Source organism: Oricola sp., from assembly GCF_022763245.1.
Taxonomy (GTDB): Bacteria; Pseudomonadota; Alphaproteobacteria; order Rhizobiales; family Rhizobiaceae; genus Oricola.
Genome location: NZ_JALEGV010000009.1, coordinates 57,672 through 113,421, shown reverse-complemented (window position 1 = coordinate 113,421; position 55,750 = coordinate 57,672). Strand labels below are relative to the sequence as shown.

The following is a 55,750-nucleotide window of genomic DNA, read 5'->3' as shown; positions in this document are numbered from 1 at the left end:
CGGTTTACGGCGACATGTCCGACGACTTCGAGGTTCCCGTGGAACCGGCGGAGGAAGAAGAGACCGTCCCGAGCTCCGCCGACGAGGACGAAACCGATCAGGACGGCGGTCGCAACAAGCGCCGCCGGCGCCGGCGGCGCCGGGACCGCGAGGATGGCGAGGGCGAGGGCCAGGACGAAGCCCAGGCATCCGATGACGGCGATGACGATTCCGACGGCGATCGCGGCAAGAAGGGCAAGCGCCGCCGGTCGCGCGGCCGGCGCGGCGGTCGCGACCGTCGTCCGTTCCGCCTGCCCGACGCCGAGCCCGTCGGCCCGCTGGCCGAACTGATTGCGGCAGAGGCCCAGGCGGCACGACTGGCGAAGGAAGCCGAAGAGGCCGAGACGGACAAGGCGGACGCCGAGCCCGTCGCCTTCGCGACCGAGCAGGAACCCGCCGCAGCCGTGGAAACGCCGGAAGCGGAACCCGAAGCAGCGCCCGAGGCAGCGCAGGTCGAGCCTGAGGCCGCCGTCGAGGCCGAGCCCGAGGCAGCGCAGGACGATGTCGCTGTCGCAAACGACAACGCGGAAGAAGCGCCTGAAGAAGAGGTGGAGGAAGAGCGGCCGGCACGTCGGCGCGCGACCGCCGACACGCTCAATCTCGACGCCGAGCCCGTGGTGACCTCCGAGGGCGAGACCGCCGAGGCGGAAGCGAAGCCGAAGCGAACCGGTTGGTGGTCGCGCAAGGGCTTCTTCTAAGCAAAGGGAAAAAGGCGGGTCGATCCCGCCTTTTTCTTGCAGGGAGGGACGCGATGACGGTCTGGATCGCGCTTCTGCGCGGCATCAATGTCGGCGGCAAGCACATCGTGCCGATGAAGAGACTGCGCGAACTCCTTGAGGGCGCGGGATTTTCCGACGTCCGAACCTACATCCAGAGCGGCAATTGCGTCTTTGTCGCGCCGTCGAAGGATCGCGGGTCGGTCGCAGCAACGGTCTCCGGGCTGATCGAGGGCGAGTTCGGCTTCCGGCCCTCGACCTTCGTGCTCTCGCCGCAGGAACTGCAGGCGGCACTCGACGCAAATCCCTTTCCCGCCGACGAACCCAAGGCCGTGCACCTGCATTTCCTCGACGGGCCGCCGAAGAAAGCCGATCTCGACGGGCTGCGCGAGATCGCCCAGCCGGGAGAGGACTGCGCCTTGGTCGGCGAGGTGCTCTATCTCTATCTGCCGCACGGCGCGGGCCGCTCCCCCCTCGCCCAGAAGCTCGGCCAGTTCGTCAAGGCAGACATGACCGCTCGCAACATCGGATCGGTGCGCAAGATCGCCGAATTGGCGGCCGATGCGCCGGGCGCCTGAGAGCCCTACTTCGTCAGCCAGCCTTCCATCCGGTCGAGCGACCGGGCGATGGTGTCGGTGGAGCCGGCATAGGAAAAGCGCATGAAGCGCGGACCGTTCTCAGGGTCGAAGTCCAGGCCGGGCGCGGCGGCGACATGGATCTCCGAGAGCATGCGCCGCGCGAACTCCATCGAATCATTGGTATGAGCGCTCACGTCGCACCAGGCGTAGAACGCCCCGTCCGGCGGCGCGGCAAATGAAATGCCGAGCTTCGGCAGGCGCTCCACCAGCAGGGCGCGATTGGCCCGGTAGCCGTCCTTGATCGCCTCGAGTTCGTCCGTGCAGCCGAAGGCGGCCGGCGCGGCGATCTGCGACAGGTCGGGCGCGGAAATGTAGAGGCTCTGCGCCAGCCGCTCGACGGGCCGCACCATGTCCTCCGGCAACACCATCCAGCCGATCCGCCAGCCGGTCATGCAGTAATATTTGGAGAAGGAGTTGATGACGATCACGTCGTCGGAATGCGCCAAGGCCGTGCGGTCGTCGCCGGTGTAGCGCAGCCCGTGATAGATCTCGTCGGAGATGAAGGCGATGCCCTCGTCTCGGCAGAAATCCATCAACGCGGCCATGTGCTCGCGATCCGTCACCGCACCGGTCGGGTTGGCCGGGCTCGCGATCAGGAGGATGTCGAGAGGCTTTGCGCGATGCGCCGCCTCCACGGCGGCCACCGTCAGCATGTGGTTTTCGGCCGGATCGGTCTCGATCTCGACCGCCTCCAGCGACAGCGCCTTGATGATGTTGCGATAGGCCGGATAGCCCGGCGCGGTGATCGCGACGCGGCCGCCCGGATCGCTCACAGCCAGGAAGGCGAGCGAGAAGCCCGCCGACGATCCGGTCGTCACCGCGATCCGCTCCACCGGAACCTCGATCCCGTAGCGGTCGGCATAATGCGCCGCGATCGCCTTTCGCGTCTGCATCCGCCCCAGCGCGTCGGAATAGCCGAGCTTCGCCTCGCGCAGCGCCGTCGCGGCGGCGTCCAGCACCCCTTGCGGAGCGGAATGGGAAGGCTGCCCGACCGCCAGCGACAATACGTCATGCCCCGCGCTTGCCAGCGCATTCGCCTCGCGCAGCACATCCATGGCATAGAACGGCTCAACCGCGCCGCGCGCGGACAATCTGGTCATCGAGCAATGCTCCCGAAATCCACCCGCATCACGATCCGGTGTACGAGCCTTGTTTTCGCTATGATTGGCGGTCAATTCGCAATAGCCAACCGCAAGGGAAGCACTCTAAAAGCACAGTCGACGGAGATTTGCCAATTGGTGCGAAAAATCGCGACATCGTTTGCGCTGGTGGCGTTCGCAATCGCGACGGCGATGCCGGCGCGTGCGCAATCCCGCCCGCCGATCGTGCGCGATGCCGAGATCGAGGAGCTGCTCGTCGATTATGCGCGCCCCCTCTACAAGGCAGCGGGGCTGCGCGCCGATCGGACCGACATCATCCTGGTCAACTCGTCCGCCTTCAACGCTTTCGTCTCCGGCACCAAGATCTTCATCCACACCGGCACCATCGTCCGGTCGGAAACGCCCAACGAGGTGATCGGCGTCCTCGCCCATGAGATCGGCCATCTGGCGGGCGGTCACCAGGACCGCTTGCGCCAGCAGCTCGATCGCGCGCAGACCATCGCGACGGTCAGCGCGATCCTCGGCGCGACGGCGGCCGTCGCCGCCGGATCGGCCGGCAACAGCGCCGGTGTCAGCGCGGGCGGCGGCCTGGCGATGGGCGGCGCGGAAGCGGCCCGCCGCGGCCTCCTCACCTATCAGCGCAGCGAGGAACTGACCGCCGACCGTGCCGCGATCGGCTACCTGGAAAAGACCGGCCAGTCGCCCAAGGGCATGCTCGTCACCTTCGAAAGGCTGCAGCGCGACCTGTCGCTCGTCAGCGACCGCATCAATCCCTACAAGGTCAGCCATCCCCTGCCCCGGGAACGCATTTCCGCGCTGCAGGACACCGCGCGCAAGAGCCGCTTCTTCAACAAGACCGATCCGGCCGCCTTGCAGGAGCGTCACGAGATGGCGCGCGCCAAGATCATCGCCTATGTCAGCGGCCCGGGCGCCGCCGAAAGCTTCGCGCAGTCGACCAAAAGCAAGAAGGCCGCGCAATATGCGCGCGCCATCGCCAAGTTCCTCTACGGCTCGCCCCGCGAAGCCCTCCCGATGATCGACAAGCTCATTGCCGGCGATCCCTCCAACCCCTATCTCCACGAGATGAAGGGGGAGATCCAGCTCAAGGCCGGCGATGCCCGTGCCGCGGCGGACGCGTTCTCCAAGGCCGCGCGCCTCGACAAGCAAGGTTCCAGCCTGATCCAGAGCGAACTCGGCCACGCGCTGGTGCTGCAGGGCGATCCGCAGAGCCTGCGCCGCGCCGTCGGCGAGCTGGAGGTCGCCCTGTCGCTCGACCCGGTCAATCCGCAGGGCTACCGCTATCTCGCCATGGCCTATGGCCGTCTCGGCGAGGTCGGCGAGGCCGATCTGGCGACCGCAGAGCAGCATTTCCATTCCGGCCTCTACAAGGAGGCCGCGGTGTTCGCCGCGCGCGCCAAGCGCCGCTTCCCGCCCCGGTCGCCGCAATGGCTGCGCGCCGATGACATTCAACGCTTCAAACCGCCTAAACGAGGCCGCTAGACCGGCCCGCACTGCCTGAGAGGAAACTGCATGCCCAGCCTGGATTGGAAACTCGTAGCCCCCGTCGCCATCGCCTTCGTCGGCGGGCTGGGCTTTGCCACCTATTTCGCCGGCCAGCCGTCGCCGATCGCGACGAACGCGGCCGAAGTCGAAGTCGCTGAAACGCCGGCAGTCGAAACGCAGGCGCCCGCGGTCGAAACGGCGTCCGCCGGCGACAAGGATTTCATCATCACGACGATGCGCGAATACCTGCTCGAAAACCCGGAATTCATGCTCGACGTCCAGGACGCCCTGCAGGAAAAGCAGCAGAGCGCCCAGCGCGAGCAGCAGGCCGAGGCGATCGAGTCGCAGAAGGCCAACATCTTCGAGAGCCTCGCCGACCCGGTCCTCGGCAATCCCAAGGGCTCCGTCACCGTGGTCGAGTTCTTCGATTACAATTGCGGCTTCTGCAAGCGCGCCATGAGCGACATGATCTCCATGATGGAGGACGACACGGAACTGAAATTCGTCCTCAAGGAATTCCCGATCCTCGGCCCCGATTCGGAAGCCGCGCACCGCGTCGCGCTGGCGTTCTTCGATCTGAAGCCGGAAGCCTATCCCGAGTTCCACCTGCGCCTGCTCGGCTTCGACGGCCGCGCCGGCGAGGAGTCGGCCATCCGCATCGCCACCGATCTCGGCGCCGACGAGGCCGAACTGCGCACCCAGATGGGCGACCCGAGCATCGCGGAACGCGTGCGCGCCACCTATGCGCTCGCCAACGAACTCGGCATCACCGGCACGCCGGCCTATGTGATCGGCGACGAAGTCGTCTCCGGCGCGCTGGGCGAGAGCGTCCTGTCGCAGAAGGTCGCGAATGTGCGCGAGTGCGGTTCCACCGTCTGCTGACCGTCCGGCCAGCCTAACTGCGGGCAAAACCGGCAAAAATCATGTGCGGACAGCGGGGCGGACGGGGAATTTCCGTCCTCGCCCCTTGCCCGCGACCGCCGCAGCCTCTACCGAAGCGCCAAGAACAACACGCGACAAAGCGAAGCAGCGGCGAAGCACGCAATGACCGATCGCATCCTCATCCTCAACGGCCCCAACCTCAACCTGCTTGGCTTGCGCGAGCCGGCGGTTTACGGTGCCCAGACATTGGACGATGTGAATGCCGAGTGCGAACGCTTCGGCGCCGAGCTCGGCCTTGAGGTCGCGACCTTCCAGTCGAACCACGAGGGCGAACTGGTCGACAAGCTGCAGCAAGCCGGTCGCGAGGGCGTCGGCGTCGTGTTCAATCCCGGCGCCTATTCGCACACCTCGATCGCACTGCGCGACGCCATCGCGGGCGCCAGCACGCTGGTCGTGGAGGTGCACATCTCCAACATTCATGCCCGCGAGCGGTTTCGCCATCATTCCTACGTCACCGCCGTGGCAAAAGGGATGATTTGCGGCCTGGGAACGCAAGGCTATCTGCTTGCGATCCAAGCGCTGGCCAATCATATGAAAGAACAATGACAGACTCACAGGGTTGGAAACGACATGGGTGAACGCAAGCCGGCGATGAACACGGGGCTGGTGAAGGAACTCGCCTCCATTCTGACGGAAACCGATCTCACCGAGATCGAAATCGAGCAGGGTGACCTGCGCATCAGGGTCTCGCGCGAACTCTACGCCGCGCCCGCCCATGCGGTCGTTCCGGCCCCCATGGCCCCGGCTGCGCCTTCCGCGCCGCTCGCGCCTGCAGAGGCAACCGCCGCGGCCGATGCCGCCCCCAAACGCAGCGGCCATGAAGTGCCCTCGCCCATGGTCGGCACCGCCTATCTCGCGCCGGCACCCGGCGCCGAGGCGTTCATCGAGGTCGGCAAGACGGTGAAGGAAGGCGACACGCTGGTGATCATCGAGGCGATGAAGACGATGAACCAGATTCCCGCCCCGCGCTCCGGCACGGTGACGGAAATCCTCGTGGTCGACTCCCAGCCGGTGGAATTCGGCCAGCCGCTCGTCGTCATCGCGTAAGTCAGTCGGGACCGGACATGTTCAACAAGGTTCTCATCGCCAATCGCGGGGAAATCGCCTTGCGCGTGCTGCGCGCCTGCAAGGAACTCGGCATCGCGACCGTGGCGGTCCATTCGACCGCCGATGAATCGGCCATGCATGTCCGCCTCGCCGACGAAAGCGTCTGCATCGGCCCGCCGCCCTCGCGCGACAGCTATCTCAACATCCACCAGATCGTCGCCGCCTGCGAAATCACCGGCGCCGACGCGGTGCATCCGGGCTACGGCTTCCTGTCGGAAAACGCCCGCTTCGCCGAGATCCTGGAAGCCCACAACATCACCTTCATCGGTCCGACCGCCCAGCACATCTCCGTGATGGGCGACAAGATCGAGGCCAAGCGCACCGCCGCCAAGCTCGGCATTCCGGTGGTGCCCGGCTCCGAAGGCGGCGTCAGCGACGAGACCGAGGCCCGGCGCGTTGCCGCCGAGATCGGCTATCCGGTCATCATCAAGGCGACTGCCGGCGGCGGCGGACGCGGCATGAAGGTGGCACGCTCCGAATCGGAACTGGTCGTCGCCCTGCACACCGCCCGCTCGGAAGCCGGCGCGGCCTTCGGCAACGACGCCGTCTATATCGAGAAATTCCTCGGCCAGCCACGCCACATCGAGGTCCAGGTCGTCGGCGACGGCAAGGGTGCCGGCGTCCATCTGGGCGAGCGCGACTGCTCGTTGCAGCGCCGCCACCAGAAGGTCTGGGAAGAGGCGAATTCCCCCGCGCTCAACGCCAAGCAGCGCAAGGAAATCGGCGAGATCTGCGCCAACGCGGTCGCCGAGATGGGCTATCGCGGCGCCGGGACGGTCGAGTTCCTCTACGAGAACGGCGAGTTCTATTTCATCGAGATGAACACCCGCCTGCAGGTGGAGCATCCGGTCACCGAGGCAATCACCGGCATCGACCTCGTTCACGAGCAGCTGCGCGTCGCCTCCGGCGCAGGCCTGTCCGTGCATCAAAGCGAGATCACCTTCGAGGGCCACGCCATCGAATGCCGCATCAATGCCGAGGACGCCCGCACCTTCGTGCCCTCTCCCGGCACGATCACCCACTATCACACGCCGGGCGGCCTGGGCGTGCGCGTCGATTCCGGCGTCTATGCGGGCTACAAGATCCCGCCCTATTACGACAGCCTGATCGGCAAGCTGATCGTGCACGGACGCAACCGCGTCGAATGCATGATGCGGCTGCGCCGCTGCCTTGACGAATTCGTGGTCGACGGCATCAACTCGACCCTGCCGCTGTTCCAGGAACTGGTGCAAAATCAGGACATCGCCAATGGAGACTACGATATCCACTGGCTCGAGAAGCATCTGGCGGCCTCGACCGGCCATTAGGGTGTCGGCCCCATGACGCGTGGCGACGACGACCGCCGCGGCAAGCATGGGCTGACGCCGCAAATCCTGCTGCGCGCCTATGCGGCCGGCATCTTTCCCATGGCGGACGATGCCGACGATCCGAACGTCTTCTGGGTGCAGCCCGAAATGCGCGGCGTCATTCCGCTGGACGCTTTCCACGTGCCGCGCAGCCTCGCCAAGAAGGTTCGCCAGGCGCCCTTCGACATCCGCTTCAACACCGCCTTCCGCGCCGTGATCATGGCCTGCGCGGAGGCGACGCCGGATCGCGAGCGCACCTGGATCAACCGGACGATCCGCGAACTCTACGTGCAGCTGCACGCCATGGGCCACGCCCATTCGGTGGAAGCCTGGGAGGACGACCAGCTCGTCGGCGGTCTCTACGGCGTGTCTCTGGGGAGGGCCTTCTTCGGCGAGAGCATGTTCTCGCGCAAGACCGACGCCTCCAAGATCTGCCTGGTGCACCTGGTCGAACGCCTGCGCGAACGCGGCTTCGTGCTGCTCGACACGCAGTTTACGACGGGGCACCTGAAGCGCTTCGGCGCAATCGACGTGCCGCAGGAAGACTACGAAGCGATGCTGGCCGAGGCTATCACCGGCGAAGCGGTCTTCGACTGATCAGGACGAACGGTCAGGCGGCGGAACGTCGGACTCGACCTTGCAGCCCTTCAGCCACACGTCGTAGACGGCGTGCTCGACGGCGTTCAGGCCCGGGCTGTCGGCATACATCCAGCCCGTGAAGATGCGGCGAATCTTGCGGTCGAGCGTGATCTCGTCGACCTCGACGAAGGCCGTCGATCCCGGCGCCTCGTTGTCCGAACGCGAGTAGCAGACGCGCGGGGTCACCTGCAGGGCGCCGAACTGCACCGTCTCGTCGATATAGACGTCGAAGGTGATGATGCGGCCGGTGATCTTGTCGATGCCGGAGAATTGGGCGACGGGATTGGCCGAGCGCTCCGCCCATGCCGGGGCGGCCATCATGGCGATCGCAAGAGCCGCGATCGCCGCCGGTTTCGTCCAGAATGCACGCATCATGAATCCCGTTTCGGTTCCCGTTTGGCGAGTCATGCGACTCACTAACGCCCGGTTGTGGCAGAAGCGCGGTGGAATTGCGACCTGAGGCGCTGGTTTTCCAGCCTATTCGCCGGGCGTCCAGGCGTCGTAGTCGCCGGTCACGACAGGCCGGTTCTCCGGCGTGAACATCGAGCCGTGCGGACGGTAGGCGCCCGGCGTGCCCGTCATGTTCGGGCGGTGCGCCTTCTGCCATTCGCGCGGCGTGTACTCTTCCTTGGAAGGCGGCGTGTCGACGCGGTGATGCATCCAGCCGTGCCAGCCGGCCGGAATGCTCGTCGCCTCGGCATAGCCGTTGTAGATCACCCAGCGGCGCGTGCGCCCCTCGGCGTCCTTGCCGCCCTGGTAATAGACATTGCCGAACTCGTCCTCGCCGACCCGTTCGCCATTGCGCCACGTATGGAAACGGGTGCCCATGGTCTGGCCGTTCCACCAGGTGAAGAACTGTATCAGGAAGTCTTTCATCGCATCCACGTCCGGCGCATGTCTCTCGACTCCGCTTATGGCGTTGCAACAAGGCGATTGCAAGGGTGCAGCCGCCCGCGCACCGTCAATACAGGGTCATCTTGAAACCCAGATGCGACTGCTTGAAACCGAGCCGCTCGTAGAAGCGATGCGCGTCGGTGCGCCGGGCGTTTGAGGTCAGTTCGACCAGCCGGACGCCGGCCTCGCGCCCGAGTTCGACGCAATGGCGCATCAGCGCCTCGCCGAGCCGCATGCCGCGCATGTCGGCACGAACGTGAACCGCCTCGACGATCATGCGAGACGCTCCTCTGCCCGTCAGTGCCGGCACGAGGACGACCTGCGCCGTGCCGACCACCTCGCCCTCCTTTTCCACCACCAGCAACCGGATCCCCGGATTGGCTTCGATGCGACGAAAGGCAGCCCGATAGTGGGGCAACGCCGCCGGATCGGTCGTGTCGCCGTGGCCGCCCTTGTCGTCGCCGGAATAGATCGCCGCGAGCGCAGGAAGGTCGGCTTCCACCGCCTCGCGAATAACCGGATTGTCGTTCATTGTCCCGCCTAGCCGACGCTCATCGCAAGCGTCCGGCTGATCTCCTTCACCGAACGCCCGGATTGCTCCTGCCATGTGTTGAAGGCCGCCTGAACCTTGGCCATCGCCCCGCGCGACGTCGGGGCCTTGTCGACCACGCCTTCGGCGACGAGCCTCGCGATCACGTCGCGCGACAGCACGTAGCTGTCCTTGCCCATGAAACGCAGGAAATACTGCCCGGTATTGCCGCCGAGGCGCGAGCCGCGCTTCTTCAGAAGTTCGAGCAGCCCGGCCTGGTCCGAGACCGGCCAGTCGGCGAAGAACCGCGCGGCGCTGCCGTGCTCGGCCGCCAGATCGCGCAGGAAGACAGCGTTCTCCTGCACCGCCCGGATCTTCCCGCCGTGGCGCACGATGCGCGTGTCGGAGGCAAGCCCGGCGATCTCCTCGTCATTGAGCATCGAGCACCAGCCGATGTCGAAGCCGTGAAACACCTCCTCAAAGCCGGGCCACATCGCCTCGACCACCTTCCAGTTGAAGCCGGCGTTGAAGATGCATTTGGTCGCGCATGACAGCCAGCGGTCATCCGGGATCGCGGCGAGGTCGGTCTCGCCCGACGGCGGTTCCAGCAGCGCCTCGAGCTGGTCGCGGCCGCCCTTCCGCTCGGCGGCGATCGCGAAGATCTCGTCGAAACTACGCATCCGGGCCGATCTCCTCGATCGCGACCTTCTCGCGGTAAAAGGCGACATGGCCTGCGATCAGATCCGCGAAGGGAAGCGGCCGGTCGTAGATCCATGCAATCTCCGTGCCGTCGAGCGTGAGATAGGACGCGTCGCCCTTCAGCGGACAATGGGTCGATTTGCCCTCGACCGTCTGCAACTGCGCCGTCAGGTCGGTCGCGGGAATGTAGATGACGGGGTCGTAGACGTCGCGCCCGGTCTCCAGCACGCGCAGCGCCGCGCGCGTCTCGGCCAGAAGCACGCCGTCGCGACGCACGCGCACCGTCGCCTTCACGGGCTTCACCCGCATGAAATGGGCGTCATTGTCCGGGTTGTGGATGGTCAGGCGAAACATCGGCCTCTCCCTCTCACAAGCCGATCGCGGCGGCGTCAGTACCAGCCGACAGCGACCTGCGCTTCTTCCGACATGCGATCCGGCGTCCAGGGCGGGTCGAACACCATCGCGACCTCGACATCCATCACGCCCTCGACCGTGCGAACGGCGTTCTCGACCCAGCCTGGCATCTCGCCGGCGACCGGACAACCGGGCGCCGTCAGCGTCATGTCGATCTTGACCGAGCGGTCGTCCTCGATGTCGACCTTGTAGATCAGGCCGAGTTCGTAGATGTCGGCCGGGATTTCGGGGTCGTAGACGGTCTTGAGCGCCGCGACGATGTCGTCGGTCATGCGCGCCAGTTCCTCACGCGGCAGCGCGGAGGCCTGCGCGGCGTCCTCTTGGACGACCTCGGTCTCGGCCGTCGTCGCCGCCTGCTCGTCCGTCTTGTGCTGTTCGTCCATAGTCAGGTTCCCGTCAGCCGAAGAAGGATCGCGCCTTCTCGAGCGCTTCGGCCAGAGTGTCGATCTCGGCCCTGGTGTTATACATGGCGAAGGAAGCCCTGCATGTCGAGGTCACGCCGAAACGTTGCAGCAATGGTTGCGCGCAATGCGTGCCCGCGCGCACGGCCACGCCCGCGCGGTCGATCAGCATCGACACGTCATGGGCATGGATGCCTTCCATCTCGAAGGAGACGATCGCTCCCTTGCCCGGCGCATTGCCGAGGATGCGCAGTGAATTGATGCGCCCGAGCTGCTCATGCGCGTAGTCCTTCAGGTCGGCCTCATGCGCGGCGATCGCCGCCCGGCCGATCGTCTCCATGTAGTCCAGCGCATGGCCGAGCCCGATCGCCTGGACGATCGGCGGCGTGCCGGCCTCGAAACGGTGCGGCGGCTCGTTGTAGGTGATCGCGTCGACCGTCACCTCGCCGATCATCTCGCCGCCCCCCTGGAACGGCCGCATGGCCTCCAGCCGCTCCTTCTTGCCGTAGAGCACGCCGATGCCCGTCGGTCCGTAGACCTTGTGGCCGGTGAAGACGTACCAGTCGCAATCGAGGTCCTGCACGTCGACCGGCATGTGCACGGCGGCCTGGCTGCCGTCGACGAGAACCGGGATGCCGCGCGCATGGGCGATGCGGCAGATCTCCTTGATCGGAACGACCGTGCCGAGCACGTTCGACATGTGAGCGATCGCGACCAGCTTCGTGCGCTCGTTCAGGCACGCCTCGAACGCGGCCAGATCGAACACACCTTGGTCGTCGACCGGCGCGAAGACGAGCTTGGCGCCCTGGCGCTCGCGGATGAAGTGCCACGGCACGATGTTGGAGTGGTGCTCCATGATCGAGGTGACGATCTCGTCGCCCTCGCCGACATTCGGCATGCCCCAGCCATAGGCGACCGTGTTGATCGCTTCGGTCGCGGACTTGGTGAAGACGATCTGCTCGCTCGACGGCGCGTTCAGAAACGCCCGCACCTTCTCGCGCGCGCGCTCATAGGCGTCCGTGGCCGCATTGGAGAGGAAATGCAGGCCGCGATGCACGTTGGCGTATTCGTTTTCATAGGCGAATTTGATCGCGTCGATCACCGGACGCGGTTTCTGTGCCGACGCGCCGTTGTCCAGATAGACAAGCGGCTTGCCGTGCACCTCGCGCGCGAGGATCGGAAAATCGGCGCGGATCGCCTCGACGTCATATCCCGGCTTTGCGACATCCATGGTCAGCCATGCGCCTCCAGCCAGCGGTCGATGCGGGTTTCAAGCGCCTCGATCAGCCGCTCGTCCGCCAGTTCCTCGACGATCTCGGCAACGAAGGCCTTGATCAGAAGGCCGCGCGCCGTCTTCTCGGAGATGCCGCGGGCCATCAGGTAGAACAGATGATTGTGGTCGATCTCCGCGACCGTCGCGCCATGCGCGCAGACCACGTCATCGGCGAAGATCTCCAGTTCCGGCTTGGTGGAGAAGCCGGCGTCGTCGGAAAGCAGCAGCGTGTTGCACGCCATCTGCGCATCGGTCTTCTGGGCGATCTGGTCGACCCGGATCTGCCCCTGGAACACGCCCTGCGCCCTGCCGGTCACGACATTGCGCACGGTCTCCGTCGAGGTCGTGTTCGGCACGAGATGGCCGAGCGACAGGGTGATGTCGCAATGGGCGTCGTCGCCGATCAGGTTGACCGCCCGGAACGTCAGGTCGGCGCCCTCGCCCAGCACGTCGGCATTGATCTCCTGGCGCACGATCTTGCCGGACAGATTGACGACGAACAGCGTCAGCTTCGCGTTCTCGTCGAGCGTGATGTTCATCTGCGCCAGATGCGTCGCCGCCTCGCCCGTTTCCTGAACGGTGATCCAGGTCGCTTCGGCGTTCTTGCGCAACTTCAGCTCGGTGACGGCCGTGTCGAGCACGGCCGCGTCGCTGCCGGCCTGGCGGTCGAAGAACGTCGCCCTGGACCCTTCGCCCACCGTCACGACATTGCGCACATGCGCCTGCCCGCCGTCATGCAGCGACTGCAATTCGACCGGATGTGCCGGCTCGGCGCCGTCTTCCACCTGCACCACGAAACCGTCGGTCACGAAGGCGGCGTTGATCAGGCCCGTCGCGTCGATGATCCCGTGATCGGCGAGCGACACGCCCGACACGTCGGCGCGAAGCGCGTCCGCCATCGACTGGACGGTGACGGACTCCACCCGGCCGGTCGCGGCGATGCGGCCGTTCTTCAAGGTGAACCGCACGGCATCCGACAAGACGGGCTCGAGGTCCGCGGCGTCCGCAGCGGGATCGTCCGCAGGCACGCCCGCCAGCAAACGGCGCAGATCGGTGTAGTGCCAGGCCTCGACGCGGCGCGTCGGCAGGCCGTTCTCCTTGATCGCCTGGATGGCGCGATCGCGGATCTGCACCACATTGGCATTGCCCGGCAGCGAGCCGACACGCGTGCCGAACTGGTCGACCAAGGCCGTTTCAGCCGCCGTCAGCGGCAGTTTCGACTGGACTGTCATGCCCTCGTCTCCTTCCGCCCGCTCAGGCCGCCGCGTTGATGATGTCGGCGTAGCCATGCGCCTCCAACTCGTGGGCGAGCGTCTTGTCGCCCGTCTTCACGATGCGGCCCTTCGACAGGACGTGGACGGTGTCCGGCACGATATAGTCGAGCAGGCGCTGGTAGTGGGTGATCACGATCGTCGCGCGATCCGGCGAACGCAGCGAGTTCACGCCGTCGGAGACGATCTTCAGAGCGTCGATGTCGAGGCCGGAATCGGTCTCGTCGAGCACGCAGAGCTTCGGCTGCAAGAGCTTCATCTGCAGGATTTCGGCACGCTTCTTCTCGCCGCCGGAAAAGCCGACATTGAGCGGACGCTTCAGCATTTCCATCGAGATCTCGAGGTCGCCGGCGGCTTCCTTCACGTGGCGGATGAAGTCCGGCGTCGTCAGTTCGGCCTCGCCGCGCGCCTTGCGCTGCTCGTTCATCGCGACCTTCAGGAACTGCATGGTGGCGACGCCCGGGATTTCCATCGGATACTGGAAGGCGAGGAAGATGCCGGCGGCGGCGCGCTCGGCCGGATCCATCTCGAGAATGCTCTCGCCATTGTAGAGGATGTCGCCCTCGGTGACCGCGTAATCGTCACGCCCGGCGAGAATGTAGGACAGGGTCGACTTGCCCGACCCGTTCGGCCCCATGATCGCGGCCACCTCGCCCGGCTTCACGGTCAGGTCCAGGCCCTTGATGATCTCGGTGCCGTCTTCGGCGATGCGAGCGTGCAGATTCTTGATTTCAAGCATGTTTCATTTCCCAACTCAGTGCGGGTCGCGTCCTAGCGCCAGAAGAAAATACTTTCCAGAAACGCAACCAAGCGCACGAACCAGCTGTTTTCGACCCGTTCCCTCAGAAACCGATATCGCTCCGGCTTCTTTCGATCTTCCTCGGTATTGCGTGCAAATTCCGCCGCATCTTCAACCTGACGCTCGAACTCGCCGCGCGTCACCCCACGCTGCCTTCCAGCGAGATCCCGATCAGCTTCTGCGCCTCGACGGCGAATTCCATCGGCAGTTCCTGGATCACTTCCTTGACGAAGCCGTTGACGATCAGCGCGATCGCCTCCTCTTCCGGGATGCCGCGCTGCATGCAGTAGAACAGCTGGTCCTCGGAGATCTTCGAGGTTGTGGCCTCGTGCTCGAACTGCGCCGTCGCGTTGTTGGCCTCGATATAAGGCACGGTGTGCGCGCCGCAGTCATTGCCGATCAGAAGCGAGTCGCACTGCGTGAAGTTGCGCGCGTTCTCCGCCTTGCGATGCGCCGAGACGCGGCCGCGATAGGTGTTGTTCGACTTGCCCGCCGAAATGCCCTTGGAGATGATGCGGCTCGACGTGTTCTTGCCGAGATGGATCATCTTGGTGCCCGAGTCGATCTGCTGCGCGCCGTTGGAGACGGCGATCGAGTAGAACTCGCCGCGCGAATTGTCGCCGCGCAGGATGCAGGACGGATATTTCCAGGTGATCGCCGAACCGGTTTCCACCTGGGTCCAGGAGATCTTCGAGTTCTTGCCCCTGCAGTCGCCGCGCTTGGTGACGAAATTGTAGATGCCGCCCTTGCCCTCGGAATCGCCCGGATACCAGTTCTGGACGGTCGAGTATTTGATCTCGGCATCGTCCATCGCGACCAGTTCGACCACGGCGGCGTGCAACTGGTTCTCGTCGCGCTGCGGCGCGGTGCAGCCTTCCAGATAGGAGACGTAGGCCCCCTCCTCGGCGACGATCAGCGTGCGCTCGAACTGGCCGGTGTTCTTCTCGTTGATGCGGAAATAGGTCGACAGCTCCATCGGGCAGCGAACGCCCTTCGGCACATAGACGAAGGAGCCGTCGGTGAAGACAGCCGAATTCAGCGCCGCATAATAGTTGTCGGACACCGGCACGACCGATGCGAGATATTTGCGCACGAGGTCCGGATATTCGCGGATCGCCTCCGAGATCGACATGAAGATCACGCCGGCCTTGGAGAGCTCCTCCTTGAAGGTCGTCACCACCGAGACCGAATCGAACACGGCGTCGACGGCAACCTTGCGTTCCTTCACACCGGCCAGGATTTCCTGTTCGGCCAGCGGAATGCCGAGCTTCTCATAGGTGCGCAGCAGCTCCGGATCGACCTCGTCGAGCGACCGCGGACCGGACATGCTCTTGGGCGCCGCGTAGTAGTAGACGTCGTTGAAATCGATCTTCGGATATTCGACCCGCGCCCATGTCGGCTCTTCCATGGAGAGCCAGCGCTGATAGGCGTCGAGACGCCACTGCAGCATCCACTCCGGCTCCTGTTTCTTGGCCGAAATGAAGCGGATGATCTCCTCGGACAGCCCCTTGGGCGCCTTGTCGGTTTCGATGACGGTCTCGAAGCCGTATTTGTACTGGTCGACGTCAATCTTGCGGACCTGATCTATCGTTTCCTGTACAGCGGGCATTGCCGTCTCCGTTCTGTCGTCCTTGTCCCGGCCATAGGCCGGCTCCCGGCTTCGTCACCGGAACCATGTGATAGTGCAGTTTTGAAAAGTTCTAAAGTGAAAAATATGACTTTCTGACATATGTTTTCGCGGGTGGCGTTTCTCAAGCCCCCGCGAGGCTGTTTTTCGGCCTGGCGCGGGCGACGATCTTGCCGAGTTCGTCATGAAACCGCCCGACCGCGGCCGCGCTCGTATCGGGCGCGAACGACACCCGGATCGCCCCCTCCTCCGCCTCCACGCCCATCGCTGTCAGAACGTGGCTCTTGCCCACCTTGCCGGACGAGCACGCCGAACCGGCCGAGACCGCGAGCCCCGCGAGATCAAACGCGATCTGCGCCGTTTCCGCCTTCACCCCCGGAACGGAGAAGAACAGCGTGTTGGACAGGCGCGGCACGTCGCGGCCGTGGATGACGGCGTCCGGCGCAATCTCGAGGATTCCCGCCTCGAAGGCGTCGCGCATCGCCACGCATTCCGCGAAGCGCGCCGGATCGGCCGTCTCCGCGGCCGCGCCGAACCCGGCGATGTTGGCGACCGCCTCCGTTCCGGCGCGATGCCCGCGCTCCTGTCCGCCGCCGGAAATCAGCGGCAGCGGCATCATCAGGTCCGACTGCGCGACCAGCGCGCCGGCCCCGCGCGGACCGCCGATCTTGTGGGAAGACAGGATGAGATAGTCGCCGCAATTGGCTGAAAGATCGACGGGAACGCGGCCCAGCGCCTGGACGGCGTCGACCACCAGCACGCCGCCCTTTGCCTTGACGATGGCCGCGATCTCGGTGACCGGCTGGATCACGCCCGTCTCGTTGTTCGCCCAGTGAATGGCGACAAGCGGCAGGCCTGCCCCGTTGTCATGGCCCGACAGCGCTTCGTCCAGCGCCTCGAGGTCCACGAGCCCGGATGCGAGCACGGGCAGCGCAATCACGTCGTTGCGCGCGAACCGGCCGCCGGCGAGCACGCAGGGATGATCCGCCGCGCAGACATAGAGCCTGGAGAACGTAAGCGGCGACCGACCGAACGTGTAGTGCGGCGTCAGCAGCGTGGCCGCGGCCTCCGTGGCCCCTGAAGTGAAGACCACGTGGTCCGGCCGGGTGTTCACCAGCGCGGCAAGCTGGCGGCGCGCCTTGTTGACCATCCCGCGCGCCGCGCGCCCGGCGCGATGCACCGACGACGGGTTGGCGTCCACCTCGAGCGCGCCCAGCATCGCGTCCCGCGCGTCCGCCAGAAGCGGGGCGGAAGCGTTGTAATCGAGATAATGGGCGCGTTCACCAGTCACCATGGAGCCCGAAGACAATCAATTTCCTTGAATTTGTCGGTCCAAACCCCTTATGACAGCGACCTTGCGTTGGATGACGCTGACGTTTGAGACCGTATTGACTGTTTCATAGTGATGCCGTTCTTCACCGTCAACAGACCGGAAACAGCCCTGCACGCAGACCTGGCGTCACGGCACACGCTACCACGGAGCACCCATGCCTGAGGTGATTTTCGCCGGCCCCGCGGGCCGGCTTGAAGGCCGCTACCAACCGTCTTCCGAAAAGAACGCCCCGATCGCCATGGTTCTTCATCCGCATCCGCAATTCGGCGGCACGATGAACAACCAGATCGTCTACAACCTGTTCTACATGTTCCAGAAGCGCGGCTTCACGACGCTGCGTTTCAATTTCCGCAGCATCGGCCGCAGCCAGGGCGAGTTCGATCACGGTGCGGGCGAATTGTCGGACGCGGCCGCGGCGCTTGACTGGGTGCAGTCGCTGCATCCCGATTCCAAGTCCTGCTGGATCGCCGGCTATTCCTTCGGCGCATGGATCGGCATGCAGTTGCTGATGCGTCGGCCGGAGATCGAAGGCTTCATTTCGGTCTCGCCGCAACCCAACACCTACGACTTCTCCTTCCTCGCGCCCTGCCCCTCTTCCGGCCTGATCATCCACGGTTCGGAAGACAAGGTGGCGCCGCCGAAGGACGTCCAGGGCCTCGTGGACAAGCTCCACACGCAAAAGGGCATCCTCATCACCCAGAAGACGATCGAGGGCGCCAACCACTTCTACACCGATCAGAACGAGACGCTGATGGCGGAGTGCGAGGATTATCTCGACGCGCGCCTGCGCGGCGAACTCGTTCCCGAGACGGTGAAGCGCATCAAGTAGCCTGATCGCGCGTCACTGCGCGATCTTGAACATCCGCATCTGCAGGTCCTTGCCGTTGGAATAGTTCAGCCCGCCGATCTCGGCGAGAAGGCTGATGCTCTTTCCTCCGGCGGCGACTTGGGCTCTCAGCGCCCTCGCATCCTCCACCGGCAAGACCGCGACCGCGCAGGCGGGATCGGCGAGAAGATGCGCCGCGGCGCCTTCCACATTCGTCAGCACGGTTTCGGTGGCGGTCAGCACCACCAGGCTCGGCTCGTGATATTCCACGGCCGCCAGGACCGATCGCGCACAGGGCCGGTTGGCCTCGAACGCGGTGGCGATGCGCGGCGAGATCCAGATGCGCTGGAAGGACGGCGCGACGACCGCGAACAGCAGGCCGAAGCCGACGATGGTCGCAGCCAGCGTGTAGCCCATGCGCCGCAGGTCGATGCGCCCTTCCTGCGGCACGGCGAAATAGCCGGCCGCCAGCAGCGCCGTGCCCGCCGCGATGCCCGCGCCGCTGCCGCCGCTTCCCAGATAGACCGGACCGACAAAGGCGAAGGCGGCAAAGCCGATGCTCACGACCAGCTGGCCCAGAAGCGCGAACCCGTATGCCCATCGCTGCCAGCGCCACAGGGTGATCGTGGTGAAATCGGCCCGCTCCGCCGCGACCCAGCCCGCCAGAAGCGCGAGCGCCGGATAGGCCGGCAGCAGGTAGTGCGGCAGTTTCGTCGGCAGCAATTCGAACAGGATCCAGGCCGGGATATACCAGCACAGGAGGAACATCAGCCGCGGATCGTTGCGCGCCTTGCGCAGCGCCATCAGCGCGGCCGCCAGCATCAGCGTCCCGAACGGCCACAGATAGAGCCCGTAGGTCAGGATGTAGTAGCCCGGCATCGCGCCATGGCTCTCCTGCCCGGAGGCGACCTTGCCGAACAGGTCCTTGCCGATCGATTCCTGCCAGAACGCCCAGCCGCTCTTCCAGGTGATCAGGATCGGCCATGGCAGCACGATCAAGGCGACAAGCCCGAGCCCGGGCAGGGTCCGCAGCCTCTTCAGCCATTGCGTGTCGCGCTCGAACACCCAGAGGCCGGCGATCGTCAGGATGCTGAACAGCGGCACGATCGGCCCCTTGATCAGGATGCCCAGCCCCTGCGCGATCCAGAACACCCAAGGCAGATGGCGCGGCGTGTCGCCCGATCTTGCGCTCGCATGGATCTGCGCCAGCGCCCCCTGCGCGATCACGGCGAAGGCGAGCAGCATCGCGTCCGTCTTGGCGACATGCCCCTCAAAGACGAGACCGAAGGCGCCCGCCAGGGCAAGTCCGCCGACGAGCCCCGCCTGCGGCCCGAACAGCCCGGTCCCCGTCCAGCACACCGCCAACACGGCCAGCAGGGCACCGAGCACCGACACGAGGCGATAGACCCAGACCGGCGCGTCCGCCCCCTGCCCGCTGACGGCGACGGCGGCCGATTGCAGCCAGTAGATCCCGATCGGCTTCTTGTAGCGCGGCGTTTCCTGGAACCGGATGTCGACGAAATCGCGGGTTTCCACCATCTGCTTGGAGGCCTGCAGGTAGCGGCTCTCGTCGCGATCGAGCGGCGGCATCGTGGAAATGCCCGGCAGTGTCGCCAGAAGCGTGACCACGATGAGGATCAGATAGCGCGTCATGCAGTCGGTCCCATATGCGGAGCAGGCGGCTCGCAGACGCCGGCATTCGGCGCGTCTCAATCTCGTCGTTCCGGGTGCCAACCGCTCCTAAGCGAGCCGGCAGACCTTGGCAAGCCGCGGTCCCGAGCCCCGATCGTCACCGACCCTTTCGCGTCAGCCGGGCATCGTCAATATCCCGCCTGAAACCGGCCGGTCGCAGCCCGTCGTCGTCGGGAAAGTCAGCGGCAGGCCGCAAAGCGAGCGCACGGCGAGATAGGCCCAGGCCTCCGCCTCCATCATGTCGGAACGCAACCCGGCCTCGGCGGCCGTGACGACCTTCGCCTGCGGGCCGGTCAGCGCGTCGAGGCGATCCATGATCGCGCGGTTGTGCGCGCCGCCGCCCGACACGATCCAGAGCGTCGGCCTGGCCGGCAGGTATTCGCTTGCGCGCGCGATCGCCGCCGCGCTCACCGCGGCAAGCGTCGCCGCGCCGTCGGACAGCTCCAGCCCGGCAACGCCGTCGAGCGTGAAATCGCCGCGGTCGAGCGATTTCGGCCCCTGTCGCTCGAAGAACGGATGCGCCATGTAGCGGCCGACCACCACAGTATTGGCCGATCCCTCGCTGGCGATGCGTCCGCCCGCGTCATAGGGAATGCCCGCATGCGCCTGCACCCACTGGTCGATCAGCGCGTTGCCCGGTCCGCAATCGAAGGCGATCGGCGGGCTGCCGGGAGCGACGAAGGTGACATTGGAAATGCCGCCGACATTGACGAAGGCGACCGACCCGAACCCCGGCTCCAGCGCGGCCGGAAGCGCTGTCGCCAGGGCCGCGTGATAGGCCGGCACCAGCGGCGCGCCCTGCCCGCCATGCTCCATGTCGCGCGCCCGCATGTCATGGACCGTGCAAATGCCGGTGGCACGCGCCAGCGCCGCGCCGTCGCCCAGTTGCACGGTCAGCGCGTCCTGCGGCCGGTGCAGCACCGTCTGGCCGTGAAACCCGATGACGTCGACGTCGCCGGCGCCGAGACCCGACGCGTCGAGAAACCGCCTAACCGCCTCGGCATGGCGCCCGGTCAGCGCCTCCTCCAGCGCCCGCAATCCGCCGGGGCGCTCGTCGCGATTGCGGATCGCCTTGGCGTCCTCCAGGCCCGCTTCCAGGTCGCGCCGGAACGACGGATCGTAGGAAACGCTCATCGACGGCCCCGCCGCGGCGACGCGAATGCCGTCCGTCTCGATCATCGCGACGTCGATCCCGTCCATCGATGTGCCGCTCATCAGCCCGATCGCGCGCATCAGCCGCATGCATGCCTCTCCTTGTCCATCTTCGCCTTTTAGTGCTAAAGCCGCGCCGCGCCGAATACCACGGCACTCCTCCCAGTTTCGCAGGCAAGCACCATGTCCGGTTTCAAGTCCGATTTCCTTCGCATCCTGACCGAGCGCGGATTCATCCACCAGATCTCCGATGAATCCGGCCTCGACGACCTTCTCGCCAAGGAAACCGTCACGGCCTATATCGGCTTCGACCCGACCGCGCCCAGCCTGCACGCGGGCTCGCTCATCCAGATCATGATGCTGCACTGGTTCCAGCAGACCGGCCACCGGCCGATCTCGCTGATGGGCGGCGGCACCGGCATGGTCGGCGACCCGTCTTTCAAGGACGAGGCGCGCCAGCTGATGACGGTCGACAAGATCGAGGAGAACATCGCCTCGCTGAAGCGCGTCTTCTCAAACTACCTCGACTACGATCGCGGCGAAGACGCCGCGATGATGATCAACAACGCCGATTGGCTGCGTTCGATCAATTACCTGGAATTCCTGCGCGACGTGGGCCGGCACTTCTCGGTCAACCGCATGCTGTCCTTCGAGAGCGTCAAGATGCGCCTCGACCGCGAGCAGTCGCTGTCCTTCCTGGAATTCAACTACATGATCCTCCAGGCCTACGACTTCACGGTCCTCAACGAGCGCTACGGCTGCCGCCTGCAGATGGGCGGGTCGGACCAGTGGGGCAACATCATCAACGGCATCGATCTCGGCCACAGGCTCGGCACGCCGCAGCTCTACGCGCTGACCTCGCCGCTGCTGACGACCGCCTCGGGCGCCAAGATGGGCAAATCCGCCACCGGCGCCATCTGGCTCAATCCGGAGATGCTGTCGGCCTATGATTTCTGGCAATACTGGCGCAACACCGAAGACGCCGACGTTTCCCGCTTCCTGAAGCTCTACACCACCCTGCCGATGGACGAGATCGCACGGCTGTCCGCCCTTGGCGGCGCGGAGATCAACGAGGTCAAGAAGATCCTCGCCACCGAGGTCACGGCGATCCTGCATGGCCGCGACGCGGCCGAAGAGGCGGCGGAAACCGCCCGCAAGACCTTCGAGGAAGGCAGCCTGTCGGAAAACCTGCCGTCGATCGAGGTCGCCTCCGGCGACCTGAAGGCCGGCATGGGCGTGCTCGCGCTGTTCGTCGAGGCCGGCCTTGCCGGGTCGAATGGCGAGATGCGTCGCCACGTCAAGGGCGGCGCCGTGCGGGTCAATGACGAGCCGGTCTCCGACGAGCGCATGACGCTGACCGACGCCAATCTGCGCGACGGCGTCGTCAAACTGTCGCTCGGCAAGAAGAAGCACGTGCTGGTGCGGCCGGTCTGATCCGGCCGGCCTTCACCGGAACTGGAAGATCTGGCGGAAGACGCCCGGCGCGATCGCCGACAGCGGATTGACCGTGATCTTCGGCTTCTTCACGTCGCCTTCCAGCAGGAAGGTCACGCCGATCAGGCCGCGGTCGCGCCCGTTGCCCAGCACCAGGCCGACGATCGGAATGCCTGTCAGAAGCGTGTTCACCGAATAGGCCGGCATGAATGTGCCCGTGACGCGCATCCGGTTGTTCTGGTCGTAGAGCGTGCCGCGGAACGTCGCGCCGACCTCCGGGCCGCGCACGATGCCTTCCTGGACCTGCAGCCGGACCGGCGAGATCGACAGCTTCACCGACGCCCGGTCGAACTTGACCTCGCGCGTGTCGATCTCGCGCCGGATCGCCTCGTTCAGGCTCGCCGACCCGTTGGATTTCGACGAGACGAGCGAATTCAGCTTCGGCTCGTCGAAGATGCGATAATCCGTGACCTCGGCAGTGCCCGACAGCGTCTTGGCGTCGATCGCCTTCAGCGCCACCGTCAGCACCCCGCCGCGCACCTGGCCGTAAATGTCGAGGAAGCGCAGGATCTCGCCCGCGTCGAGCGATTCCAGGCGCAGCGTGCGCTTCGCCCCCGCCCCCTGCAGGCGGAATGACACAGGAAACCCGCTCTTCGTCCCACCGGTCGCCGTCAGCGCGACGACGTCCTTGCCGTCATATTCCATGGAAAGGTCGAGATCGCGCAGGATCTCGCCGCCGAAGCCCGACACCCGCGACACCTTGGCGTTGAGCGTGACGGGCACCCCGTCGCCCTCGTCCGTCGCCTTCAACTGCTCGCGAATGTGCCGGATCAGGGCCCGCGCGTCGAAGGACTTGCCGGTCACGTTGACCACGAACCCGCGCCCCTTGGCCTGCACGGATACGGAGATGTCATCCGACTGGTTCAGCCGCACCTTGGGAAAGCTCGCTTTGCGCAGGCCCTCGTCGGACACCGTGATGTCGCCATTGGCGAAGAACGAACCGCCGTCGATCTCGAAATTGCTGATCCGCGTCTCGCCGTCCGACAAGACCAGATCGAAGACGGACTTGGCCGAAATGCCGCTGCCCTTGGCCCAGCCGATCCACGGCAGCGAAAGCCGCGCCTGCGACAGGTCGGCCACCACCTCCATCGCCTCGCCCTCGGCCCCCGATTTCAGATTGACCGGCGTCGTGCCGGACACGAGCGTTTCCAGGCCGGGCGCGATCTTGCGCCGGTCCTCGTCCGACAGACGAACGACGATGTCGCGCAGCGACTCCCACTGCGTCTCGTCGAAGGGCTGGGTCATGGCGATGTTCGCCGGAATGCCGTCGATCTTGCCGGCGAGATCGATGTCGGCGCGCGTCGGATCGATCTCGATGCGCCCGGTCATGTCCGACAGCATCCGCCCCTCGAACGGCGTCGCGATCGAGGCGCCGTGAAGGTCGAGCTCGACCGCCCAGTCCGGCGGCGGCGTGTCCTCGTGCGGGTTCAAAACGAACTGCATCGTCACCCGCGCATCGACCTGCCCCGACAGGTCGTTCGCGTCATAGTCGCGGAACTGCTTGGCGTTGATCGGCCGATAGGCGATCAGTTCGCCCAGCGCATCCGCCTCGCCGGAAACGGCGACATTCAGGTCGGCATGCACAAGATCGTCGGCGTCCGGCTTGTGGATGACCAGCGTCCCGTCCGTCGCGGCCGCCGTCCGCCCGCTCGGCAGATAGGCGGTCCCGGTCTCAAGCGTGATCGTGGTCTCGCCGTCCTTCACCTCCACGCGGCCATTGGCGTCGCGCACCGGCGGGATGTTGCCGGCCACGTCGAAGCGCACGCCTTCCACGCGGAGCGACAGTTCGGTGGCGCCGTCCAGCAACTGATCCGAACCGGGAATGCGGCGGCGAAGCGGCTCGGCGATCAGGAACTCGCCGTCCGTCACGCTGCCGCCGGCAAGGTTGGAGAGAACCCATTGCCGCGCCGACCTTGCGACGGGCGACGGCCAGAACTGCTTGACGCCCTCCAGCGCGAAATCCTGAACCGAAAAGGCGAAGACCGCCGTCGGCGTGTCCGAGGCGAAATCGAAGCTGCCGACGCCGTCCGCCTGACCCGCTTCGGACCTGAGCTCGAGCTGGCTGAAGTCCACCAGCCGGTCCCGCGCCATCCAGAGCCCGAGCACGCGCGCCGCGTAGCGAACGCCGCGTTCGGGCGAATCCGCCGGATCGCTGATGCCGTCATTGGCGATCAGTTCGAACTGGTAGGTGCCGGGCGGCGCGTCTGCCTCGGGATCGGCGTCGCGAAACCCGCCGGTCAATTCCGCAGAAGACCGGCCCACCCTGACCTGCGACTTGCGCAGCCTGAACACCTTGGTCGCCGGGGCCCAGTAGAAATTCAGCTTGCCCGAAAAGGGGACGAAATCGCCCTCGTCGAGCTTGAACGACAGGTCGACGGGTTCGACCGACACCGAAAGCTGGTCGGGATCTCCGTCGCTCATCCGGCGCGCGGTCACCGCGACATTGGCGCGAACGGGCTGGTTGCTCGCGCCCGGCTCGTGGTCCTGCGACAGGGCCGAGAACAGCGTCCGTGCCCGCCCGATCGGCAGGGCGACATCGTCGAGCTTCACCCGCGCGTTGATCCGCCCGCCCTTGCCCCGGCTCAACACCGCCAGGAAGGTGCTTTCGTGGCCGGCGACCTCGATCTGCGCCTCGATGGTGCGCTGGGCCGTCCGCGCGCTGACCGTCGCCTTCTTCACGAGGATTTCGCCGACCGGCCCGACAATGGTCATGTCGGAGATGCTGATGCCGATCAGCGACCCGTTGAGGGAGGTCCGCTTGAACAGCAGTTCGGCGCGATCCAGGAGACGCGTCAGCGCGGGCTCGATCGACGCCACCGTCGGAAGATCCGAGCCGCCTGCCTCGCCCTCGCCGCCGGCGCTTCCGCTTCCCGACAGGTCGAGCCGCACGCCGGACATGACAAGCTCGTCGACCTGGGGCGCACCGCGCAGCACGCTTCTGGTCCTGACCCCGATATGCGTCTCGTCCACATGCAGCACGTCGCGTCCCGACGCGCGATCCGTCAGCGCGAACTTGCCGAGTGAAACCGAGATGTCCTGGACGCCCTCGACGATCACGTCGGTGTCGCCGATGTCGGCGCGCAAATCGTCCGGCAGCGCCCGGTTCAGGGCCGCGACCGCCTCGCGCTCGATCAGCGGAGCCATCAGACCGGATTTGACGAAGACGGCCAGGAGAATGGGCGAAACGAGGATCAGGACGATGACGGCGACGGCGATCCTGCGGAGCCTCTTGCGCGAACGGGCACGCGTCGGCCTGTCGGCCGGGGGAGAACCATCCTCACCGGCGGGTTTGCGGCGCAAGACGCGTTGCGCACGGGAACCGAAATTCAGTCTTTCGATGCGTCGCATTCCCAATTCTGTCGTCGATCCCCTCACCCCAAGGCCGCGCGTGCGATTCTTGCACCCGCCGCTTGGACAGACTCATTTTGCACCATATATCGCAGGCTGTCCTGTCCAATGCCGCAAATACAAAGGAACCTGCAATGAGCAACCCTGTCGAAGGAACAGACGCGCCTGACTTCACCCTGCCTGCCGACGGCGGGGCAGCGTTCACGCTATCAGAGCTCAAAGGCAAGATTGTGGTGCTCTATTTCTACCCGAAGGACGACACCAGCGGCTGCACGACGGAGGCGATCGACTTCACGCGCCTGCTGCCGGAATTCGAGGCGCTGGGCGCCACCGTCGTCGGCATGTCGCCCGACAGCGCGACCAAGCACGACAAGTTCAAGGCCAAGCACGATCTCTCCGTCACGCTCGTCGCCGACGAGGACCTGGCCGCGCTCCAGGCCTATGGCGTCTGGGTGGAAAAGAGCATGTATGGCCGCAAATACATGGGCGTCGAGCGCTCCACCTTCCTGATCGACCGCGACGGCAAGATCGCCAGCGTCTGGCGCAAGGTGAAGGTCAAGGGCCACGCCGAGGCCGTCCTCGAAGCCGCCCGCTCGCTGGGCTGAAGGGCCCAAGATCGATGATGCCCTCGCTGCGCGCCGGAGCGGTCGCCGCCCTGTCGGCCGCCGATCTCGACGAGAAGGTCCGCGTCACCCGGCAGACCGCGGCGCAGTGGCGGGGCCGGAGCCTGTCGCTGCGCGCGCCGGCCGATCCGGCCATCCCCGACCGGCCGGGACGCCCCGACCGGCCGGAACTCGTCGCGCCGCGTCTCCTCAAGAAGCGCGCCCTGAACACCGTGAACGGCCGCATCGCCCTGATGCATGCGCTGGCCCATATCGAGCTCAACGCCATCGATCTCGCGCTCGACATCGTCGCGCGCTTCGCCCAGATGCCGATCCCGCCGAGCTTCTTCGACAACTGGATGCAGGTCGCCGACGACGAGGCCCGCCATTTCACCCTTCTGCGCGACCGGCTGCGCTCCCTCGGCGCCGATTACGGCGACCTGCCCGCCCATGACGGGCTCTGGCAGGCCGCGACCGACACGCGCGGCGACCTGATCGCCCGCCTCGCCATCGTTCCGCTCGTGCTCGAGGCACGCGGCCTTGACGTCACGCCGGGCCTCGCCGCCAAGCTGCGCGAATTCGGCGACACGGAGACGGCGGCGATCCTCGACGTGATCTATCATGACGAGAAAACCCATGTCGCCGTCGGCGCCAAGTGGTTCCGCTTCTTCTGCGCACGCCATGGCATCGACGCCGCAAGCCGTTTCCAGGCGCTGGTGTCGGAGCATTTCCACGGCCAGGTCAAGCCGCCCTTCAACGACCGCGCCCGCTCCGCCGCCGGCCTGACGCCGCTCTTCTACCGCGCCATGAGTTCGGCCTCGATGTCGCGTTAACGCGCTGCCGAAGGGCTTTGTTAACCCTAATGAAGTGTAATCGCCGCGAGCGTAATTTTATCGTCGGTGGTGATCTGCCTTGAGTAACGCAGCGGTCTTCGGAAAACGCAAAGAACCCCACACGATTATCATCGCGCAGGGAAATCGCATCTCCCATTTCACCATCCGCCCCTGGATGGCTGCGATCGGCGCGTCCCTCGTCGCGGCGATGGCCGTGGGATATCTGCTTGCGACCTCATACCTGATGTTGCGCGACGACATCCTGAACGCGGCGATCGCCCGCCAGGCGCGCATGCAGCACGCCTATGAGGACAGGATCGCGGCGCTGCGCTCGCAGGTCGACCGCATCACCTCCTATCGCCTGCTCGACCAGCAGCTCATGGAGACCAAGGTCGCCGAACTGCTCGACCGCCAGTCCATGCTCGCCGACCGCAGCGGCCGCCTCGCGCCGCTCCTCGAAAAGGCGCAGCTGCACGGCATCGCGCCGATGGCGAAGCATCTCGACGACAGCGACATCCCCGTGCCGGCGGCGGCGGGCGCGACCGGCAAGGACCCGGCGCGCACGATCTTCCGCCCGCAGAAGCCGATCGCCGCCTCGATGCAGCGCGCGTCGGCCGATCCCGAGACGCTGAAGGACGACCTGCGCGTCATGCCGATCGTCACGCTGTCCAAGCTCGGCGCGTCGCTGAACGACCTCGAGGCAGACCAGATCAACCGGATCAGCGCGCTTGCCGATTCCACGCGTGCGATGCGCGAACAGATCGTCGCGGACGCCCGCAACGCCGGACTGCCGCTGAAGACCCCGGCCGTCTCGCAGACCGGCACCGGCGGCCCCTTCATCCCCGCCGATCCGAGCGCCACCGAAGACGCCTTCGACCAGGAGCTGGAAACGCTGAACGAGGAACTCGACGCGCTCGACAAGGTGCGCGGCGCGATCCTGACCTTCCCGATCGCCAACCCGGCGCCGGGCAACCGCATCAGCAGCAGCTTCGGCAACCGCCGCGACCCGATCCTCAACCGCTCCGCCTTCCATGCCGGCATCGACCTCGCCACGCCGTCGGGAACGAATGTTCGCGCGACCGGCTCCGGCACGGTCGTCCACGCCGGCCGAAACGGCGGCTACGGCAAGATGGTGGAGATCCGCCACGCCAACGGCCTCAAGACGCGCTACGCGCATCTGAGCCGCATCCTGGTGAAGTCGGGGCAGAAGGTCGCCGCCGGGACCATCATCGGCAAGTCCGGCAGCACGGGCCGCTCCACGGGGCCGCATCTTCACTACGAGGTCCGCGAGAACGACAAGGCGGTCAACCCCGCCACCTACATCCGCGCCGGCCGCCGCCTCAGCAAGTATCTCTAGCGGTCAGACCGGCGCCGCGGCGTCGACGATCCGCATTTGCGGCGTCTGCCGTCCGTTCCAGTGATTGACCGACAGCGTGCCGGCGACATGGGCGGGTCGGCCGCCGAGGCCGGACAGGAACTGGCCGAGATCGGAATCCACCGCGCGAAACGCGATCGCGTCCACCGCCGAGCGGTCCTCGGCCTGCAGCCGCAGTTTCAGATGTCCGTTTCCGACGACCGCGCTCGATGCGACGCGGTGGTTCGGCAGCACGAAGACCGGCTCGGGATTGCCGGAGCCGAACGGCCCCGCCTTGCCGATCTCCTCGATCAGGCCGGTGTTGACCCCGCGCGCCGTCAGCGCCCCGTCGATCGCTTGCGTCTCGCTGTCGATGAGCGACGTCACCGCGCCGGACGCCCTCTCGTCGAAGAAGTCGCGCAGGTCGCCGAGCCGTGAGCGGTCCACGGTGATGCCGGCCGCCATCGCGTGCCCGCCGCCCTTGACCAGGATGCCCTCGTCCACGGCGGCACGCACCAGCCGGCCGAGGTCGAAGCCCGGGATCGAGCGCCCGGACCCCGTCCCCTTGCCCGACGCGTTGAACGAAACGGCAAACGCCGGACGACGCGTGTGTTCCTTCAGCCGCGCCGCGATCAGCCCGACAATGCCCGGATGCCAACGCGTGCTCGACGTCAGCACGACCGCCGGCGGCGCGCTTCCCGCCATGTCGCGGTCGGCCTCCGCGCGCGCCTCGGCCACCATCTCGGTCTCGATCGCCTGGCGTTCCCGGTTCAGCCGGTCGAGTTCGGCGGCGATCTCGCCGGCCCGGTTGGCGTCGTCCTCGACCAGCGCCATGGAGCCGAGCGCGGCATTGCCGATCCGCCCGCCCGCATTGATGCGCGGGCCGATCAGGAAGCCCAGGTGAAACGGGTTGAGCGGCTCGCCGATGGCGGAGACGCGCGCCAGCGCGCTCAGGCCCGGATTGCCCAGATGGCGCGCCGCGACCAGCCCCTTGGCCACCAGCGCCCGGTTGAGCCCGACGAGCGGAACCACGTCGCACACCGTCCCGAGCGCCACGAGATCGAGCATCGACAGGAGGTCCGGCAGGCGCGAGACGCCGCGGCCGCGCAACTGGCGTGACACCTCGACCAGCGTCATGAAGACGATGCCCGCCGCGCACAGATGGCCGAGCCCGGAAAGATCGTCGTCGCGGTTGGGATTGACCACCGCCGCGACCTCTGGCAGCGGCCCGCCGACCTGGTGATGGTCCAGCACCACGATGTCCACGCCCGTGCCGGCGATCGCCGAAAACGCCTCCGCGCTGTTCGTGCCGCAGTCGACGGTGACGATCAGCGAGGCGGCCGCGGCCAGTTCGCGCATGGCTTCCGGGTTGGGGCCGTAGCCCTCGTGGATGCGATCGGGAATGTAGATCTGCGCTTCGATGTCGAAATGGCGCAGGTAGCGCGCCAGAAGCGCCGAAGATGACGCCCCGTCGACGTCGTAGTCGCCGAAGATCGCCACGCGCTCGCGATTGTGGATGGCCGAGGCGATGCGCTCCGCCGCCGCCTCGACATCGGTGATCGAGCGCGGATCGGGCATCAGCGCCTTGATGGTCGGATCGAGGAACCCCGGCGCCTTGTCGGCGGTCACGCCCCGCCCCGCCAGCACCCGGGCGAGCAGGTCCACGATCCCGTGCCGCTGGGCGATGTCGAGGGCGACCTGCGCCTGCGCCGGCGACATCCGATCGACCCATCGGCGCCCCTTCGCGGAACGATCGATACCGAGGAAGGATGAAGCCTGCGTCATGCCGGTTTGTCGCCCCGCGGCCCGACCGGGTCAAGCCGCCGGGCGAGAACGGTCAGAACTTGTCCATGTCCTGGTGGCGGGCCTTGATCTCGCGCACGGTCTGCGAGGACGAGCGCATGACGATGGTTTCCGTCTGCAGGTAGTTCTTCAGGAACCGCACGCCGCCCAGCATGTTGCCGTCGGTCACGCCGGTCGCCGCGAAGATCACCTCGCCATGCGCCATTTCCATGTGGGTGTAGATCTTCTTCGGGTCGGACACGCCCATCTTCGCCGCGCGCGCCACCTTCTCCTCGGTGTCGAGGATGAGACGTCCCTGCATCTGCCCGCCGACGCAGCGCAGCGCCGAAGCCGCAAGCACGCCCTCCGGCGCGCCGCCGGATCCCATGTAGATGTCGATGCCGGTTTCTTCCGGCGCCGTGGTGTCGATCACGCCGGCAACGTCGCCGTCGCCGATCAGGCGGATGGCGGCGCCCGTCTTGCGCACCGCCTCGATCAGCGCGCCATGGCGCGGACGGTCGAGGATGCAGGCCGCGATCTCGGTCACCGGCACGCCCTTGGCCTTGGCCAGCGCGTGGATGTTGTCTTCCGGCGACGCGTCGATGTCGACCACGCCATGCGCGTAACCCGGCCCGATCGCGATCTTGTCCATGTAGACGTCCGGCGCGTAGAGCAGCGCGCCCTTCTCGGCGATCGAGATGACGGCGAGCGAATTCGGCAGGTTCTTGGCGCAGAGCGTCGTGCCTTCGAGCGGATCCAGCGCGATGTCGACTTCCGGACCGGTGCCGTTGCCGACCTTCTCGCCGATATAGAGCATCGGCGCCTCGTCGCGCTCGCCCTCGCCGATCACCACGGTGCCGCGAATGGCGAGCCGGTTGAGTTCCGAGCGCATCGCGTCGACCGCGGCCTGGTCGGCCGCCTTTTCGTCTCCGCGTCCGCGCAACCGCGCTGCCGCGACCGCCGCGCGTTCGGTGACGCGGGCCAGTTCCAGCGACAATTCGCGTGTCAGACCGGCCGGCTTGCCGACGGATTCCGCCTTGGCGTTCATAAGGTTATCCTCGCCTCTGTGTGCATGGGCTATCGTTTAGACGGCTTCGCCCCGACAGCGCAACCGGTGCGCGATCTGGTTTCTTGGGGGCAAGGCCGATCTAATCGATTTTGATGACAGTCCGTCGTCAGCCGGCAGGTTCGATGCGAATAACTTGCGGCCTGGAGACGAGATGTCCGTCGCCCGTGACGGCCTCCAGAGCGGCGCGAATCTCCGACTCGGTGGTCTCGTGCGTCACGAGAACGACCGTCTTGGTCTCGCTCTCGCCGCCCTTCACCGCGCCGTGCTGGACGATGGAGGCGAGCGAAATGCTGTTCTCGGCCATGCGGCCGGCGAGCGAGGCGAAGACGCCGATGCGGTCATGCACGGTCAGCCGGATGAAATAGCCGCCGGCATGGCTGGAGATCTCGGCGCGGCGATACGGCTCCAGCTCGGTCGCCGGACGGCCGAAGACCGGCGCTTCCTGGTGGCCGGGAAGCGATTTCGCGATGTCGGCGATGTCGCCGATCACGGCGGAGGCCGTGGCGTCGCCGCCGGCGCCCGGACCGGACAGGAGCAGCGAGCCGACCGTGTCGGCCTCGATGCCGACGGCGTTGGTGACGCTGTCCACCTGGCCGATCATCGAGCCGAGCGGCACCATGGTCGGATGGACCCGCTGTTCGATGCCCGTCGCGGTGCGCTGGGCGACGCCCAGGAGCTTGATGCGGTAGCCGAGCTCGCGCGCCGCCTCGATGTCGGACAGCGAGATGTTGCTGATGCCTTCGATATAGATCTCGTCGGCCGCGACCTGGGTTCCGAACGCGATGCTCGTCAGGATGGCGAGCTTGTGGGCGGTGTCGTAGCCCTCGATGTCGAAGGTCGGATCGGCCTCGGCATAACCGAGACGCTGTGCCTCGGCGAGGCAGTCCGCAAACGACATGCGGTCATGCTCCATCCGGGTCAGGATGTAGTTGGCGGTGCCGTTGAGGATGCCGTAGACGCGGCTCGGCTCGTTGGCGGCCAGCGATTCGCGCATCGTCTTGATGATCGGGATGCCGCCCGCGACGGCGGCCTCGTAGTTGAGGATCAGGCCCTTTTCCTCGGCCCGCAGCGCCAGTTCCACGCCGTGGCGCGCCAGAAGCGCCTTGTTGGCGGTGACGACATGGCGGCCGGCCTCGATCGCGGCATGCATGCTTTCCAGCGCCGCCCCGTTCTCGCCGCCGACCAGTTCCACGAACACGTCGATATTGGCGGATGCGGCAAGCTCTGTCGGCGTGTCGAACCACTCGATGCCGGTCATGTCGAAGCCGCGATCCTTGTTGCGGCTGCGGGCGCTGACGCCCGTCACGACGATCGGCCGGCCGCATTTGTGCGACAGGGAGTTCGACTTGTTCTTCAGGATGCGGGCGACGGAAGCGCCGACGGTTCCGAGTCCCGCGATGCCGATGCGCAGCGGCTCGTTCATGAAACCACCTTTCAGGAGAGGTGTTGTCTGTGGAAGGCCCGCCTTAGCGGCGGGCGTTGAGTGCGACGACGTTGTGCAGATTTCCGCTCGCCGATGCAAGGAACCGTCTGATGTTTCTCGCGGCCTGGCGAATGCGGTGCTCGTTTTCCACCAGCGCGATGCGCACGTAGTCGTCACCGTGCTCGCCGAAACCGATGCCCGGCGCGACCGCCACATCCGCCTTTTCGATCAACAGCTTGGAGAATTCCAGCGATCCCAGTTCGCGGAACGGCTCGGGAACCGGCGCCCATGCGAACATGGTGGCTTCCGGCGCCGGCACGTGGAAACCGGCCTGGCAGAAGCTGTCCACCAGCACGTCGCGACGCTTGCGGTAGATGTCGCGCACTTCCTGGATTTCGGAACCGTCGCCGTTCAGCGCGGCGGTGGCCGCGACCTGGATCGGCGTGAAGGCGCCGTAATCGAGATAGGACTTGACCCGGCCGAGCGCCGCGATCAGCCGTTCGTTGCCGACCGCGAAGCCCATCCGCCAGCCCGGCATGGAGAAGGTCTTCGACATCGAGGTGAACTCGACGCAGACATCCATCGCGCCCGGCACCTGAAGCACCGAGGGCGGCGGGGTGTCGCCGAAATAGATCTCGGCATAGGCGAGATCGGAGAGCACGATGATGTCGTGCTTGCGGGCGTAGGCGATCACGTCCTTGTAGAAATCGAGCGACGCCACGAAGGCGGTCGGGTTCGACGGGTAGTTCAGGATCAGGCAGAGCGGCTTGGGGATCGAATGCTTGACCGCGCGCTCCAGCGCCGGGATGAACCCCTCGTCCGGCGCCACCGGCATCGAGCGGATGACGCCGCCCGACATGATGAAGCCGAAGGCGTGGATCGGATAGGTCGGATCGGGGCACAGCACCACGTCGCCCGGCGCGGTGATCGCCTGCGCCATGTTGGCGAAGCCTTCCTTGGAGCCGAGCGTCGCGATCACCTGCGTGTCGGGATCGAGCTTCACGCCGAAACGGCGGGCATAGTAGTTGGCCTGCGCGCGGCGCAGCCCCGGAATGCCCTTCGACGACGAATAGCGATGCGTCCTCGGATCGCGCACGGTCTCGACCAGCTTGTCGACGATCGCGGTCGGCGTCGGCAGGTCCGGATTTCCCATGCCGAGATCGATGATGTCGCGGCCTTCCGCTCGCGCGCTGGCCTTCAGGCGATTGACCTGTTCGAAGACGTAAGGGGGCAGTCGGCGGACTTTGTGGAATTCTTCCATGGGTGTTACCTCGGCAATTCAGGCCGCTATAGCCTGTTCGCGTGGGGAAATCGAGATAGCGCGCGCGGCCGCGCGACAAGATTCCCGGATCGCTAGTCCTCGATGATCTTGATGGCCTCGTCGGAATGGGTCGCCGCCAGCCGGCGCAATTCCGCCAGGCGCCGATTGTATTCCGCAGAGGACACCACGCCGCGCGCATGCGCGTCGGCCAGGGCCTGCATCTCGCTCAGAAGGGCGGCGCGCTGCTCGTCGCTCATCTGCATCAGCGACGGCGACGGTTCGCTGTTGATGTTCGGATAGGAGCGTCCGTCGCCCGCCGGTGGCTGAGAACCCGAATAGGCCGCGGCCTCCGCGTTCGTGCCGGCTGCCGCCTGGCCGAACGGGTCCGCGCCCGTTTGGACGGCGCCCTGCCCGTTCGCCTGCTGCTGGTCCGGCCCCACGTCGCCGAACGCCGCCTGCGGCACCGCCTCGTCGATGACATTGCCGCCGGCGCAACCCGCGACGATGAGCCCGCTGAAAATCAATGCCGCTGCGCTTAATCTTTTCATGTTACCTTCAGTAAGCCATTTCGATCGAAACACGGCGCGTCGCGGCCACCAAACCGTGGACCGCAACCAATGGGGCAATGACATGCGGCTTGCCCTATGTCATCAACGCTCAATAATATGGCAGCACAGAGAATGACAAATAAAAGGAACGGACCGGACGACAATGGCTGACAAGAAGGCAGGCTCCTCGAAGGAGGCGGGGGACCACCGGAAGTCTATCGATGCTTACGTCATCAAGGATCCGGAAGCCTTCGCTCGCAATCTGGCCCGCATGATCGAGGAAGCGGGTCACGCCGCGTCCGCATGGATCGGCCCGCGCGAATCCGGCGAGCGCACCGACAGCATCGCCGAACCGATGACCGACGTGGTCAAGACGCTGTCCAAGGTTTCGGAATACTGGCTGGCCGAGCCGCAGCGCGCCGTGGAGGCGCAGACCCGGCTCTTCTCCGCCTATTTCGACATCTGGTCCAATTCGGTCCAGCGCCTGAGCGACGCCGAACTGGGCGAAAGCGTCGAGCCGGAACGCGGCGACCGCCGCTTCTCCGACACGGACTGGACGGACAACGCCTTCTTCTCCTTCCTGAAACAGACCTATCTCGTCACCTCGAAATGGGCCGTCGAGCTGGTCGAGAACGCCGAGACGCTGGACGAGCACACCCGCCACAAGGCGAGCTTCTACGTCAGGCAGCTCAGCAACGCCGCCTCGCCGTCGAATTTCATGGTCTCCAACCCGGAGATCTTCAAGGAGACGATCGCCACCAACGGCGCCAATCTGGTCTCCGGCATGAAGATGCTGGCCGAGGACATCGAGGCCGGCCGCGGCGACCTCAAGCTGCGCCAGGTGGACGGCTCCAAGTTCCGCCTCGGCGAGAACATCGCCGTCACCCCCGGCAAGGTCATCGCCCGCAACGAGCTGGTGGAACTCATCCAGTACGCGCCGGCGACCGACAAGGTGCTGAAGCGCCCGCTTCTGATCTGCCCGCCCTGGATCAACAAGTTCTACATCCTCGACCTCAACCCCGACAAATCCTTCGTCAAATGGGCCGTCGAGCAGGGTCACACCGTGTTCGTGATGTCCTGGGTCAATCCCGACCAGCGCCACGCCGCCTTCGACTGGAACGACTACATCGAGAAAGGCATCTCCTTTGCCCTCGACGCTGTGAAGAAGGCGACCGGCGAAAAGCAGGTCAACGCGATCGGCTACTGCGTCGGCGGCACGCTTCTCTCGGCCGCGCTCGCGCTCTTCGCCCGCGAGAAGGACGATCGCATCGCGTCCGCGACGCTGTTCACGACGCAGGTCGATTTCGTCAATGCCGGCGACCTCAAGGTCTTCGTCGACGAGGACCAGTTGCAGGCCCTCGAGCGCTATCTGCAGCGCAACGGCTATCTCGACGGCTCGAAGATGGCGACCGCCTTCAACCTGCTGCGCTCGGGCGACCTGATCTGGCCATACGTCGTCAACAACTACATGAAGGGCAAGGATCCGATGCCCTTCGACCTGCTCTACTGGAACGCCGATTCCACGCGAATGCCGGCGGCCAACCACATGTTCTATCTGCGCAATTGCTACCACGAGAACCGCCTCGCGCGCGCCAAGATGGAATTGCGCGGCGGACCGGTGTCGCTCGCCGACGTCAAGATCCCGATCTACAACCTCGCCACCAAGGAAGACCACATCGCCCCGGCGCTCTCCGTCTTCGAGGGCTCCAAATGCTTCGGCGGCGACGTCACCTATGTCATGGGCGGCTCCGGCCACATCGCCGGCGTGATCAACCCGCCGCATCGCAACAAGTACCAGTTCTGGTCCGGCCCCAGGGTCGCCGGCGACTTCGGCAAATGGGTCGAGAAGGCGACGGTCACCGAAGGCTCGTGGTGGCCGCATTGGCAGGCCTGGATCGAGGAGATGGAAGGCGAGCGCGTTGCGGCGCGCAAGAAGCTCGGCGGAAAGCTCAAGCCGCTGGAGGACGCGCCGGGATCCTACGTCCGCGACCGTTCGTGAAATTCCGGACCCCGCTCATCCCGGCCACGCTGGTCCGGCGCTACAAGCGCTTTCTCGCCGATGTCGTGCTCGACGACGGAGGCGAGATCACCTGCGCCGTGCCCAACACCGGCTCGATGATGGGGCTGCACGACCCCGGCATGCGCGTCTGGCTGTCCACGTCGGACAATCCCAAGCGCAAATACGCCCACACGCTGGAGATCGTGGAGGCCGACGGCACCATGGTCGGCGTCAACACCGGCCTGCCCAACAGGATCACCGAGGAAGCGATCCGCGCCGGCATGATCGCCGACCTCGCCGACTATGCGCAAATGCGCCGCGAGCAGAAATACGGCCAGCGGTCGCGCATCGACATCCTGCTCGACGATCCGGCAAGAGGCCGCGCCTATGTCGAGGTCAAGAACGTCCACCTGATGCGCACCCCGCAACTGGCCGAATTCCCCGACACCGCCACCGCCCGCGGCGCCCGCCACCTCGACGAACTCGCCGCCATGGTCGATGCCGGGCACCGCGCGATGATGGTCTATCTGGTCCAGCGCGGCGACTGCGACGCGTTCAGGCTGTGCCGCGACCTCGACCCCGTCTACACCGCCGCATTCGACCGCGCGGCGGCCCGCGGGGTTGAAGCCGTCGCCATTCAGTGCCAAATCTCCGAAAAAGAAATCATTCCCGCCCGCACGATCCCCATTGTGACGTGATCCGGGACGCGGAAGGGAGCACCGACCATGGTCACCTATCTCGATGCCGAACTGGCGCCGCTCAAGAACACAGGCCAGATCCGCCTCTATGGCGAGGAAGGCTTCGAAGCCATGCGCAAGGCCTGCCGGCTGACCGCCACGGCGCTCGACGAGCTCGCCGGCATCGTCAAGCCGGGCGTCACCACCAACGAGATCGACCGCTTCGTCTTCGAATTCGGCATGGATCACGGCGCCGTTCCCGCGACGCTGAACTATCGCGGCTACACCAAGTCGAGCTGCACCTCCATCAACCACGTCGTCTGCCACGGCATCCCCAACGACAAGCCGCTGCGCGAAGGCGAGATCGTCAACATCGACGTCACCTATGTGATCGACGGCTGGCACGGCGATTCCTCGCGCATGTATCCCGTCGGCGAGATCAAGCGCGCCGCCGAGCGCCTGCTCGAAGTCACCCATGAATGCCTGATGCTTGGCATCGCGGCGGTGAAGCCCGGCGCGCGCATGGGCGCAATCGGCGAGGCCATCCAGAAACACGCCGAGGCCGAGCGCTGCTCGGTGGTGCGCGATTTCTGCGGCCACGGCGTCGGCCAGCTGTTCCACGACGCGCCGAACGTGCTGCATTACGGGCGCGCCGACGAGGGCGCCGAGATGCGCAAGGGCATGATCTTCACCATCGAGCCGATGATCAATCTCGGCCGGGCGCATGTGAAGGTGCTGTCCGACGGATGGACCGCGGTCACCCGCGACCGCAGCCTCTCGGCCCAATACGAGCACACGGTCGGCGTCACCGACGACGGCTGCGAGATCTTCACCCTGTCGCTTGCCGGCCTCGACAAGCCCGGCCTGCCCGGCTGACCGGCCGCGGGGTCTCGACCCGAACCGCCTGAAGATATAACCTCCGGTTGCGGCGCCAGGCCGCAATTGGGGGCGGATGTGGCGGACGAACCTGACGAGCGGCAGATCTTTCTCGGCGAATTTGCGCGCCCCGTCGATCTGTTCTCCGGCAAGGTTGCAAAGTCGGACGCGCCGCAAAAGCCGGACCAGCCCCCCTCGCCCCATTCAGGCCATCGCGACCGCCTGCGCGCCCGTTTCACCGATGCCGGCCCCGACGCGCTGGCCGATTACGAGTTGCTGGAACTCCTCCTGTTCCGCTCGATCCCGCGGCGCGACACCAAGCCGCTCGCCAAATCCCTGATCGCCCGCTTCGGCTCCTTCGGCGGCGTGCTCGGCGCCGACCGCGACCGCCTGATGGAGGTGCCCGGCGTCAAGGAGGCCGTCGCCACCGACCTGAAGACGATCGCCGCGGCCGCGCAGCGCATGCTCAAGGGCGAGATCGCCGCGCGCGAGGTGCTGTCCTCCTGGAGCGCGGTGATCGACTATTGCAAGGCGGCGATGGCGCACGAAACGCGCGAACAGTTCCGCATCCTGTTCCTCGACAAGAAGAACGTGCTGATCGCCGACGAGGTGCAGCAGGTCGGCACGATCGATCACACCCCGGTCTATCCGCGCGAGGTGATGCGCCGCGCGCTGGAGCTCTCGGCGACCGCGATCATCCTCGTCCACAACCACCCGTCCGGCGACCCGACCCCGTCACGCGCCGACATCGAGATGACCCACAAGATCGCCGAGGTCGGCAAGACCCTCAACGTCATCGTGCACGACCATGTCATCATCGGAAAATCCGGCCACGCCAGCCTGAAGGGGCTGGACCTGTTCTAGGCCGTGACCTGACAAACCATTGAGGTGCGGGTTCTCGGGGAACCTCTCCTCGACGGCGTTCAAATGAGCGCGTTGGTTTTGTCGTCTGCATCATGATTGCAAAGTCTGGCAGGGCATCTCGGCCGGATCGAGGCGCCAAAGCCCACTCCTCCCTCCGTCATCCTAGGGCTTGACCCCAAGACAAGCGAAGCGCCGTCGTCGCCTAGGATCCATTCCGTGAGGCTCAATCCAGAGGATGCTGTCTCGACTGGTTGGCCAACTCAAGGGGGTCAGGATGAACCGCGGCGCCTATCATGGCGAATAGCCGGCACCTTCACGGAATGGATCCTCGGCTCAAGGCCGAGGATGACGAGCGGTGTGTGAGGCCCCGGCCAATCGCCGAACGATCGCGCGCAACTCAGGCGCCAGAGCCCCCTCCGTCACCCAAATGCCTGACCGAAGGCAAAGGATCCATCCCGTGAAGCTCGAACGTAGACCGACATATTCGACACCACGGCATCCGCGGAACAGCGGCAAATTGTATGGTGGCGTCGATCATGGCGTAGAAGCCGGCACCGTCACGGAATGGCCCACCGCCGCCATCCCCGTGCCTGTCACACGCATCCGTTCCGCAAGCTTACACGACGCCCGCCCGCCGGTGGACAGACACGACAAGCCTCGTCAGAAACACCAAACTTATCCACCGCCCCGCCACGCGCCTTACCCTTGCCGGGCCTGTTCAGGGAAAGGAGACCGGACGCTGGAGACGATGGACTGGAGCCTGGCAATCGAGAGGAACCGCGAGGCGCTCCTTCGCATCGTGGCGATGTTGCTCGCCATGGCGGGGCTGGAGCCGGGCGGCGATGCCGGCACGCTGCCGCGTCAGTTGCGCGCCCGGCTGCTGCGGATCCTGCGCCCGGCGGAAGCCGCGACGCGTCGGCTGATCATTGTCGCCGCGATGGGCATGACCGTCACGCTTCGCATTGCCAAGGATCGCGGCCCGGCACCATCCGCCAGTCCCGGCCCACGCGGCAAAGACCCGGCGGCGCCGTCGCGCGCGCACCCTGCCGCGTCCTTTCCCGTCGTCGATCCGCTGCCGCGCTTCGACCACCGGCCGTTTCAGCGCCGGCCGATGTCCTTTCCGCGCATCACCCTCCTCGGCCGCGAACCGACGCCCATTCCGGACGGGTGGATCGCCCGGCCCGACGATCTTCTCAGCGCGGCCGGCCTGTCACGCCGGCTGTCGGCGCTTCTGCGTGTTCTCAACGAAATCGACCGCCACGCGGCGCGGGTGGCCCGCTGGCGGGCGCGGCGCGACCTGGGGCTCAACCGCACGAGACGCTTCTCGCCGATGCGTCCCGGGCGGCCGCCCGGCCATCGCGCGCGGCCCGGCCACGCGGTGGACGAGATCCTGCGCGAATGCCACTGGCTCGCCCGCCGCGCGCTTGCGCCGGACACGTCCTGACGCCGAAAAGCGCTCTTAAAGGGATTTGATCAGCCGGTCCGCTGCGTCCATTTCGGCCCAGCGCTTGTCGCGGCGCGCCCTGGCTTCGGCGTCCTCGCCCCATTGGGCGATGTTCCAGTCCTCGTCCACATGGGCGGCGGTCCAGGCCTCGGCGGCGCCGATCTCGCCCTTCCAGACCGCCAGCGCCAGAAGCGCGGAACCGGTCAGCGTCGTCATCGAATGGATCGCGGCCAGTTCCAGCGGGTCCGTCACGGTCTTCAGATGCACGCCGAGAGCGGCGATCGTCTCGCGCGGCTGGGCAACATGGATGACGCCTTCCGCCAGATGGAAGCGCGAGCCGGAAAGCCCTTCGGCCCAGTCGACGACCGGATCCCAGATCTCGCGCTGCCGGTCGGCCAGCGCCTGCGGGCTGTCGGCGCGGTAGAACAGGAGGTCGGTGCCGCAATAGCGCAGCACGTCTTCCAGCACCGCCTGCATGTCGGTCGCCACGCCGTCCACCGCGGTGTTGGCCAGTCGATAGCAGGGCATGGTCGAGGGATCGATCACGTCGACCTGACGTTCGAATTCGGCGGCGATCAGCGCGGCGGCGTCCGCCGAGGCCAGCGCCAGCGGCGCCTTGCCCGGCGTCTTGACCGCCCGGCCGTCGAGGAGAACATGGTGCAGCCCGTCGCGCTCGCCGGTTTCGACGGTGGTGTAGAACCGTTTCGGCAGGGCTGCGCGCATGTTGGCCTGCGCGCTGACCATCGGGTCGCGCGGCTCGCCGTCTTGCGGATCGGACAGGGAAAGAATGTCACGCACGGTTGGACTATCCGGCTCGTTTGTCTCGCAGCGGATAGACCACGTCAATCGGGCCAATGCAAGGCGGCGCCAGGCGGCTCAGCCGGCGGAAGCGAGCTTCCAGTTGCCCTCTATGATCGTGTTGCCGGGGGCGAGCGCCCGCGCGTCGGCCAAGACCTTGCGGGCGTTCTTCATGTCGCCGCGCAAAATGAAGGAATAGCCCTGGTTGTTGAGGATCGACGCCTTGCGCCCTTCCAGCTTCAGCAACTGGGCATAGGCGCGGTCCGCGAGGTCGAAGCGGCCGAGCTGGTCATAGGCGGCGGCAAGGCCGAGCCACGCCGTTCCGTTGTCGGGCGTCGCCTCGACGGCGAGCCGGAAATTCTCTTCCGCCAGCCCGTAATTGCCGGCCGCGAACTGCTTTTGCGCAAATGCGATCTTGCGCGCCGCCAGTCCGCCCTGCCCGGAACCGTGGAACGCCGGGTCGGAGCTCGTATCCAGCACGCTGGTCTGGCAGCCGGCAAGCGCAACCGCGACAAGGCCGACCGCGAGGACCCGCAGGATCCGATGTTTCATGACGCAACCCCTCTGTGCCCGGTTGACCGGGTCTGTTGGGGAGAAGCCTAGGCGAAAACGGTAAAGATGACGTCGGCAAACGCGCCTAACGATTGGCAAAGAGGGCCGGTAAACGAAATCCCAACACGACGCCTACATGTTGAAGCGAACGATGATCGGGATGATCGCGATCATCACGACGACCGGCAGGATGCAGACCGTGACCGGGATCGACATCTTGGCTGGAAGGGCATGCGCCTTTTCCTCCGCCTGCGACATCCGCTTGTGCCGCATCTCGTCGGAGAACACCTTCAAGGCGCCCGAGAGGCTGGTGCCCAGTTCCTTCGATTGCTGCAGCAGCGTCGCGAACGCACGCACTTCCTCGACGCCCAGCCGCTCGGCCAGCGCCTTCAGGGCTTCGTTGATGCTGCGGCCCGCCCTCAGTTCCAGCGACACCAGGACCAGGTTCTGGCTTAGCATCGGATAGGTCACCCGGATTTCCTTGGAGACGCGCTCGATCGACGCTTCGAGGCTCATGCCGGCATCGGCGCAGACGATCATCAGGTCCATGAAGTCGGGAAAGCCGTTGCGATATTCCAGCACCCGCTGGTTGACCTTCTGCTTCAGCATGAAGGCCGGCGCGAAATAGCCGCCGACGGCGAGCCCGGCGAGGATGACGATGCCGCGCTGGGAAAGCGGCGCGACATGCATCACGAGCAGCAGCAGCCCGGCCAGCACGAAGCCGCCGCCCATCGCGACGAAGCGGATCAGGAAGAAGCGGCCCACCGCGTTCGGATCGAGATAGCCGGCGCGCATCAGCGTCTGGCGCAGCCGCACCACCTTCTCGGGATCGGCCGAAGCGTAGAATTCCGCCGCGCGCCGAGCCGCCTTCTCGGCAAGCTCGGCATCCCGGCGCTTCTTCTCGTCATCCACGATGACGGTGCCGGGTCCGGTGTCGAAATCGACCCGCAGCCGGCTGCGGACATGGCTCTGGCGCCGGTTGCTCTGCATGAACGACCAGACCAGACCGGCCAGGCCCAGGATGATGATGAAGACGCCGGAGGGCAGAAGAAGGGAGGACAGATCCATGCGACGCGCCCTAGAACCGGAAGTTTGCCATCTTGAACATGATCGCGTTGCCGAGCACCAGCCAGCCGAACGAGCCGCCCGCCAGGTACCAGGTCAGCCCTTCGCCGGCGACCTCGCGATAGTAGCTCGGCATCAGGACCATGACGGCGAGCACCAGCAACACGGGAACGGCGGTCAGGATATAGGCTGACATGCGCCCCTCTACCGAGATCGCCTTGACCTTGCGGCGCAGCTTGCCGCGTTCGCGGATCACGCCGGACAGACCCTCCAGGATCTCGCGCAAATTGCCGCCGGTCGTGGATTGGATCGAAACCGCCGTCACGAAGAGCGGCAGGTCCTCGTGCCCGACGCGCTCATAGAGATTGCGCAATGCGCTCACCATGTCGGACCCATAGGTGATCTCGTCGGTGACGATGCCGAACTCCGTGCCGATCGGATCCGGCATCTCGCGCGAAACCATCGATACCGCGACCGGCACCGGGTGCCCCGCCTTCAGGCCGCGCGTGATCAGGTCCAGCGCCTCGGGCAGTTGCAGTCCGAAGCGCTTGTGGCGCTTCTTGCGCAGCCACCGAAGCAGCATGACCGGCACGACCGGAATGAGCGCCACGCCGACCATGATGCCATATTGCATCCGGTTGATGAAGAAGCCACCGCCGAGGCCGATCGCCAGCGCGATCAGCGACGTGATTACAAGGAAGGTCGTCAGCGGCATGACCATGCCGGACTGGATGCGCAACGCCCGCAATGCTGCGAGCGGCGAGAACCGGGCGCCCTCGCCGTCCAGCCCGCGCTCCTTGCGCAACTGGACGAGCACTTCCTTCTGGTTGACGTTGTGCTGCTGCAGCCGCATGCGCCGGTTGACCGCCTTGCGGGTCTCGGCGCCCGAGGACAGCAGCACATAGGCCGCCTCCGCGAACATGATCCCGGCACCGGCGGCGAAAGCGTAGACGATGTAGATGGTGACGTCGTCGAGCTCCATCGTCACCCCTGCTTGTTGGTCGGATCGAAGTAGTCGCCCGGAAACTCGACGCCCATCGCATGCAGTTCCTCAAGGAAGCGCGGACGGATGCCGGTCGCCTCGAAATGCCCGATCACCCCGCCGTCGGCGTCCATGCCCGTGCGGCGGAAAGTGAAGATCTCCTGCATCTGGATGACGTCGCCTTCCATGCCGGTCACCTCGGCGACGCTCGTCACCTTGCGCTTGCCGTCCGACAGGCGCGTCAGCTGCACGATCAGGCCGATCGCGCTCGATATCTGGCTGCGGATCGAGGCGACCGTCATCGGCATGCCGGTCATGCCGAGCATCTGTTCGAGGCGCGAAATCGCGTCGCGCGGCGTGTTGGCGTGGATGGTTGCCATCGAGCCTTCATGGCCGGTGTTCATGGCCTGCAGCATGTCGAAGGCCTCCTCGCCGCGGCACTCGCCGAGGATCACGCGGTCGGGACGCATGCGAAGCGCGTTCTTGACCAGATCGCGCTGCTTCACCTCGCCGACGCCTTCCGAATTCGCCGGCCGGGTTTCCATGCGCGCGACATGCGGCTGCTGCAGCTGAAGTTCGGCGGCGTCCTCGATGGTGATCAGCCGCTCGTCTTCGGAAATGAATGCCGAGAGCGCGTTCAGCATGGTCGTCTTGCCGGTGCCGGTGCCGCCGGAGATGATCGTCGTGACGCGCGCGAACACCGCCGCCGCAAGCACCTCGGCCATCGGCTGCGTCAGGGCGCCGAATTCCACGAGCTTGTGCAGGCCGAGCTTGTTCTTGGAGAACTTTCGGATCGAGACCAGCGGGCCGTCGACGCCGATCGGCCGGATCGCCGCATTGAAACGCGATCCGTCCAGCATGCGCGCGTCGCACATCGGCTGAGATTCGTCGATCCGCCGCCCGACCGCCGCGACGATCTTGTTGATCACGCGAAGCAGATGCGCCTCGTCCTTGAACGGAATCGTCTCCTGGACGAGCTTGCCGCCCCGTTCCACGAAGCAGTTCTCGTGGCCGTTGATGAGGATGTCGCTGACCGTCGGATCCTTCAGCAACGGTTCCAGCGGCCCGAGCCCGACCATCTCGTCGACGAGATCGTCGATCAGCGTTTCGACCTCCGCGGCGTTGAGGGCCAGCCGCTCGTTGCGCACATATTCGCCCACGAAGGCCTGCACTTCCTGGCGCATGCGGTCCCGCGGCATCGCTTCCAGCGCGACGAGGTTGATCTCCTCGATCAGCTTGCGATGCAGCTTCACGCGGGCGTCGAGCGTGCGGTCCTGCGCCTTGGAGGCGGTGCGGCCATGCGCGGGTTTCGCGGCCCGCTTGTTGGGAATGACGATCGGCCGTTCTTCGTGAACAGGTGCCGGCGTCGATTTCACCGCCGCGTCGCGGCTGTTCAACTGCGTGAATCTGGATGTCAGCATCGCACCGATTTCCCTGTCACTTCCGGCACAAACCCGATCTCAGCCCGCAAGGGGAGAGATCATCCGGCCTTCTTGAGGATGCCCTTGCCGAGACCGAAGAGGCTGCGCTTGCGCCCGCTCTCCAGCTGCATTTCCTCGGGCAGGATGATGCGCTTCAGGTCGCGGACCACATTGGCGTTCGGGTCGACCTCATGCAGCGGAATCCCGCGATCGACGGCCTCGCGCACGAGCTTGTAATTGTTGGAGATGCCGCCGGCGAAGCGGTCGCCGAACAGTTCCTCGATATCGGCCGCCCGGATGCCGCCATCCATTCCGCTCGGCAGATAGCGGTTGATGATCACGCGCGGGCGGATGTCCTTGCCGACCTCGGTCTCGATCGAGTTGATCAGGCGCTGGGCGTGACGCAGGCAGGGCACCGTCTGTTCGGCGGTGATGTAGACGTGGTTGGAACCGCGCAGCACCGTTTCCGTCCAGGGGAACCACGTGCGCGGCAAGTCGATCACCACATTGTCGAAATAGGCCGAGACGAGATCGAGAACCTTGACGACGACGTCGGTGTCGAAGGAACGCATTTCGGTCGGCATGTTCGGCGCGGCCAGCACCGCAAGACCCGATTCATGCTTCGACAGAAGCGCGTCCAGGAGCTGCCGGTCGAGGCGTTCGACCTGGTTTTCCACTTCGGTGATGTCGAAGCGCGTTTCCAGGTCGAGATATTCGGCGCAGGACCCGTTCTGGAAGTTCAGATCCACCACGCAGGTGGATGCGGCACGCGTCGCCGAGCGGTGCAGGAGAAACGCGGTCTGCAGCGCGAGCGTCGTGTTGCCCACGCCGCCCGCGGCCGGCATGAAGGCGCTGATATAGGCCTCGCCGGAATCGTTCTTCTCGACCCCTTTCAGGGCGCGGATGCAGGAACGGACGAGATCCGCCGTCGTGACCGGCTTCACCAGGAAATCGGCGACATGCAATTGCACGATGATGCGCACCATCGCGGCATCGCATCCCTTGGCGACGACGATCACCGGCACGCGATCGGTAAGCCGGCGCGTGATGCGCTGCAAGGCCTCAAGGCGTTCCAGATCGGGTTCGTCGAGATCGATGATCACGGCGCCGGCGTCGGCATCCTGGACCTCGCCATGCAACTCGGTCACCGGCTTTTCGATGGTGAGGAGCTGGATCGCGTCGGACACCGAAAAGGCCGTTCGCGTCGTCGCCAGGAAGTCCCTGTCGGTCGACACGAGCACAATGCGATTGTTGTTTTCCTTCTCGTCAGCCATGTCTTCGCGTCATCAAATCAGGTTCGTGTTTGTCGGTTCGGGCGGCGTCACAATGCGACGTCTTCGGCCTCGGTCGTGTCCGCTTCTTCGCCGCGTTCGGCAGGCACGGCCAGATCGGTGTCCTGCACGCCGGGCGGCCACGGATCGATGATCTGGAGCGCGCTGTTATGGGCGATCGCGTCGCCGGCCCCGAGCGTCACGCCCTCGTAGATCGTCTCCGGCGGGCTGTAGCACCCGGCCAGCGGAAGCGCTGCGAGCGTTGCGACGAGACAGGTTCTGAAAGTCCGCATGATTGCCCCCTATCCGCCGATGTCGAGCGTGAGGATGTGGCCGGAGGTGCGGGTGGGCACGATGACCGCGCCCGCGCCGCCGCCGGTCGCGGCGGTGCGCACCTCGTCAACGCCCAGGATCGCGACTTCGGCATCGGTCGCAGGCCGTGTGCCGTCGGCCGGCGTCGCCATCGGCGTTCCCGGCTGGACGGGCCGGACGAGATGCGGCGTCACGATCATCACGAGATCGGTCTCGCGGCGCTGGAACTTCTTGCTGGAGAACAGCGCACCGATCACCGGCAATTTGCGTGCGCCCGGCAGGTTGGCGCCCGAATTGTCATTGCTGGCCTGGTAGAGGCCCGCCATCATGAAGCTCTGGCCGCTCTTCAGGTCGACCGACGTCTTGGCCCGGCGAACCGACAGGATGGGAAAGCCATTGGCGAGCGTCTGGTCGAGACTTGAGACCTCGGGTTCGATCTCCAGCGAAATCAGCCCGTCCTTCAGCACCGTCGGCGTGAATTCCAGCCCGACGCCGAAATTCTTGTAATCGACCGTCACGCGCCCGTCCGCGTCGGTGACCGCGATCGGAAACTCGCCGCCTGCAAGGAAGCTTGCCTTCTCGCCCGAGCGAGCGACCAGGTTCGGCTCGGCAAGCCGGCGCGCCACGCCGCGTTCTTCGAGAGCACGGATCGCGACATCGATGTTCAGGCCGCCCGACACCATGCTGCCGAAGAAGCCGGTCGTGTCATCGAAGAAGCCCGGGCTCGAATAGCCGACGCTGCCGCCGCCGAACTCGTAGCTCAACTTGTTGATCTTGACGCCCAGCTCCTGACCCGCATTGCGGTTCAGCTCGACGAAGCGGACATTGAGCTGCACCTGCTGCGAAGAGGTCACGCTGACGGAGTTGATGATCTCGTCTTCCGTGCCGGCGAACTTCTCGGCGATCTTCTTGGCGCGGTCGGCGGAAACCTGGTCCGGGGCCGAGCCGGAGAGCACGACCTGACCGTTGGTGGTCGTGACCTTGATGTTGGCGTCCGGCACGTTCTCGCGAATGGCCGATTTCAGCCGCGTCGTATCGACGGAAACCTCCACGTCGACCGAACCGATCAGACGCTTCTGCTCGTCGAACAGCGCGATCCCGGTCGTGCCAGCGGTGATGCCGAGCACGTAGAAGGTCCGGTTCGTCAGAGGCTGGACATTGGCGATCTCCGGATCGCCGACGACGATTTCAAAGAAGGAAGCACCCGTGCGGATCGTCTTCGGCTTGCCCTTCTCAACCGTGATCAGGCTGGTCCGGCCGGGCGTGATCGTCAGCACGTTCGCGTCCGCCAGCGTCGAAGCGACCGGCATCGCGGCGAACGCCAGGAAGCCGAGGATCGCTGCCAGCGCGGCGTTACGGAGATGATGTCTCATCGGCTGGCTCCTTCGTCGCGCACGTCATAGGTCTCCATCTCGTTCTTGCGGCGTACCGTCACCTTCGCCATGGATCCCGCTATCACTGCGCCGTCGGTGAAGGACGACGTGATCTCCGGGTCGATGCCGACGGCGGGCACCTGGGCGACCGGGTCGGGAACGTCGCCGGCGCGCCGCAGTTGCAGCGACAGGCTGCCGGCGGACTGGGCCGCGGTCAGCGCCTTGGCACCGAGCGCATCCACCTCCAGCGTGACGGCGCGCACGATCACCGGATCGGACTGCCGCTCGTCGGCGATCTGGTCGATCGACAGGACCTTGACGCCGGACAGGACGACGGTGGTGGCGACGAAGCTGTCCGGCTCGCCGGTAAAGGTGCGGTCGCCCGCGGGCGAGACCTCGAGCGGCGCCACGTCTCCGCCGCCCTCGCCCGCCTTCTTGTCGATGACGAAGGTCCGCGTCAGCGCCACGTCCACACGGTCGCCCGGAACGACAAAACCGGCAACGCCCGAAATGTCGTCGACGCGGATCGTGACCGCGCGCATGCCGTCCTCGATGCGTCGCGACAAGGTCGCCAGTTCGTTGGGATCGGTCACCTTGGTCAGGAGGATCGGTTCGTTGGTCTCGATCGCGGCCAGGGCGAAACGCTCACCGCCTTCGAGCAGCCCCTCGACCGTGTCGAAGGCGCCTTTCGGCAGGTCTTCCTTCGGCCAGGGAATTTCCTTGAGCATGCCGGCGTCGATGCGCGCGCCGTAGCGCATCGGTTCCGCCGCGACGACGAGCGAGGAGAATTCGGCCGCCGGCGTGGCCGTCTCGACAACTTCCACGGTTTCCACAGCCGTCTGTATGTTGTTCTTCAGCCAGTAGTCTGCGACGATGATGGAAACCCCGCCGAAGACGATGGCGATGCCGCCCATGATCAGGAATTTCTTGTTCACCGGTGTCCAGCCTCGACCCACGCTTGCGGGTCTGCGTTCTTTTTCTCGTGACGGCGACGATGGCGCGTATGCGTGAACATTAGTGTAACGGATCTGCTGGATCGCCCGGCTTTCGCTTATGTGGTTAAACCGTCGTAAACGCCTGCCGTGAGACGGCTCCCGTTCGCCTTTGGCGCAGGCGCATGCAATATTTGGAAGTGATTCGCCCCCACGATCGACGAATGGCAATGGACGACAACAGCGACCTTTTCTCCACTTTCCCGGAACCGGCAAAGCCCGGCCGCAGCGCTCCCGCGCAGCCGCGTGCCGCCCGCAAGAGCGATGTGCCGGCGCCTGACAAGTCGAGCGGCGACTATGACGCCTCCGCCATCGAGATCCTCGAAGGGCTGGAGCCCGTCCGGCGGCGTCCGGGCATGTATATCGGCGGCACGGACGACAAGGCGCTGCATCACCTGTTCGCGGAAGTCATCGACAATTCCATGGACGAGGCGGTCGCCGGCCATGCGACCTTCATCGAAGTGTCGCTCGACGCCGAGGGCTACATTTCCGTGACCGACAACGGCCGCGGCATCCCGGTCGATCCGCATCCCAAGCACAAGGACAAGTCCGCACTCGAAGTGATCATGACGACGCTGCATGCGGGCGGCAAATTCGATTCCAAGGTCTACGAGACCTCCGGCGGCCTGCACGGCGTCGGCGTGTCGGTCGTCAACGCGCTGTCGGACGATCTGGAAGTCGAAGTGGCGCGCGGACGCCGGCTCTACCGTCAGCGTTTCTCGCGCGGCCATCCGGTCGGCGGACTGGAGGATCTCGGCGAGGTCCAGAATCGGCGCGGCACCCGCGTCCGCTTCCATCCGGACGCCGACATCTTCGGCAAAAGCGCCAAGTTCGAGCCGGCGCGGCTCTACAAGATGGCGCGCTCCAAGGCCTATCTGTTCGGCGGCGTGGAAATCCGCTGGCAATGCGCCCCGGAACAGATCGGTGAAAAGGACCAGACGCCGACAAAGGCGGTCTTCCACTTTCCGGGCGGCCTGAAGGACTATCTGGAAGCCAGCCTCGGCGGCGAGCAGAAGGTCACCGCCAACATCTTCGCCGGCAAGACCGAAAAATCCGGCGGCCATGGCGCCGTCGAATGGGCCGTCACCTGGCATGGCGGCGACGGCTTCGTGAACAGCTACTGCAACACGATCCCGACACCCGAGGGCGGCACCCACGAAGCGGGCCTGCGCATTCTCCTGACGCGCGGACTGAAAGCCTATGCCGATCTCGTCGGCAACAAGCGCGGCTCGCTGATCACCACGGACGACGTGATGATCTCGGCGGCGGCGATGCTCTCGGTGTTCGTGCGCGAACCGGAATTCGTGGGCCAGACCAAGGACAAGCTCGCGACGGCCGAAGCGCAAAGGATCGTCGACCAGGCGATGCGCGACGCCTTCGACCATTGGCTCGCCGCCTCCCCGCAGGAGGCCAACGCGCTGCTCGACTGGGTGGTCGACCGCGCCGAGGAGCGGCTGAAGCGGCGCCAGGAACGCGAGGTCAATCGCAAGACCGCCGTGCGCAAGCTGCGCCTGCCCGGCAAGCTCGCAGACTGCAGCCAGAATTCAGCGGCCGGCGCCGAACTGTTCATCGTCGAGGGTGATTCCGCCGGCGGCTCCGCCAAGCAGGCGCGCGACCGCAAGACCCAGGCGATCCTGCCCCTGCGCGGCAAGATCCTCAACGTCGCCAGCGCCGGTCGCGACAAGCTCCTGGCCAACCAGCAGATCGCCGATCTGATCCAGGCGCTCGGCTGCGGCACGCGCTCGAAATACCGTGACAGCGATCTGCGCTACGAGCGCGTGATCATCATGACGGACGCCGACGTCGACGGCGCCCATATCGCCTCGCTGTTGATCACTTTCTTCTATGCGGAAATGCCGGAACTGATCCGCAATCAGCACCTCTTCCTGGCCGTGCCGCCGCTCTATCGCATCTCGCAAGGCGGCAAGACGGCCTATGCGCGCGACGACGCCCACAAGAGCGAATTGATCGAAGCCGAGTTCACCGGCCGCGGAAAGATCGAGATCAGCCGGTTCAAGGGTCTCGGCGAAATGTCGGCGCAACAGTTGAAGGAAACGACGATGGCGCCGACCGTGCGCACGCTGCTGCGCGTCGATATCGACGACGCGCACGCGGAGGAAACCCGGACCGCCGTCGAAGACCTGATGGGCACGAAGGCCGAGACGCGTTTCCGCTTCATCCAGGAAAACGCAGCCTTCGCCAAGGACATCGACATCTAGGCGCCGGCCTTTGAAGGGCCGGCGACTTCGCCCTGACGATCAATCGCCGGCTTCGACGGTTTCCTTGAACTTCGTGAAGAACTGGCCGGCAAGCCGGTTCGACGTCGAAACGATCAGCCGGCTGCCAAGCTGCGCGATCTTTCCGCCGACATCGGCCTTGGCGGTGTAGCGCAGGATCGTCGCGTCGCCGTCTTCTTCCAGCTCGACATCCGCCCCGCCCTTGGCAAAACCGGCGACACCGCCGCTTCCCTCGCCGGCCAGCGAGAACTGCTCCGGTGCCTTGGACTTGTCGAGCGTGACCTTGCCGCCGAACTTCGCCTTCACGGGACCGATCTTCAGCGTGACCTTGGCTTCCAGCTCCGTGTCGGAATTCTTCGTGAGTTCCTCACAGCCGGGGATGCACTCTTTCAGGATTTCCGGATCGTTGAGCGCGTCATAGACGCGGGCGCGCGGCGCTTCGATGCGGATTTCGTCATTCATTTCCATGGATTAGGTCCTCGGTCGCGACAGTGGGGACACGCAGCCGGCGCGTCCTCCTTCAAGCCAGACCGGATGAAAAGCAGAATGCGCCCGCCCGTGCAAGCGCGGCGACGAGCAAGGCAGATTTCGGAAAACGCGAAAGGCGCCCGCGAGCAGCGGGCGCCTGGCTCAGCTGGTATGCGCCTTCAGATAGGCCAGCATGGCGTCGTACGACCCCATCTGATCGTAGTCCTCCTCCGGCATTGTGATGCCGAGGCTCTTCGAAAGCGCGCTCACCAGGTTGAGGAAATCCATCGAGTCGATATCGAACTCCTCGCGCAGATCGCCTTCCCGGTCGATATCCTCGATCTCCATGTCGGGGGCGATCCGGTGAAGCTCCTGGCGCAGCGCCGCTTCTGTTCTGTCTTCGCTCATAGTTTCTCTGGCTCCTGCAGATGCTTATCGATGGAGGAAAGGAACAGCCCGCCGCGATGGCCGTCGCTGACGCGATGGTCGGCGGCCAGGGTCAATGTCACGGTGCTGCGCGGGACGACTTGCCCCTCGACTACCCAAGGCCGAACGACCGGCGCGCCGATGCCAACGATTGCGACCTGCGGCGGATAGATCACTCCGAACAACGCCTCGACGCCCCGCTCTCCGAGGCTAGACACGGTGATCGTCGGATCGGACAATTCCTTTGCCCGAAAGCGACCGGCACGCACGCGGGCGACAAGATCGCGAGTCTTGTCCATCACCGTGTCGAGATCGAGATCCTGCGCGTCATGGATCGCAGGCGCGACCAGCCCCCCGCCCCGAATGTTGATCGCCATGCCAATATGCACGGACTCGCCCGGCCGAAACGCGCCGTTCTCATAGTGGCCGTTGAATTCCTTGTATTTCTTCAATGCCTTCGCCACGGCCTTGACGAAAAGGGCGGCGATCAGGATGCGATCTTCCGGCGGCTTGCCCGCATTGCGGCCCGCGACGAAAGCCTCGGCGGCGGTCAGATCGCTGCGGTGCGAGAGGTAATAATGGGGAATCTCGCGTTTCGAGCGCGCCATCGCCGCGGCAATGGCGTCGCGCATGGCGCCCATGTCGAAGCCGCCGGTCCGTGGCTGCTCGGATGCGGGCTTGGCAGGCACCCCGGATTTCGCCCCCTCCACATCGGCCAGACAGATGGCGCCGTCAGGCCCGGTGCCGGTCAGCGTCGCGGGGTCGATCCCCTTCTCGGCAACGAGCCGGCGGGCGGCAGGCGTGATCCTGAGCCGTCCGGACGGCGCGACCGGGGCGCCCACCGGCGGCAGCGTCACCGGTGCGGATGCGGCCTCGGGCACGACTGTCTCGACGTCCGGCTTGGCTGGTGCGACCGGTTCCGGTGTGGCCGCCTTGGGTGCTGCAGGAACGTCCCCGTCCCCGCGGATCACCGCCAGAGCCGTGCCGACAGGCACCTTCGCCCCAAGTTCGACGAGATACGCGTCGAGTACGCCGTCCTCGAAGACCTCGATCTCAATCGCGCCTTTCTGGGTTTCCACCACCGCGATGATGTCGCCGCGCTTCACCGCATCGCCTGGCTTTTTCAGCCATTCGACGAGCGTTCCGGCCTCCATGTCCGCGCCGAGCGACGGCATGACGAATTCGGCCATGGCGTCAGCTCCTGTTGCAGGCTTTTTTCGCGGCCGCAACGATCGCCGGGACCTGCGGGATGGCCGCCTGCTCCAGATGCGCGGCATAGGGGATCGGCACTTCCACGCTGCACACCCGCTCGAGCGGCGCATCGAGTTCGAAGAACGCCTTTTCGGCCAGTTGCACACCGATCTCGGCCGATATGCTGCCGGTTTTCCAGCCTTCGTCGATGAAGACCGCGCGATGGGTCTTCGATACGGAGGCGATCACCGTATCCATGTCGAGCGGGCGCAGGGTACGCAGGTCGATCACCTCCGCCTCGATGCCTTCCTTCGCCAATTGCGCAGCCGCATCGAGCGTCTTGAACAGTGACCCGCCATATGTGATCAGCGTCACGTCTGCGCCCTCGCGCCGCACGGCGGCCTTGTCAATGTCGACCGGCCCGGCATTTGCCGCGAGCTGTCCCGTCATGTTGTAGAGCATGACGTTTTCGAAAATCAGCACAGGATCCGGGTCATCGAGCGCGGTCTGCAGCATGCCGCGCGCATCTTCCAGCGTCGCCGGCGTCAGCACCCGCAGGCCCGGAATGTGCCCGTACCAGCCCTCCAGGCTGTGCGAGTGCTGCGCGGCCAACTGCTTGCCGGCCCCCGTCGCCATGCGGATGACCACAGGAACGCCGAACTGGCCGTTCGACATGTGCCGGAAGGTCGCCGCGGTATTCATGATCTGGTCGAGCGCCAGCAGCGAGAAATTGACCGTCATCACCTCGACGATCGGCCTCAGCCCGGTCATCGACGCGCCGATGCCGGCCCCGGTGAAGCCCGATTCCGAAAGCGGCGTGTCGCGGATGCGATCCGGACCGAACCTGTCGAGCAGTCCCTTGGAAACGGCATAGCAGCCGCCATAATGCCCCACGTCCTCGCCCATCAGGAAGACGCGATCATCCTGTTCCATCGCCTCCGTGATGGCCATCTTGACTGCCTCGCGATAGGTGACCTCACGCGTTTCGGTGGAAGGCACCGGCATGGCCGGCCGCGCGGGTCGCTCCGCCGCCATGACGTCGCGCGTCAGGTTCTCAACCGGCTCCCATTCGCCGGCTTCAGCGAAAGAGACCGCTTCTGCGATCTCGGCGTCGGTGTTGGCGATGATGGCCTCCACATCGCCATGATCGATCAGGCCGTTCTTCTCCAGCCAGTTCTGGAAGAGCACGATCGGCCCCTTCTCGCGCCAGGCGGCGATTTCGTCCTTGGTGCGGTAGAGCTGGGCGTCGAACATGGAGTGGGCGCGGAAACGATAGGTGCGGCACTCCAGGAAATAGGGCTTGCCGGTTTCGCGGATCGCCTTCAGCGCGCGCCGTGTCGCCGCCTCCACGGCGACGACGTCCATGCCGTCCACGGCTTCGCTGGCGATGTTGTAGCCGGCCGCCTTCTCGTGGATGTCCATCTGCGCTTCGGTGAATTGCAGCGCCGTTCCCATGGCATAGCCGTTGTTTTCGCAAACGAAGAGGACGGGCAAGTCCCACAGGGCCGCGAGATTGAGGCTCTCGTGAAACTCGCCTTCGGCCACCGCACCGTCACCGAAAAAACAAGCGGTTACGCGGTTTTCCCGACCCATTTTGTCACCAAGCCCGAGCCCGACCGCCAGCGGAAGCCCGCCGCCGACAATGGCGTTGCCGCCATAAAAATTGTGCTCGGCGGAAAACAGGTGCATCGAACCGCCTCTGCCGCCGGCACACCCGTTTGCCTTGCCGAACATCTCGGCCATGATCGAATTCATCGGCACGCCGCGCACCAGCGCGTGCCCGTGCTCGCGATAGGTGGCCACCAGCCGGTCGTCCGGACCGAGGAGCGGAATCACGCCGGCCGCCACGGCCTCCTCGCCGTCATAGAGATGCAGGAAGCCACGGATCTTCTGCTGCGTGTAGAGTTCGGCGCATTTGTCCTCGAAGCGCCGGACCCGGATCATCCGGGTCAGCAGATCGAGCACATGGGCCCGGTTGAGATGCGGTCTGAGATCGACACCGGTCATTTTTCGTCACTTTCGAGAGTCGAGATGTCACCTTCGGGCAGGCCCAGTTCACGCGCCTTGAGCAGACGGCGCATGATCTTGCCGCTTCGCGTCTTGGGCAGGTTCTCGCGGAATTCGATCACCTTCGGAGCGACGGCCGGG

The 55,750-nt window shown here is 65.7% G+C and carries 53 protein-coding genes and 1 pseudogene (1 of these 54 running past the window's edge); 19 read left to right on the top strand and 35 right to left on the bottom strand.

The window, feature by feature from the left end:
• Together MRY80_RS02815 and MRY80_RS02810 are read left to right on the top strand one after the other, a co-directional pair.
• Positions 1 to 737: pseudogene (locus MRY80_RS02815) on the top strand (hypothetical protein); the annotation flags it as partial.
• Positions 738 to 790: 53 nt separating this feature from the next.
• Positions 791 to 1,333 carry a DUF1697 domain-containing protein gene (locus MRY80_RS02810; protein WP_293287743.1) on the top strand — a complete coding sequence of 181 codons (543 nt, stop codon included), beginning with the start codon at positions 791 to 793 and terminating at the stop codon, positions 1,331 to 1,333.
• A gap of 5 nt (positions 1,334 to 1,338) precedes the next feature.
• On the opposite strand, the gene MRY80_RS02805 is transcribed toward MRY80_RS02810, so the two are convergent.
• Complete coding sequence (locus tag MRY80_RS02805) at positions 1,339 to 2,493, bottom strand: aminotransferase class I/II-fold pyridoxal phosphate-dependent enzyme (RefSeq protein ID WP_293287741.1); 1,155 nt, start codon at positions 2,491 to 2,493, stop codon at positions 1,339 to 1,341.
• Between the two features lie 138 nt (positions 2,494 to 2,631).
• On the opposite strand from MRY80_RS02805, the gene MRY80_RS02800 reads away from it, so the two are divergent.
• The 6 genes from MRY80_RS02800 to aat all read left to right on the top strand — a co-directional run bounded on the left by MRY80_RS02800 (position 2,632) and on the right by aat (position 7,988).
• A complete protein-coding gene (locus tag MRY80_RS02800) occupies positions 2,632 to 3,993 on the top strand; it encodes a M48 family metalloprotease (protein WP_293287753.1) in 1,362 nt (453 codons plus the stop codon).
• A gap of 30 nt (positions 3,994 to 4,023) precedes the next feature.
• Positions 4,024 to 4,878 carry a DsbA family protein gene (locus tag MRY80_RS02795; protein WP_293287738.1) on the top strand — a complete coding sequence of 285 codons (855 nt, stop codon included), beginning with the start codon at positions 4,024 to 4,026 and terminating at the stop codon, positions 4,876 to 4,878.
• A gap of 162 nt (positions 4,879 to 5,040) precedes the next feature.
• The gene (aroQ, locus tag MRY80_RS02790) at positions 5,041 to 5,484 is read left to right on the top strand and encodes a type II 3-dehydroquinate dehydratase (protein ID WP_293287736.1); all 444 of its coding nucleotides are present in this window, start codon (positions 5,041 to 5,043) and stop codon (positions 5,482 to 5,484) included.
• A 24-nt stretch (positions 5,485 to 5,508) separates the two neighbouring features.
• Positions 5,509 to 5,985, top strand: coding sequence for an acetyl-CoA carboxylase biotin carboxyl carrier protein (gene accB / locus MRY80_RS02785; RefSeq protein WP_293287733.1), 477 nt, complete (start codon positions 5,509 to 5,511; stop codon positions 5,983 to 5,985).
• A 17-nt stretch (positions 5,986 to 6,002) separates the two neighbouring features.
• A complete protein-coding gene (gene accC, locus MRY80_RS02780) occupies positions 6,003 to 7,352 on the top strand; it encodes an acetyl-CoA carboxylase biotin carboxylase subunit (protein ID WP_293287731.1) in 1,350 nt (449 codons plus the stop codon).
• 12 nt (positions 7,353 to 7,364) lie between these two features.
• Positions 7,365 to 7,988 carry a leucyl/phenylalanyl-tRNA--protein transferase gene (gene aat, locus MRY80_RS02775; RefSeq protein ID WP_293287729.1) on the top strand — a complete coding sequence of 208 codons (624 nt, stop codon included), beginning with the start codon at positions 7,365 to 7,367 and terminating at the stop codon, positions 7,986 to 7,988.
• Here the strand turns inward: aat and MRY80_RS02770 are convergent, their stop codons facing one another.
• The 12 genes from MRY80_RS02770 to MRY80_RS02715 all read right to left on the bottom strand — a co-directional run bounded on the left by MRY80_RS02770 (position 7,989) and on the right by MRY80_RS02715 (position 17,231).
• Positions 7,989 to 8,438, bottom strand: coding sequence for a DUF2155 domain-containing protein (locus MRY80_RS02770; RefSeq protein ID WP_293287727.1), 450 nt, complete (start codon positions 8,436 to 8,438; stop codon positions 7,989 to 7,991).
• A 69-nt stretch (positions 8,439 to 8,507) separates the two neighbouring features.
• A complete protein-coding gene (locus tag MRY80_RS02765; RefSeq protein WP_293287723.1) occupies positions 8,508 to 8,906 on the bottom strand; it encodes an NADH:ubiquinone oxidoreductase subunit NDUFA12 in 399 nt (132 codons plus the stop codon).
• 85 nt (positions 8,907 to 8,991) lie between these two features.
• On the bottom strand, positions 8,992 to 9,456 hold the full coding sequence (locus MRY80_RS02760) for a GNAT family N-acetyltransferase (RefSeq protein WP_293287721.1): 465 nt from the start codon (positions 9,454 to 9,456) through the stop codon (positions 8,992 to 8,994).
• Between the two features lie 8 nt (positions 9,457 to 9,464).
• Positions 9,465 to 10,133, bottom strand: a complete 669-nt coding sequence (locus MRY80_RS02755) for a DNA-3-methyladenine glycosylase I (RefSeq protein ID WP_293287719.1) — start codon at positions 10,131 to 10,133, stop codon at positions 9,465 to 9,467.
• Positions 10,126 to 10,506 carry a DUF427 domain-containing protein gene (locus tag MRY80_RS02750; RefSeq protein ID WP_293287716.1) on the bottom strand — a complete coding sequence of 127 codons (381 nt, stop codon included), beginning with the start codon at positions 10,504 to 10,506 and terminating at the stop codon, positions 10,126 to 10,128. The genes MRY80_RS02755 and MRY80_RS02750 overlap by 8 nt, the downstream gene beginning before the upstream one ends.
• A 35-nt stretch (positions 10,507 to 10,541) precedes the next feature.
• On the bottom strand, positions 10,542 to 10,949 hold the full coding sequence (locus MRY80_RS02745; RefSeq protein ID WP_293287714.1) for an SUF system Fe-S cluster assembly protein: 408 nt from the start codon (positions 10,947 to 10,949) through the stop codon (positions 10,542 to 10,544).
• A 13-nt stretch (positions 10,950 to 10,962) separates the two neighbouring features.
• On the bottom strand, positions 10,963 to 12,198 hold the full coding sequence (locus tag MRY80_RS02740; RefSeq protein WP_293287712.1) for a cysteine desulfurase: 1,236 nt from the start codon (positions 12,196 to 12,198) through the stop codon (positions 10,963 to 10,965).
• A gap of 2 nt (positions 12,199 to 12,200) precedes the next feature.
• Positions 12,201 to 13,472 carry a Fe-S cluster assembly protein SufD gene (sufD, locus tag MRY80_RS02735; protein ID WP_293287709.1) on the bottom strand — a complete coding sequence of 424 codons (1,272 nt, stop codon included), beginning with the start codon at positions 13,470 to 13,472 and terminating at the stop codon, positions 12,201 to 12,203.
• Between the two features lie 22 nt (positions 13,473 to 13,494).
• Entirely contained in the window at positions 13,495 to 14,250 is a 756-nt protein-coding gene (gene sufC / locus MRY80_RS02730; protein WP_293287707.1) for a Fe-S cluster assembly ATPase SufC, read from the bottom strand.
• Between the two features lie 32 nt (positions 14,251 to 14,282).
• Positions 14,283 to 14,453 carry a hypothetical protein gene (locus tag MRY80_RS02725; protein ID WP_293287706.1) on the bottom strand — a complete coding sequence of 57 codons (171 nt, stop codon included), beginning with the start codon at positions 14,451 to 14,453 and terminating at the stop codon, positions 14,283 to 14,285.
• The gene (gene sufB, locus MRY80_RS02720) at positions 14,450 to 15,919 is read right to left on the bottom strand and encodes a Fe-S cluster assembly protein SufB (RefSeq protein WP_293287704.1); all 1,470 of its coding nucleotides are present in this window, start codon (positions 15,917 to 15,919) and stop codon (positions 14,450 to 14,452) included. Before sufB ends, MRY80_RS02725 begins: the two co-directional genes overlap by 4 nt.
• Positions 15,920 to 16,061: 142 nt before the next feature.
• Positions 16,062 to 17,231 carry a cysteine desulfurase family protein gene (locus MRY80_RS02715; protein ID WP_293287751.1) on the bottom strand — a complete coding sequence of 390 codons (1,170 nt, stop codon included), beginning with the start codon at positions 17,229 to 17,231 and terminating at the stop codon, positions 16,062 to 16,064.
• A gap of 193 nt (positions 17,232 to 17,424) precedes the next feature.
• Between MRY80_RS02715 and MRY80_RS02710 the strand changes: the two genes are divergently transcribed.
• Positions 17,425 to 18,099: an alpha/beta hydrolase gene (locus MRY80_RS02710; RefSeq protein ID WP_293287701.1), complete on the top strand. Its 675-nt coding sequence runs from the start codon at positions 17,425 to 17,427 to the stop codon at positions 18,097 to 18,099.
• A 12-nt stretch (positions 18,100 to 18,111) separates the two neighbouring features.
• On the opposite strand, the gene MRY80_RS02705 is transcribed toward MRY80_RS02710, so the two are convergent.
• Both MRY80_RS02705 and MRY80_RS02700 read right to left on the bottom strand, forming a co-directional pair.
• Positions 18,112 to 19,749 (bottom strand): glycosyltransferase family 39 protein, encoded by a 1,638-nt coding sequence (locus MRY80_RS02705; protein WP_293287698.1) that lies wholly within the window; start codon positions 19,747 to 19,749, stop codon positions 18,112 to 18,114.
• A gap of 153 nt (positions 19,750 to 19,902) precedes the next feature.
• A complete protein-coding gene (locus tag MRY80_RS02700) occupies positions 19,903 to 21,030 on the bottom strand; it encodes an anhydro-N-acetylmuramic acid kinase (protein ID WP_293287696.1) in 1,128 nt (375 codons plus the stop codon).
• Positions 21,031 to 21,123: 93 nt separating this feature from the next.
• Here MRY80_RS02700 and tyrS point away from each other — a divergent pair, with 93 nt between their 5' ends.
• Positions 21,124 to 22,374, top strand: coding sequence for a tyrosine--tRNA ligase (gene tyrS / locus MRY80_RS02695; protein WP_293287694.1), 1,251 nt, complete (start codon positions 21,124 to 21,126; stop codon positions 22,372 to 22,374).
• 12 nt (positions 22,375 to 22,386) lie between these two features.
• Here the strand turns inward: tyrS and MRY80_RS02690 are convergent, their stop codons facing one another.
• Positions 22,387 to 25,782 (bottom strand): DUF3971 domain-containing protein, encoded by a 3,396-nt coding sequence (locus MRY80_RS02690; protein ID WP_293287691.1) that lies wholly within the window; start codon positions 25,780 to 25,782, stop codon positions 22,387 to 22,389.
• 134 nt (positions 25,783 to 25,916) lie between these two features.
• Between MRY80_RS02690 and MRY80_RS02685 the strand changes: the two genes are divergently transcribed.
• The 3 genes from MRY80_RS02685 to MRY80_RS02675 all read left to right on the top strand — a co-directional run bounded on the left by MRY80_RS02685 (position 25,917) and on the right by MRY80_RS02675 (position 28,574).
• A complete protein-coding gene (locus MRY80_RS02685) occupies positions 25,917 to 26,387 on the top strand; it encodes a peroxiredoxin (RefSeq protein WP_293287689.1) in 471 nt (156 codons plus the stop codon).
• Between the two features lie 17 nt (positions 26,388 to 26,404).
• Positions 26,405 to 27,217: a ferritin-like domain-containing protein gene (locus MRY80_RS02680; protein WP_293287687.1), complete on the top strand. Its 813-nt coding sequence runs from the start codon at positions 26,405 to 26,407 to the stop codon at positions 27,215 to 27,217.
• A gap of 79 nt (positions 27,218 to 27,296) precedes the next feature.
• Complete coding sequence (locus MRY80_RS02675) at positions 27,297 to 28,574, top strand: M23 family metallopeptidase (RefSeq protein WP_293287685.1); 1,278 nt, start codon at positions 27,297 to 27,299, stop codon at positions 28,572 to 28,574.
• Positions 28,575 to 28,577: 3 nt separating this feature from the next.
• On the opposite strand, the gene recJ is transcribed toward MRY80_RS02675, so the two are convergent.
• From recJ to MRY80_RS02650, 5 genes are all read right to left on the bottom strand, one after another.
• A complete protein-coding gene (recJ, locus tag MRY80_RS02670; RefSeq protein ID WP_293287683.1) occupies positions 28,578 to 30,356 on the bottom strand; it encodes a single-stranded-DNA-specific exonuclease RecJ in 1,779 nt (592 codons plus the stop codon).
• A gap of 52 nt (positions 30,357 to 30,408) precedes the next feature.
• Positions 30,409 to 31,401 (bottom strand): class II fructose-bisphosphatase, encoded by a 993-nt coding sequence (glpX, locus tag MRY80_RS02665; protein ID WP_293287681.1) that lies wholly within the window; start codon positions 31,399 to 31,401, stop codon positions 30,409 to 30,411.
• 127 nt (positions 31,402 to 31,528) lie between these two features.
• Entirely contained in the window at positions 31,529 to 32,845 is a 1,317-nt protein-coding gene (locus MRY80_RS02660; RefSeq protein WP_293287678.1) for a homoserine dehydrogenase, read from the bottom strand.
• 43 nt (positions 32,846 to 32,888) lie between these two features.
• Positions 32,889 to 34,106 (bottom strand): LL-diaminopimelate aminotransferase, encoded by a 1,218-nt coding sequence (locus MRY80_RS02655; protein ID WP_293287676.1) that lies wholly within the window; start codon positions 34,104 to 34,106, stop codon positions 32,889 to 32,891.
• Positions 34,107 to 34,198: 92 nt separating this feature from the next.
• Positions 34,199 to 34,654 carry a hypothetical protein gene (locus MRY80_RS02650; protein WP_293287673.1) on the bottom strand — a complete coding sequence of 152 codons (456 nt, stop codon included), beginning with the start codon at positions 34,652 to 34,654 and terminating at the stop codon, positions 34,199 to 34,201.
• 163 nt (positions 34,655 to 34,817) lie between these two features.
• Between MRY80_RS02650 and phaC the strand changes: the two genes are divergently transcribed.
• From phaC to MRY80_RS02625, 5 genes are all read left to right on the top strand, one after another.
• On the top strand, positions 34,818 to 36,653 hold the full coding sequence (phaC, locus tag MRY80_RS02645) for a class I poly(R)-hydroxyalkanoic acid synthase (protein WP_293287671.1): 1,836 nt from the start codon (positions 34,818 to 34,820) through the stop codon (positions 36,651 to 36,653).
• Positions 36,650 to 37,351 (top strand): DNA/RNA nuclease SfsA, encoded by a 702-nt coding sequence (sfsA, locus tag MRY80_RS02640; protein ID WP_293287668.1) that lies wholly within the window; start codon positions 36,650 to 36,652, stop codon positions 37,349 to 37,351. Before phaC ends, sfsA begins: the two co-directional genes overlap by 4 nt.
• A 27-nt stretch (positions 37,352 to 37,378) precedes the next feature.
• Positions 37,379 to 38,206 (top strand): type I methionyl aminopeptidase, encoded by an 828-nt coding sequence (gene map, locus MRY80_RS02635; RefSeq protein WP_293287666.1) that lies wholly within the window; start codon positions 37,379 to 37,381, stop codon positions 38,204 to 38,206.
• Between the two features lie 138 nt (positions 38,207 to 38,344).
• Entirely contained in the window at positions 38,345 to 39,070 is a 726-nt protein-coding gene (radC, locus tag MRY80_RS02630) for a DNA repair protein RadC (RefSeq protein ID WP_293287749.1), read from the top strand.
• Between the two features lie 748 nt (positions 39,071 to 39,818).
• Positions 39,819 to 40,514, top strand: a complete 696-nt coding sequence (locus MRY80_RS02625) for a hypothetical protein (protein ID WP_293287664.1) — start codon at positions 39,819 to 39,821, stop codon at positions 40,512 to 40,514.
• A 15-nt stretch (positions 40,515 to 40,529) separates the two neighbouring features.
• Here the strand turns inward: MRY80_RS02625 and MRY80_RS02620 are convergent, their stop codons facing one another.
• The 9 genes from MRY80_RS02620 to cpaB all read right to left on the bottom strand — a co-directional run bounded on the left by MRY80_RS02620 (position 40,530) and on the right by cpaB (position 49,223).
• On the bottom strand, positions 40,530 to 41,258 hold the full coding sequence (locus MRY80_RS02620) for an ATP12 family protein (protein ID WP_293287747.1): 729 nt from the start codon (positions 41,256 to 41,258) through the stop codon (positions 40,530 to 40,532).
• 132 nt (positions 41,259 to 41,390) lie between these two features.
• Positions 41,391 to 41,864 carry a tetratricopeptide repeat protein gene (locus tag MRY80_RS02615; RefSeq protein WP_293287663.1) on the bottom strand — a complete coding sequence of 158 codons (474 nt, stop codon included), beginning with the start codon at positions 41,862 to 41,864 and terminating at the stop codon, positions 41,391 to 41,393.
• Between the two features lie 132 nt (positions 41,865 to 41,996).
• Positions 41,997 to 42,932, bottom strand: a complete 936-nt coding sequence (locus MRY80_RS02610; RefSeq protein ID WP_293287661.1) for a type II secretion system F family protein — start codon at positions 42,930 to 42,932, stop codon at positions 41,997 to 41,999.
• Between the two features lie 10 nt (positions 42,933 to 42,942).
• Positions 42,943 to 43,911: a type II secretion system F family protein gene (locus MRY80_RS02605; RefSeq protein ID WP_293287658.1), complete on the bottom strand. Its 969-nt coding sequence runs from the start codon at positions 43,909 to 43,911 to the stop codon at positions 42,943 to 42,945.
• 2 nt (positions 43,912 to 43,913) lie between these two features.
• Positions 43,914 to 45,329: a CpaF family protein gene (locus MRY80_RS02600; protein WP_293287745.1), complete on the bottom strand. Its 1,416-nt coding sequence runs from the start codon at positions 45,327 to 45,329 to the stop codon at positions 43,914 to 43,916.
• A 62-nt stretch (positions 45,330 to 45,391) separates the two neighbouring features.
• The gene (locus tag MRY80_RS02595; protein WP_293287655.1) at positions 45,392 to 46,606 is read right to left on the bottom strand and encodes a response regulator; all 1,215 of its coding nucleotides are present in this window, start codon (positions 46,604 to 46,606) and stop codon (positions 45,392 to 45,394) included.
• 47 nt (positions 46,607 to 46,653) lie between these two features.
• A complete protein-coding gene (locus MRY80_RS02590; RefSeq protein ID WP_293287653.1) occupies positions 46,654 to 46,896 on the bottom strand; it encodes a hypothetical protein in 243 nt (80 codons plus the stop codon).
• Positions 46,897 to 46,905: 9 nt separating this feature from the next.
• A complete protein-coding gene (locus MRY80_RS02585) occupies positions 46,906 to 48,288 on the bottom strand; it encodes a type II and III secretion system protein family protein (RefSeq protein ID WP_293287650.1) in 1,383 nt (460 codons plus the stop codon).
• Positions 48,285 to 49,223: a Flp pilus assembly protein CpaB gene (gene cpaB / locus MRY80_RS02580; protein ID WP_293287648.1), complete on the bottom strand. Its 939-nt coding sequence runs from the start codon at positions 49,221 to 49,223 to the stop codon at positions 48,285 to 48,287. The genes MRY80_RS02585 and cpaB overlap by 4 nt, the downstream gene beginning before the upstream one ends.
• Positions 49,224 to 49,450: 227 nt before the next feature.
• Between cpaB and parE the strand changes: the two genes are divergently transcribed.
• Complete coding sequence (gene parE / locus MRY80_RS02575; protein WP_293287645.1) at positions 49,451 to 51,499, top strand: DNA topoisomerase IV subunit B; 2,049 nt, start codon at positions 49,451 to 49,453, stop codon at positions 51,497 to 51,499.
• 39 nt (positions 51,500 to 51,538) lie between these two features.
• Here the strand turns inward: parE and MRY80_RS02570 are convergent, their stop codons facing one another.
• The 5 genes from MRY80_RS02570 to acsA form a co-directional block, all read right to left on the bottom strand.
• Positions 51,539 to 51,985, bottom strand: a complete 447-nt coding sequence (locus tag MRY80_RS02570) for a carbon monoxide dehydrogenase subunit G (protein ID WP_293287642.1) — start codon at positions 51,983 to 51,985, stop codon at positions 51,539 to 51,541.
• A 162-nt stretch (positions 51,986 to 52,147) separates the two neighbouring features.
• Positions 52,148 to 52,393, bottom strand: coding sequence for an acyl carrier protein (locus MRY80_RS02565; RefSeq protein ID WP_293287640.1), 246 nt, complete (start codon positions 52,391 to 52,393; stop codon positions 52,148 to 52,150).
• Complete coding sequence (locus tag MRY80_RS02560) at positions 52,390 to 53,586, bottom strand: dihydrolipoamide acetyltransferase family protein (protein ID WP_293287639.1); 1,197 nt, start codon at positions 53,584 to 53,586, stop codon at positions 52,390 to 52,392. The genes MRY80_RS02565 and MRY80_RS02560 overlap by 4 nt, the downstream gene beginning before the upstream one ends.
• Before the next feature lie 19 nt (positions 53,587 to 53,605).
• On the bottom strand, positions 53,606 to 55,609 hold the full coding sequence (pdhA, locus tag MRY80_RS02555) for a pyruvate dehydrogenase (acetyl-transferring) E1 component subunit alpha (RefSeq protein WP_293287636.1): 2,004 nt from the start codon (positions 55,607 to 55,609) through the stop codon (positions 53,606 to 53,608).
• Positions 55,606 to 55,750: the 3' portion of an acetate--CoA ligase gene (gene acsA, locus MRY80_RS02550; RefSeq protein ID WP_293287634.1), read on the bottom strand. Its footprint extends 1,607 nt past the window's final position; 145 of the gene's 1,752 nt are visible here — the last part of the coding sequence; its start codon lies beyond the right edge, outside the window — the gene reads right to left on this strand; the stop codon is at positions 55,606 to 55,608. The genes pdhA and acsA overlap by 4 nt, the downstream gene beginning before the upstream one ends.

Coding starts and splice junctions, on each gene's coding strand:
- MRY80_RS02655 (WP_293287676.1), bottom strand. CDS start 34,106: ATGGAAGAATTCCACAAAGTCCGCCGACTGCCCCCTTACGTCTTCGAA.
- sufB (WP_293287704.1), bottom strand. CDS start 15,919: ATGCCCGCTGTACAGGAAACGATAGATCAGGTCCGCAAGATTGACGTC.
- tyrS (WP_293287694.1), top strand. CDS start 21,124: ATGTCCGGTTTCAAGTCCGATTTCCTTCGCATCCTGACCGAGCGCGGA.
- MRY80_RS02810 (WP_293287743.1), top strand. CDS start 791: ATGACGGTCTGGATCGCGCTTCTGCGCGGCATCAATGTCGGCGGCAAG.
- MRY80_RS02805 (WP_293287741.1), bottom strand. CDS start 2,493: ATGACCAGATTGTCCGCGCGCGGCGCGGTTGAGCCGTTCTATGCCATG.
- MRY80_RS02680 (WP_293287687.1), top strand. CDS start 26,405: ATGCCCTCGCTGCGCGCCGGAGCGGTCGCCGCCCTGTCGGCCGCCGAT.
- MRY80_RS02560 (WP_293287639.1), bottom strand. CDS start 53,586: ATGCCGTCGCTCGGCGCGGACATGGAGGCCGGAACGCTCGTCGAATGG.
- MRY80_RS02770 (WP_293287727.1), bottom strand. CDS start 8,438: ATGACTCGCCAAACGGGAACCGAAACGGGATTCATGATGCGTGCATTC.
- MRY80_RS02715 (WP_293287751.1), bottom strand. CDS start 17,231: ATGGTGACTGGTGAACGCGCCCATTATCTCGATTACAACGCTTCCGCC.
- aroQ (WP_293287736.1), top strand. CDS start 5,041: ATGACCGATCGCATCCTCATCCTCAACGGCCCCAACCTCAACCTGCTT.
- map (WP_293287666.1), top strand. CDS start 37,379: ATGGTCACCTATCTCGATGCCGAACTGGCGCCGCTCAAGAACACAGGC.
- glpX (WP_293287681.1), bottom strand. CDS start 31,401: ATGAACGCCAAGGCGGAATCCGTCGGCAAGCCGGCCGGTCTGACACGC.
- MRY80_RS02595 (WP_293287655.1), bottom strand. CDS start 46,606: ATGGCTGACGAGAAGGAAAACAACAATCGCATTGTGCTCGTGTCGACC.
- phaC (WP_293287671.1), top strand. CDS start 34,818: ATGGCTGACAAGAAGGCAGGCTCCTCGAAGGAGGCGGGGGACCACCGG.
- MRY80_RS02795 (WP_293287738.1), top strand. CDS start 4,024: ATGCCCAGCCTGGATTGGAAACTCGTAGCCCCCGTCGCCATCGCCTTC.
- MRY80_RS02585 (WP_293287650.1), bottom strand. CDS start 48,288: ATGAGACATCATCTCCGTAACGCCGCGCTGGCAGCGATCCTCGGCTTC.
- sufD (WP_293287709.1), bottom strand. CDS start 13,472: ATGACAGTCCAGTCGAAACTGCCGCTGACGGCGGCTGAAACGGCCTTG.
- MRY80_RS02690 (WP_293287691.1), bottom strand. CDS start 25,782: ATGCGACGCATCGAAAGACTGAATTTCGGTTCCCGTGCGCAACGCGTC.
- MRY80_RS02615 (WP_293287663.1), bottom strand. CDS start 41,864: ATGAAACATCGGATCCTGCGGGTCCTCGCGGTCGGCCTTGTCGCGGTT.
- parE (WP_293287645.1), top strand. CDS start 49,451: ATGGACGACAACAGCGACCTTTTCTCCACTTTCCCGGAACCGGCAAAG.
- MRY80_RS02650 (WP_293287673.1), bottom strand. CDS start 34,654: ATGAAAAGATTAAGCGCAGCGGCATTGATTTTCAGCGGGCTCATCGTC.
- MRY80_RS02620 (WP_293287747.1), bottom strand. CDS start 41,258: ATGGTCAGCGCGCAGGCCAACATGCGCGCAGCCCTGCCGAAACGGTTC.
- MRY80_RS02605 (WP_293287658.1), bottom strand. CDS start 43,911: ATGGAGCTCGACGACGTCACCATCTACATCGTCTACGCTTTCGCCGCC.
- MRY80_RS02750 (WP_293287716.1), bottom strand. CDS start 10,506: ATGTTTCGCCTGACCATCCACAACCCGGACAATGACGCCCATTTCATG.
- pdhA (WP_293287636.1), bottom strand. CDS start 55,609: ATGACCGGTGTCGATCTCAGACCGCATCTCAACCGGGCCCATGTGCTC.
- MRY80_RS02685 (WP_293287689.1), top strand. CDS start 25,917: ATGAGCAACCCTGTCGAAGGAACAGACGCGCCTGACTTCACCCTGCCT.
- accC (WP_293287731.1), top strand. CDS start 6,003: ATGTTCAACAAGGTTCTCATCGCCAATCGCGGGGAAATCGCCTTGCGC.
- MRY80_RS02610 (WP_293287661.1), bottom strand. CDS start 42,932: ATGGATCTGTCCTCCCTTCTTCTGCCCTCCGGCGTCTTCATCATCATC.
- MRY80_RS02660 (WP_293287678.1), bottom strand. CDS start 32,845: ATGAACGAGCCGCTGCGCATCGGCATCGCGGGACTCGGAACCGTCGGC.
- MRY80_RS02760 (WP_293287721.1), bottom strand. CDS start 9,456: ATGAACGACAATCCGGTTATTCGCGAGGCGGTGGAAGCCGACCTTCCT.
- MRY80_RS02570 (WP_293287642.1), bottom strand. CDS start 51,985: ATGGAAATGAATGACGAAATCCGCATCGAAGCGCCGCGCGCCCGCGTC.
- MRY80_RS02745 (WP_293287714.1), bottom strand. CDS start 10,949: ATGGACGAACAGCACAAGACGGACGAGCAGGCGGCGACGACGGCCGAG.
- MRY80_RS02625 (WP_293287664.1), top strand. CDS start 39,819: ATGGACTGGAGCCTGGCAATCGAGAGGAACCGCGAGGCGCTCCTTCGC.
- MRY80_RS02710 (WP_293287701.1), top strand. CDS start 17,425: ATGCCTGAGGTGATTTTCGCCGGCCCCGCGGGCCGGCTTGAAGGCCGC.
- MRY80_RS02705 (WP_293287698.1), bottom strand. CDS start 19,749: ATGACGCGCTATCTGATCCTCATCGTGGTCACGCTTCTGGCGACACTG.
- recJ (WP_293287683.1), bottom strand. CDS start 30,356: ATGACGCAGGCTTCATCCTTCCTCGGTATCGATCGTTCCGCGAAGGGG.
- MRY80_RS02755 (WP_293287719.1), bottom strand. CDS start 10,133: ATGCGTAGTTTCGACGAGATCTTCGCGATCGCCGCCGAGCGGAAGGGC.
- MRY80_RS02565 (WP_293287640.1), bottom strand. CDS start 52,393: ATGAGCGAAGACAGAACAGAAGCGGCGCTGCGCCAGGAGCTTCACCGG.
- aat (WP_293287729.1), top strand. CDS start 7,365: ATGACGCGTGGCGACGACGACCGCCGCGGCAAGCATGGGCTGACGCCG.
- accB (WP_293287733.1), top strand. CDS start 5,509: ATGGGTGAACGCAAGCCGGCGATGAACACGGGGCTGGTGAAGGAACTC.
- MRY80_RS02700 (WP_293287696.1), bottom strand. CDS start 21,030: ATGCGGCTGATGCGCGCGATCGGGCTGATGAGCGGCACATCGATGGAC.
- MRY80_RS02740 (WP_293287712.1), bottom strand. CDS start 12,198: ATGGATGTCGCAAAGCCGGGATATGACGTCGAGGCGATCCGCGCCGAT.
- MRY80_RS02765 (WP_293287723.1), bottom strand. CDS start 8,906: ATGAAAGACTTCCTGATACAGTTCTTCACCTGGTGGAACGGCCAGACC.
- sufC (WP_293287707.1), bottom strand. CDS start 14,250: ATGCTTGAAATCAAGAATCTGCACGCTCGCATCGCCGAAGACGGCACC.
- MRY80_RS02590 (WP_293287653.1), bottom strand. CDS start 46,896: ATGCGGACTTTCAGAACCTGTCTCGTCGCAACGCTCGCAGCGCTTCCG.